Annotated in this window: 47 protein-coding genes and 2 pseudogenes (1 of these 49 running past the window's edge); 23 read left to right on the forward strand and 26 right to left on the reverse strand. The window is 63.4% G+C overall.

Going from position 1 to position 44,446, the window contains the following annotated elements; all coding sequences use genetic code 11:
- The 3 genes from A3A9_RS0117395 to A3A9_RS45220 form a co-directional block, all read right to left on the reverse strand.
- Positions 1-238: the 5' portion of a hypothetical protein gene (locus tag A3A9_RS0117395; protein WP_033838619.1), read on the reverse strand. The gene continues 119 nt to the left of window position 1, outside the view; 238 of the gene's 357 nt are visible here — the first part of the coding sequence; the start codon lies at positions 236-238; its stop codon lies off the left edge, out of view.
- Between the two features lie 26 nt (positions 239-264).
- Positions 265-576, reverse strand: coding sequence for a hypothetical protein (locus A3A9_RS0117400; RefSeq protein WP_027059912.1), 312 nt, complete (start codon positions 574-576; stop codon positions 265-267).
- A gap of 288 nt (positions 577-864) precedes the next feature.
- Positions 865-1,080 (reverse strand): hypothetical protein, encoded by a 216-nt coding sequence (locus A3A9_RS45220; protein WP_027059913.1) that lies wholly within the window; start codon positions 1,078-1,080, stop codon positions 865-867.
- A gap of 503 nt (positions 1,081-1,583) precedes the next feature.
- On the opposite strand from A3A9_RS45220, the gene A3A9_RS0117415 reads away from it, so the two are divergent.
- Complete coding sequence (locus A3A9_RS0117415) at positions 1,584-3,206, forward strand: ABC-F family ATP-binding cassette domain-containing protein (protein WP_027059915.1); 1,623 nt, start codon at positions 1,584-1,586, stop codon at positions 3,204-3,206.
- 130 nt (positions 3,207-3,336) lie between these two features.
- Here the strand turns inward: A3A9_RS0117415 and A3A9_RS0117420 are convergent, their stop codons facing one another.
- Positions 3,337-3,777 carry a hypothetical protein gene (locus tag A3A9_RS0117420; protein WP_027059916.1) on the reverse strand — a complete coding sequence of 147 codons (441 nt, stop codon included), beginning with the start codon at positions 3,775-3,777 and terminating at the stop codon, positions 3,337-3,339.
- 277 nt (positions 3,778-4,054) lie between these two features.
- Between A3A9_RS0117420 and A3A9_RS0117425 the strand changes: the two genes are divergently transcribed.
- Together A3A9_RS0117425 and A3A9_RS44850 are read left to right on the forward strand one after the other, a co-directional pair.
- Positions 4,055-4,417, forward strand: coding sequence for a hypothetical protein (locus A3A9_RS0117425; protein WP_027059917.1), 363 nt, complete (start codon positions 4,055-4,057; stop codon positions 4,415-4,417).
- A gap of 76 nt (positions 4,418-4,493) precedes the next feature.
- Positions 4,494-4,664 carry a hypothetical protein gene (locus A3A9_RS44850; RefSeq protein WP_161634512.1) on the forward strand — a complete coding sequence of 57 codons (171 nt, stop codon included), beginning with the start codon at positions 4,494-4,496 and terminating at the stop codon, positions 4,662-4,664.
- Positions 4,665-4,679: 15 nt separating this feature from the next.
- On the opposite strand, the gene A3A9_RS0117435 is transcribed toward A3A9_RS44850, so the two are convergent.
- The 3 genes from A3A9_RS0117435 to A3A9_RS0117445 form a co-directional block, all read right to left on the reverse strand.
- The gene (locus A3A9_RS0117435) at positions 4,680-5,327 is read right to left on the reverse strand and encodes a glutathione S-transferase family protein (protein WP_027059918.1); all 648 of its coding nucleotides are present in this window, start codon (positions 5,325-5,327) and stop codon (positions 4,680-4,682) included.
- An 85-nt stretch (positions 5,328-5,412) separates the two neighbouring features.
- The gene (locus tag A3A9_RS0117440; protein WP_082222127.1) at positions 5,413-6,117 is read right to left on the reverse strand and encodes a hypothetical protein; all 705 of its coding nucleotides are present in this window, start codon (positions 6,115-6,117) and stop codon (positions 5,413-5,415) included.
- Between the two features lie 111 nt (positions 6,118-6,228).
- Complete coding sequence (locus tag A3A9_RS0117445) at positions 6,229-7,752, reverse strand: FAD-dependent monooxygenase (RefSeq protein WP_027059920.1); 1,524 nt, start codon at positions 7,750-7,752, stop codon at positions 6,229-6,231.
- 538 nt (positions 7,753-8,290) lie between these two features.
- On the opposite strand from A3A9_RS0117445, the gene A3A9_RS39045 reads away from it, so the two are divergent.
- Positions 8,291-9,100 carry a competence protein CoiA gene (locus A3A9_RS39045; protein ID WP_033838645.1) on the forward strand — a complete coding sequence of 270 codons (810 nt, stop codon included), beginning with the start codon at positions 8,291-8,293 and terminating at the stop codon, positions 9,098-9,100.
- A 76-nt stretch (positions 9,101-9,176) separates the two neighbouring features.
- Positions 9,177-9,851 (forward strand): glycerol-3-phosphate 1-O-acyltransferase PlsY, encoded by a 675-nt coding sequence (gene plsY / locus A3A9_RS0117455; RefSeq protein ID WP_027059921.1) that lies wholly within the window; start codon positions 9,177-9,179, stop codon positions 9,849-9,851.
- Between the two features lie 39 nt (positions 9,852-9,890).
- Here the strand turns inward: plsY and A3A9_RS45560 are convergent, their stop codons facing one another.
- Positions 9,891-10,142 carry a hypothetical protein gene (locus A3A9_RS45560; protein WP_027059922.1) on the reverse strand — a complete coding sequence of 84 codons (252 nt, stop codon included), beginning with the start codon at positions 10,140-10,142 and terminating at the stop codon, positions 9,891-9,893.
- Between A3A9_RS45560 and A3A9_RS45565 the strand changes: the two are divergent.
- A pseudogene (locus tag A3A9_RS45565) lies at positions 10,089-10,292 on the forward strand (alpha/beta hydrolase); the annotation flags it as partial. The gene A3A9_RS45560 and the pseudogene A3A9_RS45565 overlap by 54 nt on opposite strands.
- A 187-nt stretch (positions 10,293-10,479) precedes the next feature.
- The gene (locus A3A9_RS0117470) at positions 10,480-11,460 is read left to right on the forward strand and encodes a GlxA family transcriptional regulator (RefSeq protein ID WP_027059923.1); all 981 of its coding nucleotides are present in this window, start codon (positions 10,480-10,482) and stop codon (positions 11,458-11,460) included.
- A 7-nt stretch (positions 11,461-11,467) separates the two neighbouring features.
- Here A3A9_RS0117470 and A3A9_RS41805 read toward each other — a convergent pair whose 3' ends face one another.
- From A3A9_RS41805 to A3A9_RS0117500, 6 genes are all read right to left on the reverse strand, one after another.
- On the reverse strand, positions 11,468-12,610 hold the full coding sequence (locus A3A9_RS41805; RefSeq protein ID WP_027059924.1) for an ABC transporter ATP-binding protein: 1,143 nt from the start codon (positions 12,608-12,610) through the stop codon (positions 11,468-11,470).
- Complete coding sequence (locus A3A9_RS0117480) at positions 12,603-13,745, reverse strand: ABC transporter substrate-binding protein (protein WP_027059925.1); 1,143 nt, start codon at positions 13,743-13,745, stop codon at positions 12,603-12,605. The genes A3A9_RS41805 and A3A9_RS0117480 overlap by 8 nt, the downstream gene beginning before the upstream one ends.
- Positions 13,742-14,581, reverse strand: a complete 840-nt coding sequence (locus A3A9_RS0117485) for an ABC transporter permease (protein WP_027059926.1) — start codon at positions 14,579-14,581, stop codon at positions 13,742-13,744. The genes A3A9_RS0117480 and A3A9_RS0117485 overlap by 4 nt, the downstream gene beginning before the upstream one ends.
- A 13-nt stretch (positions 14,582-14,594) precedes the next feature.
- Entirely contained in the window at positions 14,595-15,473 is an 879-nt protein-coding gene (locus tag A3A9_RS0117490) for an ABC transporter permease (protein ID WP_033838620.1), read from the reverse strand.
- Positions 15,474-15,596: 123 nt separating this feature from the next.
- The gene (gene htpG, locus A3A9_RS0117495; protein ID WP_027059928.1) at positions 15,597-17,483 is read right to left on the reverse strand and encodes a molecular chaperone HtpG; all 1,887 of its coding nucleotides are present in this window, start codon (positions 17,481-17,483) and stop codon (positions 15,597-15,599) included.
- A gap of 343 nt (positions 17,484-17,826) precedes the next feature.
- A complete protein-coding gene (locus A3A9_RS0117500) occupies positions 17,827-18,690 on the reverse strand; it encodes a hypothetical protein (protein ID WP_245279059.1) in 864 nt (287 codons plus the stop codon).
- A gap of 354 nt (positions 18,691-19,044) precedes the next feature.
- On the opposite strand from A3A9_RS0117500, the gene A3A9_RS0117505 reads away from it, so the two are divergent.
- Entirely contained in the window at positions 19,045-19,326 is a 282-nt protein-coding gene (locus tag A3A9_RS0117505) for a hypothetical protein (protein ID WP_245279060.1), read from the forward strand.
- A gap of 76 nt (positions 19,327-19,402) precedes the next feature.
- Here A3A9_RS0117505 and A3A9_RS0117510 read toward each other — a convergent pair whose 3' ends face one another.
- From A3A9_RS0117510 to A3A9_RS0117520, 3 genes are all read right to left on the reverse strand, one after another.
- A complete protein-coding gene (locus A3A9_RS0117510; RefSeq protein WP_027059931.1) occupies positions 19,403-19,597 on the reverse strand; it encodes a hypothetical protein in 195 nt (64 codons plus the stop codon).
- A gap of 81 nt (positions 19,598-19,678) precedes the next feature.
- On the reverse strand, positions 19,679-20,425 hold the full coding sequence (locus A3A9_RS0117515) for an SDR family oxidoreductase (RefSeq protein ID WP_027059932.1): 747 nt from the start codon (positions 20,423-20,425) through the stop codon (positions 19,679-19,681).
- Between the two features lie 99 nt (positions 20,426-20,524).
- Positions 20,525-21,517, reverse strand: a complete 993-nt coding sequence (locus tag A3A9_RS0117520) for an SDR family NAD(P)-dependent oxidoreductase (RefSeq protein WP_027059933.1) — start codon at positions 21,515-21,517, stop codon at positions 20,525-20,527.
- A gap of 118 nt (positions 21,518-21,635) precedes the next feature.
- Here A3A9_RS0117520 and A3A9_RS0117525 point away from each other — a divergent pair, with 118 nt between their 5' ends.
- Positions 21,636-22,247 carry a TetR/AcrR family transcriptional regulator gene (locus A3A9_RS0117525; RefSeq protein ID WP_027059934.1) on the forward strand — a complete coding sequence of 204 codons (612 nt, stop codon included), beginning with the start codon at positions 21,636-21,638 and terminating at the stop codon, positions 22,245-22,247.
- A gap of 60 nt (positions 22,248-22,307) precedes the next feature.
- Here A3A9_RS0117525 and A3A9_RS0117530 read toward each other — a convergent pair whose 3' ends face one another.
- The gene (locus A3A9_RS0117530; protein ID WP_027059935.1) at positions 22,308-23,282 is read right to left on the reverse strand and encodes a nucleoside hydrolase; all 975 of its coding nucleotides are present in this window, start codon (positions 23,280-23,282) and stop codon (positions 22,308-22,310) included.
- Positions 23,283-23,609: 327 nt separating this feature from the next.
- On the opposite strand from A3A9_RS0117530, the gene A3A9_RS0117535 reads away from it, so the two are divergent.
- On the forward strand, positions 23,610-24,542 hold the full coding sequence (locus A3A9_RS0117535) for an acetylserotonin O-methyltransferase (RefSeq protein ID WP_245279061.1): 933 nt from the start codon (positions 23,610-23,612) through the stop codon (positions 24,540-24,542).
- Positions 24,543-24,587: 45 nt separating this feature from the next.
- On the opposite strand, the pseudogene A3A9_RS42700 reads toward A3A9_RS0117535, so the two are convergent.
- A pseudogene (locus A3A9_RS42700) lies at positions 24,588-24,719 on the reverse strand (AMP-binding enzyme); the annotation flags it as partial.
- A 122-nt stretch (positions 24,720-24,841) separates the two neighbouring features.
- Here A3A9_RS42700 and A3A9_RS0117545 point away from each other — a divergent pair.
- A complete protein-coding gene (locus A3A9_RS0117545) occupies positions 24,842-25,291 on the forward strand; it encodes a hypothetical protein (protein WP_027059937.1) in 450 nt (149 codons plus the stop codon).
- Between the two features lie 12 nt (positions 25,292-25,303).
- Here A3A9_RS0117545 and A3A9_RS0117550 read toward each other — a convergent pair whose 3' ends face one another.
- Entirely contained in the window at positions 25,304-26,950 is a 1,647-nt protein-coding gene (locus A3A9_RS0117550; RefSeq protein ID WP_027059938.1) for an acyl-CoA synthetase, read from the reverse strand.
- A 94-nt stretch (positions 26,951-27,044) separates the two neighbouring features.
- On the reverse strand, positions 27,045-27,938 hold the full coding sequence (locus A3A9_RS0117555) for a LysR family transcriptional regulator (RefSeq protein WP_027059939.1): 894 nt from the start codon (positions 27,936-27,938) through the stop codon (positions 27,045-27,047).
- Positions 27,939-28,040: 102 nt separating this feature from the next.
- Here A3A9_RS0117555 and A3A9_RS0117560 point away from each other — a divergent pair, with 102 nt between their 5' ends.
- The 4 genes from A3A9_RS0117560 (at position 28,041) to A3A9_RS0117580 (ending at position 31,711) form a co-directional block, all read left to right on the forward strand.
- Positions 28,041-28,781: an SDR family oxidoreductase gene (locus tag A3A9_RS0117560; protein WP_027059940.1), complete on the forward strand. Its 741-nt coding sequence runs from the start codon at positions 28,041-28,043 to the stop codon at positions 28,779-28,781.
- Positions 28,782-28,792: 11 nt separating this feature from the next.
- Positions 28,793-29,683: an SDR family oxidoreductase gene (locus A3A9_RS0117565; protein ID WP_027059941.1), complete on the forward strand. Its 891-nt coding sequence runs from the start codon at positions 28,793-28,795 to the stop codon at positions 29,681-29,683.
- A gap of 30 nt (positions 29,684-29,713) precedes the next feature.
- On the forward strand, positions 29,714-29,926 hold the full coding sequence (locus A3A9_RS0117570) for a tautomerase family protein (protein ID WP_027059942.1): 213 nt from the start codon (positions 29,714-29,716) through the stop codon (positions 29,924-29,926).
- A gap of 690 nt (positions 29,927-30,616) precedes the next feature.
- Positions 30,617-31,711 (forward strand): KamA family radical SAM protein, encoded by a 1,095-nt coding sequence (locus tag A3A9_RS0117580; RefSeq protein WP_027059943.1) that lies wholly within the window; start codon positions 30,617-30,619, stop codon positions 31,709-31,711.
- Positions 31,712-31,714: 3 nt separating this feature from the next.
- Here A3A9_RS0117580 and A3A9_RS0117585 read toward each other — a convergent pair whose 3' ends face one another.
- The 3 genes from A3A9_RS0117585 to A3A9_RS0117595 form a co-directional block, all read right to left on the reverse strand.
- Positions 31,715-32,251 (reverse strand): 4'-phosphopantetheinyl transferase family protein, encoded by a 537-nt coding sequence (locus tag A3A9_RS0117585; protein ID WP_245279062.1) that lies wholly within the window; start codon positions 32,249-32,251, stop codon positions 31,715-31,717.
- A 128-nt stretch (positions 32,252-32,379) separates the two neighbouring features.
- Positions 32,380-32,814, reverse strand: a complete 435-nt coding sequence (locus A3A9_RS0117590) for a GNAT family N-acetyltransferase (protein ID WP_245279063.1) — start codon at positions 32,812-32,814, stop codon at positions 32,380-32,382.
- Between the two features lie 74 nt (positions 32,815-32,888).
- Positions 32,889-36,998 carry a Pls/PosA family non-ribosomal peptide synthetase gene (locus A3A9_RS0117595; RefSeq protein ID WP_033838622.1) on the reverse strand — a complete coding sequence of 1,370 codons (4,110 nt, stop codon included), beginning with the start codon at positions 36,996-36,998 and terminating at the stop codon, positions 32,889-32,891.
- A gap of 474 nt (positions 36,999-37,472) precedes the next feature.
- Here A3A9_RS0117595 and A3A9_RS0117600 point away from each other — a divergent pair, with 474 nt between their 5' ends.
- From A3A9_RS0117600 to A3A9_RS45230, 7 genes are all read left to right on the forward strand, one after another.
- A complete protein-coding gene (locus A3A9_RS0117600; protein WP_027059947.1) occupies positions 37,473-37,709 on the forward strand; it encodes a DUF680 domain-containing protein in 237 nt (78 codons plus the stop codon).
- Positions 37,710-37,758: 49 nt separating this feature from the next.
- Positions 37,759-37,992, forward strand: coding sequence for a DUF680 domain-containing protein (locus A3A9_RS0117605; RefSeq protein WP_027059948.1), 234 nt, complete (start codon positions 37,759-37,761; stop codon positions 37,990-37,992).
- A 140-nt stretch (positions 37,993-38,132) separates the two neighbouring features.
- Positions 38,133-39,104 carry an MBL fold metallo-hydrolase gene (locus tag A3A9_RS0117610; protein ID WP_027059949.1) on the forward strand — a complete coding sequence of 324 codons (972 nt, stop codon included), beginning with the start codon at positions 38,133-38,135 and terminating at the stop codon, positions 39,102-39,104.
- Positions 39,105-39,279: 175 nt separating this feature from the next.
- Positions 39,280-39,759: a tetratricopeptide repeat protein gene (locus tag A3A9_RS0117615; protein WP_033838623.1), complete on the forward strand. Its 480-nt coding sequence runs from the start codon at positions 39,280-39,282 to the stop codon at positions 39,757-39,759.
- A 342-nt stretch (positions 39,760-40,101) separates the two neighbouring features.
- A complete protein-coding gene (locus A3A9_RS0117620) occupies positions 40,102-40,623 on the forward strand; it encodes a DoxX family protein (protein WP_027059951.1) in 522 nt (173 codons plus the stop codon).
- Between the two features lie 308 nt (positions 40,624-40,931).
- Positions 40,932-41,255, forward strand: a complete 324-nt coding sequence (locus A3A9_RS0117625; protein ID WP_027059952.1) for a DUF2934 domain-containing protein — start codon at positions 40,932-40,934, stop codon at positions 41,253-41,255.
- Positions 41,256-41,279: 24 nt separating this feature from the next.
- Positions 41,280-41,429 (forward strand): hypothetical protein, encoded by a 150-nt coding sequence (locus A3A9_RS45230; RefSeq protein WP_152536126.1) that lies wholly within the window; start codon positions 41,280-41,282, stop codon positions 41,427-41,429.
- 93 nt (positions 41,430-41,522) lie between these two features.
- Here the strand turns inward: A3A9_RS45230 and A3A9_RS0117635 are convergent, their stop codons facing one another.
- Together A3A9_RS0117635 and A3A9_RS39055 are read right to left on the reverse strand one after the other, a co-directional pair.
- Positions 41,523-42,524 (reverse strand): NAD(P)H-dependent flavin oxidoreductase, encoded by a 1,002-nt coding sequence (locus A3A9_RS0117635; RefSeq protein ID WP_027059953.1) that lies wholly within the window; start codon positions 42,522-42,524, stop codon positions 41,523-41,525.
- A gap of 59 nt (positions 42,525-42,583) precedes the next feature.
- A complete protein-coding gene (locus tag A3A9_RS39055) occupies positions 42,584-43,009 on the reverse strand; it encodes a monooxygenase (RefSeq protein ID WP_202596388.1) in 426 nt (141 codons plus the stop codon).
- Positions 43,010-43,104: 95 nt separating this feature from the next.
- Here A3A9_RS39055 and A3A9_RS0117645 point away from each other — a divergent pair.
- A partial coding sequence (locus tag A3A9_RS0117645) for an ATP-binding protein (RefSeq protein ID WP_027059954.1) occupies positions 43,105-44,446 on the forward strand: 1,342 nt, incomplete at its 3' end.

Below are 44,446 nucleotides of genomic sequence, written 5' to 3' on the forward strand. Positions count from 1 at the left end.
GCTTCTTGTGGTGGCGGTGACGCTTGTGCGCGGCCGCCGTGACCGGCGTCTTCGCCGCGTCCACGGCAGCGGCAGCCGCCGGAGCGGGCGTCGCCGGAGCGGTCGCGGGGGCGGTCGTCGTTGCCGGAGCGGTCGTCGTGGTGGTGGTCGTGGCCGCCGCATTGGCGGTGCCGATGACAGGCATTGCCAGACCGAGAGCGATGGCCAGGCTGAGCGCGGAGAGGAGGGGCTTGTTCATGGATTGCTTTCCTTCGAGGGTTGCTGTCACTGGTTGAGGTCGACCGGCGTCACGCCGAGCAGTTTCAGGGCGTTTGCGTAGGTCCGGATGCCTTGCGCCTGCTTGCGCTCGGCACAGAACCGGTTCGCCTTGTCCTGCAGTGCCGTTGCCTCGGCGATCTCACTCGCACTGGCACCGGGTTGGGCTTTGGTCTGGATGGCTCCGTCGAGTTGAAGACCGAGCCGGCTGCAATATTCGCTCCGGGTAACCGCCGCTGCCGCGCCCGACTGTGCGACCGCAAGCATGGCAAGCGAAATGCCGGTCAGGGCAGCCATCCATCTGGTCGAACGTCTTTGCATTGTCGGGGCCATCTCTTTGCGTTCACGTGGCGACCGCTGATCGGTTGCTACGAGGATGGTTTTGACAGGCGATGTTTTCCTCAGTTTTTCCCGCATGTTGAATCTTGTTTCTGAAGTGTGTCTGGCGGTGAAGCTGCCGATTTCGCCCTGGAGCAAGATCGGATGGCGCGTCGGCCTTCGCCAACCTGATGTGTCGGAGAGGCGGCGCTGTGCGACCTCGGTCCTAAGGAAAAAGCCGCCTTTGCGGGGCGGCCCTTTCCTGGGGAGCTAGTCAGGAAGAAGAGGTGATCAAGCAATTCGCCTGTGTTTCTTGGCGGTGTGCTTCTTGGCATACTTATCACTTTTTCTAACCGGCAGCGCCTTCACAGCAGCTGCGGCCATCGGAGCGGCAGTGGTCGCGGCAGCGGTGGTCGCGGCGGCGTTGGCGGCCGTGGTGCCGAGAACCGGCGCCGCGAAGATCAGGGCGAGGGCCAGGCCGAGAGCTGAGAGAAGGGTCTTGTTCATGAGGGGCTTTCCTTGTTTGAAAGGATTGATGGTCATTGGTTGAGATCAACCGGTGTCACGCCAGGAAGCTTCAGGGCGTTGGCGAAGGTCCAGATGCCTTGTGCCTGCTTGGGTTCAGCACAAAACCGACTTGCCCCGTTTTTGAAGCGCCGTTGCCTCGACGACCCGCGTCGCGTTGGCCTGGGCGGTATTGATTTACGTTTCGACGGCCTCATTCAATTACAGACTGGGCCGGTAGCAATATTCGCCGCGGGTGACGGCCGCCTTTGCATCCGACTGTGCGACTGTAGCGGCAGGGGGCGAAATGCCAAGCGGGGCAGCCATCGAATGCCATAGCTTTGTCGTGAACGTCGCCTTGCGTTGTGTGGCGACCTGGAGGTGCCACGATGATACCGCAGCCTTCAGCGCGGTCCTTTGCGTCGTTTCTGCCTCTTCCCCCGGCACCATCCTTCGCGTAAGGGCGCGGGCAAATCCTCCAATCCGCTTGAACCCCCGGACCACCCATGATCAGACTTGAAAGCATCAGCAAGCAGAACGGCCGTCAGCTTGTCTTCATCGAGGCTTCTGCCTCATTGCAGAAGGGCGAGAAGGTCGGCCTTGTCGGACCCAATGGCGCCGGCAAGACGACGCTGTTTCGCATGATCACCAGCCAGGAGCAGCCCGACGAAGGCCAGGTGCAGGTCGATCGCGGCGTTACCATCGGTTATTTCAGCCAGGATGTCGGCGACATGGCGGGGCACAGCGCTGTCGCCGAAGTGATGAACGGCGCCGGACCGGTCAGCGACGTGGCGGCCGAGATGGCGGAGCTGGAAGCGGCGATGGCCGATCCGGACCAGGCCGACAGGATGGACGAGATCATCGAAAAGTACGGCGAGGCGCAGCATCGCTTCGAGGAGCTCGACGGCTATGCGCTCGACGGCCGCGCCCGCGAGGTGCTGGATGGTCTCGGCTTCAGCCAGGAGATGATGGACGGCGATATCGGCAAGCTCTCCGGCGGCTGGAAGATGCGTGTGGCGCTGGCGCGCATTCTTCTCATGCGGCCCGACGTCATGCTGCTCGACGAACCATCGAACCATCTCGACCTGGAAAGCCTGATCTGGCTGGAACAATTCCTCAAAGGCTATGACGGCGCGCTGCTGATGACCTCGCACGACCGCGAGTTCATGAACCGCATCGTCAACAAGATCGTCGAGATCGATGCCGGCTCGCTCACCGCCTATTCGGGAAACTATGAGTTCTACCAGCAGCAGCGGGCGATCGCCGACAAGCAACAGCAGGCGCAGTTCGAGCGCCAGCAGGCGATGCTGGCCAAGGAGATCGCCTTCATCGAGCGCTTCAAGGCGCGCGCTTCGCATGCCGCCCAGGTGCAGAGCCGGGTGAAGAAGCTCGACAAGATCGACCGCGTCGAGCCGCCCAAGCGCCGCCAGATCGTCAATTTCGAATTCCAGCCGGCGCCGCGCTGCGGCGAGGATGTCGTCACCTTGAAGAACGTCAACAAGGCCTATGGCAGCCGTACCATCTATGAGGGGCTGGACTTCCAGGTCCGCCGCCGCGAGCGCTGGTGCATCATGGGTGTCAATGGCGCCGGCAAGTCGACGCTGTTGAAGCTGGTGGCCGGCGCTTCCGACCCCGACACCGGCACGGTGGCGCGGGGCCCGAGCGTTAAAATGGGTTATTTCGCCCAGCACGCCATGGAGGTGCTGGAAGGCGAGCGCACGGTGTTCCAGACGCTGGAAGACGCGTTTCCGCAGGCAGGCCAGGCGCCGCTGCGCGCGCTTGCCGGCTGCTTCGGCTTTCCCGGCGACGAGATCGAGAAGAAGTGCCGTGTGCTGTCAGGCGGCGAGAAGGCGCGGCTGGTGATGGCGCTGATGCTGTTCGATCCGCCTAACCTCTTGGTGCTGGACGAGCCGACCAACCACCTCGACATCGCCACCAAGCAGATGCTGATCGAGGCGCTGTCGCAATATGAAGGCACCATGCTGTTCGTTTCGCACGACCGGCATTTCCTGGCAGCACTGTCGAACCGCGTGCTGGAGCTGACGCCGGAAGGCATCCACACCTATGGCGGCGGCTACACGGAATATGTCGAGCGCACGGGGCAGGAAGCGCCGGGCTTGCGGAGCTGACAAAATAAGGGCGGTCGTCGAGCCGACGCCGCCCTCTTTTGTATCAGCCTGCCCCTGAAAGGGACGAGGCCCTTACCTCAGCAAGATGTCAAAGCCGCTGAGATCGGCGTTGACCTGCAGGCCAACGCCCTTACTTCAGCGAGATGGCAAAGCCGCTGAGATCGGCGTTGACCTGCAGGCCAACCTGCTTGCCGGTGAGTTCGAGCTGGGCACCCTTGTCGTTTGTCATGAGGATCACCTGGGCGCCCTTGCCGATCGTGCCGCCTCCACCCGCCGCGCCGTAGACACCCGTCACATCGCGGGCGCGGCCGATGTGGCGCACCGTGCCGTGGAAATAGGTCTTGGAAACGCCAAAGGCGAGGCCGCCCGACACGGCGCCGATGGAGATCGGGTAGGTTTTGCCGTGGAAGGTGAAGGTGCCTTCGCCGCCGGAGCCGCCGATGAAGAAGGCCGCCTTGTAGACGGCGAAGCGGATCGTGCCGCTGTCGGCATGTGCTGCGCTGGCAAAGCCGATGCCGGCAGTGGCGATGGCGGCAACCGCGATTTTACGAAATCCGGACGAAATGTTCATGATGGGGAGCTCCTCAGGGTGGCCGCTTTGCCGGCTTGGATGTCAGCGTCGTGTCAAAGTTTCAACTGAACAGTTTCACCCGTCATTTGGTTCCAGCCATGCGGCTCGAATCGGGCTGCGGGAAGATCGCCACGAAGCGAGGCCGAAGGCAAGCGCAAGGGCTTGATATCGCGTATACGTGATTGGCACGGCGGGTTCCGCAAGATTCTCGGCATTCCCCATTTCGCTCCGGTCATGCGGAATTTAAGATGATGCGACTGACGGGGAAGGGCTTCGAATGAGAATTGCGCTGGAAATTGCCATGGCCGCATTGGCCGCAACATTGGGGGGATGCGCGACCTCTCCGGTCGACTATGGCGCCTCGCTCTCGCAGCAGGATCCGAAATGGGCGTCTCCGCAATGCCAGCAGGCCCGCACCGCGGCTTCGGACTACGCGGTTCGCGAAAAACAGCACCCGGGCTGGGAATTCGCGGCACTCGGCCCCTACGGGTTGGGCATCATCGCGGCCACCAAGGAGGCCGAGCAGAAGCATCGAAAGCTGTTCGCCCGCAACGTGCACCTGCAGTGCTCTAGCCTTCCCCTGCCGAAAGAGTTGGAGGGCGATCTGAGCCCGGCGGTCGCAAAGGCGAAATATCCGTAGCCATGCTGTCCTGGCGCTGGAACGAAAATGCGTCGGGCAGGTTGTTGGCGTCAGGACAAGCGAAGGGACATCGCACATGCTGACCGCCGTTCGAGCCATGATTGGCCAGGCCCGTTTCATCACCGCCAAGAGCGAACCCGAAGCGCAGACCATCCGGCAGACGCCGATCTCCAGGGAAATCGACACTCTGGCCGCGATCCGCCTGACTGACATGGCCGGCCTGGGGGCTTGGTCGCAGGAACGCTGATCGGGTTCGATAGCGTCAGCTCTTTGACGGGGCGTTGATCGCCAATTGCGCGGCGAAGGCCCTGACGTAAGCTGGCCGGGCTTCGCCGCGCGCCACATAGGCAGCCAGGTTTTGATATTCGTCCAGAATGCCTGACATTCTCAGTCGAAGCAGCACCGATACCATCAACAGATCGCCCGCGCTGAACGCGCCATCGAGCCATTCCGCGGCGCCAAGATAGGCCGAGAGCTTGTCCAGTGTCGCGCGAATACGGTCCTTCACCAGTGGCAGGCGCTGCTGAGCCCAGGGCCTGTCGGCTTCGAATATCCTGGCGTTCGTCAAATCGAGGACCAGCGGCTCGACGGTGTTGAGCGCGGCAAACGTCCAGGTGATGGCACGGGCGCGGGCATCGCGATCCCCGGGCAGCAGGCCGGCATGCCGCTCGGCAAGATGAAAGACGATCGAGCCGGTCTCGAAGAGGCTGAGAGATCCCTCCTCATAGGTGGGGATCTGGCCGAAGGGATGGATGGCCAGGTGCTCAGGCGCCTTCATATCGGCGAAGGAAACAAGCCGAACCTCGTAGGGCTGGCCCACTTCCTCGAGGGCCCAGCGAACGCGCGTATCGCGCGCCAGTCCCTTGCCGCCGTCGGGCGAGCGTTCAAAGGCTGTGATGGTGGGGATCATTGGAAGGCTCCGCGTGGTGTCCGGTTTGGTGCTTGCACACACAGGACGAACGACCGGTGCAATTACCGACAAGCTGCCTCGTTTTTTAGCGCAGCAGGCCTTCCGCCTCGAATGTGTCCCAGCCTTCCAGCTTTGGCTGCGAAGCGTCATCCTTTCCCGATTTCCTGGCGCTGCGGGCCGTGCGCTCCCGCTTTCCCGCCCGCGTCAGCGCGGCCTTGCCGGCGCCGCGCCGTCTGTTCTCGGTGACTTCCTGCGCATCCTCCTCCCGCCAGCCTGTCGCCAGGTCACGATCGAGAATGTCCTCGATGTGGCGTGGGTCGAAGACGTGGAAGGTGACGGCCTTGGATCGGCCGCGCATCTTGACCGTGCGCGTGCCGATGCTTTTCAGGCGACCATCCCTCAGCCATTTGTGGCGCTCGCGGGCGGAGATAGTGAGAATGTCCTCTGCCTCGCGCGGCAGCACGGGCAGGGCTTCGATCCCCTCGAGCGTCCTGGAGATGGTTGCCGAGGCAGCTTCGAACGCATCCGCGTCGGTCTTCAGCATGCGCAAGACAATGCGGCCCGTCTCTGCCTTGGCGAATTTCCGCACCGCCCATTGCAAGCGGGCTCGAACTTCGCGTTCGATGCCTTTGAGGCGCATGGAGGAGCCAAGCGTTGCCGATGGCGGCAGCGGCCATTCGGCGACCAATGACGCTTTGCCGCGCTCGGATTTGCGATCTGGAGTGGCGGCAATTGCCGCGACGATGCCGCTCACGATCTTGCGCAGGGAACTACGTTTCTTGTCTGCCATGTTTCCTTTTCGCCCATCAGATGCCCTCATGGAACGTTAGTTCGCACAGCGGACAACCGAAATCAGGCTCAAACAGTTCCTTTATCGAGTGGAGGCGGAGGACGGTCGATCCTATTCGGGTTTGCCAAACCATCGCGAGACAGCCTGAGCGGCTCCCTCCATGTCAGGCTCACCATCAGTGGCCCAGGCAGCGAAGCCATCGGGGCGCACGAGCAGGGCGCTCAGGCCGAGCCGCTCCCGGGCATTGCTGGCGATATAGGTCATCCGTCCGCTCCAGCGGCTCGCAAGCGCTTGCAGGGCAGGGCTGGCATCGAAGTCCAGAAACAAGCCTCGCCCATTCCTCAAGCGTTCTCCGAGCCTCGTGCCGTCGGCCAGCTCGAAGTCGGGCGCGCTGCGGCCTGTGAGCGGATGGCTGCGCCCAAGGTCGTAACGGACCGATATACCCCATACCCGCTCGGCGAAATAGGTCGCCCCGTCGCGTGTGGCGATGAGGTCGCGGATGATGGCTTCGAGCGCACGTGAGTTCGGGCTCGGCCGCATCAGCGCGACCTGGGCGCGCGACCAGTCGAGCACCTGTGCGCCCACCGGATGGCGTTCCCCGAAATAGCTGTCGAGCAGGCCGGCCGGCGCGTCGCCGCGGATGGTGGCGGCGAGTTTCCAGCCGAGGTTCATCGCGTCGCCGAGCCCGAGGTTCAGGCCCTGGCCCCCCAGGGGAGAATGGATGTGCGCGGCGTCGCCGGCAAGCAGCACGCGGCCTTTGCGGTAAGCGGTCGCCTGATAGGCGCGGTCGGTCCAGGTGGTGGCGAGCTTCAGCGCGGTCACGGTGACGTCGGTGCCGGAGATGCGGCGCAACACCGCCTGCACATGCTCTGGTGTGACTGGCTGGCTGCGGTGGAAGGCGCCGCCGTCGAACTCGACCATGGCGATGGTGCCGGGGCGCGACTGAAAATACATGCCGGTCGGCGTGTAGATGCGGCCCTGGCCGAGCGTGTCGGGATCCGCCATCTCGATTTCGACGGAATAGCCGGTGAACTCGGGATCGGTGCCGGTGAATTCGAAGCCAGCCGCCTTGCGCACGGTGCTGCGGCCGCCGTCGCAGCCGACCAGCCAGCGTGCGTGAAAGGTCTCGTTGCCGGCGCGAACGGTGACGCCGTCGTCCGACTGGTCGAGGCTTTCGACGCCCAGGCCGCGTCTGATCTCGACGCCCATCGCGCCGGCGCGCGCGGCAAGCGCGATTTCGATATGCTCCATCTCGGCCGCCATATTGGTGCCGGCGGGACCCGGCAGGCGATAGGGCCACCTCGCGCTGTCGATATTGTCATGGTCGAAAGCGATACCTGCGAAATGGCCGGCCTGGCGGCGCGGCTCTTTTTTCTCCTGGCTGTCTTTGCCGGTAGAAGGTTTTTGCTGCGGCATTGCGATGTCGTCCAGCAGGCCGCGACGATCAAAGGCCTCGATGGTGGGCACGGAAAGGCCGCGCATGCCGAAGGGCAGCCGCTTCAGCTGCGAATCCGGAGTCCCGGCCTGCTCCAGCACCAGGACGGAAAGGCCCGCCAGGCGCAGCTCACAGGCGAGCAACAGGCCGACGGGGCCAGCGCCGGCAATGATGACATCATAGGGAACGGGGTGGTGCATGAACGACTCCTTGTCGGTGTTCGACCGGAGCGGTTCGTCGGTTCGAGAACCACATGGACGAACAAATGGACGCCAAGCGTCCGATGTTCGTCGTGGGGATCCGATGCACGAGGCAGGAGACCAGAGCTTTCCTGGCGAAGGACTTCGCTAGCGAAAGGAGTTGGGCTTACCAAACCAACTCTGCCTTTTCCGACAGCGCTGATATAAGGGTGTGGCGATTGATCCGCAACAGGTACAGGGGAAACTTCCCGGCATGCGAATCAATGTGCGGAAATCCACTTCTCGCGCGTCGCTGCCGCTAGGGCGCGTATCAACTTGACTGTCCAAGCCGATCAAATATCATTCTACCTGTGCCTTAAGAAGAAGCGGCGCCGGGCATTGAGGACAGTCGCACGATAACCGACGATAGGTGTAGGCCCTTTACGTCGACGAAAATAAGAACCAGCGCCAGCTCAGAGCTGGCAATGCTGCCGAACATTCCTCGAAAAGAAACAGCTACCACCCGCAACGGCGTGGTCGCGACTCTATGGAGAAAGTTATGCGGTTTGCATTGGTGAATGACGAGCGGCGCGAGGCCTCGCCTGGATTGATGGGTTACTGTCCGGGTTGCTCGCAGCAGATGGTATTAAAATGCGGCTCACAACGGGTGTGGCATTGGGCACATCACGGCGCCAGGAACTGCGATACTTGGTGGGAGCCCGAAACTCCTTGGCACCGCAGGTGGAAAAACCAGTTTCCTTTGAAATGGCAGGAAATCATCCGTCACGATGAGAAAGGTGAGAAGCACATCGCGGATGTGATAACCGAAAATGGTCTAGTTGTTGAGTTCCAGCACTCACATTTACCTGCTCCTGAGAAGGCCGCGCGCGAGGCTTTCTATGGAAACCTACTCTGGATCGTGAATGGGACGCGGTTGAAAAGGGATCGGCACCGGTTTCTCAAAAGAGAAAATCTATTCAGGCTACCGTACACAAACCACGTGTTCATCACGCGCAGCCCAGAGCTTTCTTTGCCCTCTGTTTGGGTCAAATGCACAAAGCCGGTCGTATTTGATTTTGAAGGCTTCGCTGTAGCAAACGAGATACCTGGTGCAATGCAGGAGAAGCTCTGGTGTCTCTTGCCCGGGCGCATCGATGGGTACGCCACAGTCGTGGGAATTTCTCGGGCATGGTTCGTGGACGTTGCTCAGACAAGGCAAGCAGTCATTCCTGTTCAAGCCATCACACGGATGGTCACCAGCGAATTGAGGCGTCAGCGGGTCAGTGCTGAACTCAGCGCTCGTCGTTGGGACTATACGATGCGGCCGCGCTCCGGACTCTTTCGCAATCCTCGGCGACGGAGGTACTAGGCTTCATCCCAAAGTCTGCCTTTTCCGACACGGCTGTGTAAGGTCGTGGCGACTAATCCGCATCGAGGTGAATCCCATGGTCTTCTGGATGGCGAGCCTGACTGGGTTGGTGGTCGCCTATCTCTTCGGTTCCACCCCGAGCGGCTATCTGGCGGGGAAACTGCTGGGCGGCATTGATATCCGGCGGCATGGCTCCAGATCGACCGGCGCGACCAACGTGTTGCGAACGCTCGGCAAAGGGCCTGCCTTGGCAGTGCTGCTGGTCGATGTGCTGAAAGGTGTCGCGGCGATCCTTTTTGCCCGCTGGTTCTTTGAATTGCCGTTTCTGACGCCCCCGGCAGGGCATGATCCGCAAACCATTGTGCCCTGGGCCGTGTGTCTTTCCGGACTTGCCGTACTTTTGGGGCATGGTCGTTCGGTCTGGCTGAATTTCACCGGGGGTAAATCCGCCGCGACCGGGCTCGGCGTGCTGCTGGCGCTATCCTGGCCGTTTGGTCTGGGTGCCGCGTTGGTTTTCTGCATCGTGCTGGCGCTGTCCAGGATTGTGTCCCTGAGTTCGATGCTGGCGGCGTTGACCGCGATCGCGCTTGTCCTGGGCATGGAGCAGCCGTTGCCTTACCGGCTGCTGGTGATTGCCGGCGGCCTGTACGTGATCGCGCGCCATCGTGCCAACATCCGACGGTTGCTGGACGGGACGGAGCCGCGCTTGGGGCAGAGCAGCCCGGAATCGAGGACGGAGCCGCAGGCCTAGATTGCTGGCTCACACAAACACGATCGGATTCCGTTCCTGTCATGCCATGCCGATCAGTATGCGCAAATGTCCGGCGAATTCCCTGACATATTCGTCGGGATTGGCATCAATGAGGGCCAGTTCCTCTTCGAGTTCACCAAAGCTCGCGTCCTCGATCACCTCTCCGCCGTGGCTGCCGGAATAAAGAACAAGCCGCTCCAGAGCTGATGACTTGCCGACATATCCAGCGATCGTGCTTCGCCGGCATGGCAGGTGAAGCCGAGCTGGTATCTCGTGGCCACCGACGACCATATGATCCCGCCGCCGGCGCAGCGCCAGATGGCAAATCGCGCCGGCGCGACGACGGTCGAAGTGCCCGGCAGCCGCGCTGTCTACGTTTCCGACCCCAAGGCCGTTGCCGACCTCATCAAGCAGGCGGCCACCACCGTAGGCAAGAACTGAACCCGCATCACTGTTGAAGAAAAGGCCCGGGCGCCTGGCGCCCGGGCTTTTCCTGCCGAGATCGTCGATCTCATCTCCGACATCCGGTGGCCGCTCCTGAGAAGCCCGGGGATGGGGCCTGTGCCAAACCATATCGATAGGCGATAACAGGCTCCAGCACAGGCGAGGGGACGATTCCGGAAAGACCATGGCTAGGCGGTTTGCATTTCTCCTGGTTCGCGACTTTACGCTGTCGCCGCTGTCGCTGTTCATCGACACGCTGCGGCTGGCGGGCGACGAGGGTGACCGCAGCCGCAGGATCGAGTTCGACTGGGAGATCGTCGGCGAACGCGGCCTGCCGATCCGGGCGAGCTGCGGCGTCGAATTGCTGCCGACCAAAGCGATCGGCAATCCGGAGGATTTCGACAATGTCGTGGTGGTCGGCGGCCTGCTCGACACCAACCGCAGCCTGAGCTCCGACAAGGAGGCCTTCCTGTTGCGCGCCGCCGAGAAAGGGGTGCCGCTGACGGCGCTGTGCACGGGAAGCTTCGTTTTGGCGCGCTACGGCCTGCTCGATGGCTACGCGGCGGCCGTCAGCTGGTTCCACATCAAGGCTTTTCGCAGCCAGTTCCCAGACGTGAATGCGCATGCCGACAGCCTGTTTTCCGTCGACCGTGGCCGCTCGACTTGCGCCGGCGGCACAGGGGCGGCCGACCTTGCCGGCCATTTCGTGTCGCAGTTCATCGGCCACAAGGCGGCGGAAAAGGCGGCCAAGATCCTGGTGCTCGACCGCATCCGGAGCAGCCGCGACGTGCAGCCCGTGGGCGATCTGTTTCCAGCCGCGTCGAGCCGCGCGGTCAAACGCGCGCTGCTGTTGATGGAGAGCAACCTTCAGGAGACGCTGTCGGTCACCGAGATCGCAAGCCGGCTGAACTCTTCGCGGCGCCAGCTGGAACGGCTTTTCCAGGCCGAACTCGGCATCGGCCCGATGGCGGCCTACCTGGCGCTCAGGGTGCATCATGCGAAGTCGCTGCTGGAAGGCAGCGACCTGCAGATCGGCGACATCGCCTATCGCTGCGGCTTCACCAATGCCGGCCATTTCAGCCGCGTCTTCCGCCAGCAGACCGGCATCACGCCAACCCGTCTGCGGCATCCCAACCGCATGTCCGCCGGTGCTGCGCAGCATTGAACCTGCATCACGAAATTCGCTGACCGTCCTCGTCGAGCAGGACGCAGCCCTCGGGATCGAACCCAAGGTCGATCGCCTCGCCTTCGCGAAGGACACGGCCACTGATTGGCGCGTTGGCGCGGATGTTGGTCTGGCCGCCAATGTCGATCTCGTAGATGGCGCTGCCGCCCAGATAGGACGCCGAGACGACGCGGCCAGACAGTCGGTTGGCGCCCGCCGCAGCACCAACCGACAGTTTCTGCGGCCGCACGACGACAGTGACCTTGCTGCCATCGGCAAGTGGCCTTGGACAGGCCACGTTGATCGTCTGGCCGGTGGCAAGCACGACCGCCTGCCCGGACCGGCTCACGGTTCCGGCAAGCATGTTGGCCTTGCCGAGGAAGTTGGCGACGAAGGCCGTGGCCGGCGTGTCATAGACTTCCTGCGGGGTTCCGATCTGCTCCACCGCGCCCGCGTTCATCACCACGATGCGATCCGACATGGAGAGCGCTTCTTCCTGGTCGTGCGTGACGAAGATGGCGGTGATGCCGGTTTCCTTCTGGATCTTCTTGATCTCGACGCGCATCTCCTCGCGCATGTTGGCGTCCAGCGCCGACAGCGGCTCGTCGAGCAGCAGCACCTGCGGCTCGAAGACGATGGCGCGGGCAAGCGCGATGCGCTGCTGCTGCCCGCCCGACAGCTGCGACGGCAACTTCTTCTCGCTGCCCGGCAGCCGCACCATCTCGAGCGCCTGGCCAACCCTGCGCACGATCTCGGGCTTCGGCACATTGCGGTACTTCAGGCCGAAGGCGACGTTGTCGAACACGTTCTTGTGGGGAAAGAGCGCGTAGCTCTGGAAAACCAGCCCGATATTGCGCTTGTAGATCGGCACGTCGTCGACCCGGCGCCCGCCGATCATGATCTGGCCGTCCGAAATGTCGACCAGGCCGGCGATGGAGCGCAGGATCGTCGTCTTGCCGCAGCCCGAAGGGCCGAGCAGAGTGACGAAGCTGCCCTTGGCGATCGAGAGCGAGAAATCGCGCACGGCGACGAACTTTCCATAGGCAATGTCGATGTCGCGGAACTCGACCGCCGGCTTTTCCTCGCCTGGTGAAAGTGCCCCGGCCGTGGCCGGCCGGGGCGGTTGTGAAAGTTCCTGGCTGTCAGGCACCCTTCGAGATCCTGTTCCACTGCTTGGTCCAGGCGTCCTCATTGGTCGCCCAGTAGACGGGGTCGGCGAAGGTCAGCGCCTTCATCGTGCCCGTCTTGTCGAAGGCCGGCAGCTTCTCGATCTTCTCGGTGAGCTTCACCTTTGTCGGGTCGAGCGACGGCGGGTAGCTCTGGCCCTCGGCCACCGCGATCGAGGTCGCCGGGTCGAGCATGAAGTTGATCAGCTCCTCGCACTCGGCCATCGGTGATCCCTTCAGGATCAGCATGTCCTCCATCCAGGCGTAGGAGCCGGCCGGATCGAGATAGCCGATCGGCGCGCCCTGGTCCTGCAAGGCGGCGACGCGGCCCGACCATGCGTCGGTCACCACGATCTCGCCCTTGGATAGCAGGTCCATCAGCTCGGCGCCGGAACTCCAGAACTTCTTGGCGAGGTCGCGCGTCTCGCGCACCTTGGCCCAGATGGCGTCCATGTCCTTGAGGTTGTTGGGATCCTGTCCGGTGGCAAGTGCGGCGTACCAGACGCGCGTGGTCATGTCGTCATAGCCGCCGACCTTGCCGGCATATTTCTTGTCGAGCAGGAGTGCGGCACCCTTTTCCTTGGCTTCCTCGGGCGAGATCACCTTGGTGTTGTAGGCGATGCCTGTCGTGCCGTAGTCGTAAGGCACGGCCGAGAGTTTTGGCGTCAGCTTGCGGAACGGCTCGATCATCGGCTGCAGCACGTTGACCATGTTGGGAATGTTGGCCTCGTTGATCTCCGAGGTCAGGCCGGCATTGACGTATTTGATGTAGTAGTTGACGCCGGAGGAATGGATGACCTGGTAGTCGCCGGGCTTCGAGGTCTTGATCTTGGTGATGATCTCATCCTCGTCGCCGAACGTGCCCTGGACCACCTTGAGCTTGGTCTTGGCCGTGTAAGGCTGGAAGGCATATTTGTCGATCGCGTCCTGCACCGTGCCGCCCCAGCCGTCGAAGCGAACCTCTTCGACCGCGGCGAGCGCCTGGCGCATCCAGGGCATGTCGAGGCCCGCCGCGGCGGCTGCGGCCGCGGTCAGCGTCAGGAACGTGCGGCGACTGACATCGCCGTTCTGGTAGCGGTCGTGCAGCCTTTCAAGCCGCTTGCTGTTGGTCAGTTTCATCGTGCTTCCTCCGTTGGTTGGCCGCGTCTTTTCAATCTGGTCAGGCTTTGCAGGATCAGGCCGCCGAGCAGCGGGATGCCGACGGTCACCAGGATCATCACGGTGCCGAGCGCGTTGATTTCCGGGCTGATCGAGATCTTGAGCATCGACAGGATCTGGGTGGGCATAGTTTCGACACCGGCCGGCCGCCAGAACAGGCTGGCCGACGTATTGTCGAAGGAGATGGTGAAGGCAAGCAGCGCACCGCCGACGACGGCGGGGATGAGCAGCGGCAGGGTGATCTCGCGGAAGGATGAGAAGCGCGAAGCGCCGAGCGAGAGTGCGGCTTCCTCATAGACGCGGCGGATGCCGACCATGCGCGCCTGGGTGATCAGCACAACATAAGGCACCGCGAGCAGGATATGGCCGAGCACCAGCAAGAGCATGGTCCTTGGCTGGTCGATCGCCTTGATCAGCACCAGCAGGCCGACGCCGAGAATGGTTTCCGGCACCAGTGCCGGCAGGATCACCAGCGTGCTCAGCGCCTGCTTGCCGGGGAATTCGAAGCGCACCAGCGCGAAGGCGGTGACGACGCCGACCGCCGTGGTGACGGCTGATGTGACCAGCGCGATCCACAGCGAGGTGCGGAAGGCGGTCAGCACCTGCTCGTTGGCCATCAGCTTGGCGTACCATTGCAGGGAAAAGCCGGTCATCGGGAAGCCGCCGAACATCGAGGCGTTGAACGACAGGATCACCGTCGCCACGATCGGCGCGAACATGAAGATGTAGACGCAGAGCGTGACGAAGCCGGTCAGCCGCCAGGCCCATCTGCCTTCCTGCTTGCGCCCCACCTTCATCCAGCCAACCCCATCAGCCACCCAGCCCTTTGACGATCTGCGACATGCCCATGTAGCGGGTGTAGACAGCGGCGAAGAAGCCGAGCACGACGAACAGCACGATCGACAGCGTGGCGCCCATCGGCCAGTTCAGCTCGCCCATGATGGTGTCGTAGATCAGATTGCCGAACAGCGCGTCGCGGCCGGAACCCAGCAATTGCGGCGTCACATAGCTGCCGGCGGCCAGCACGAAGCAGAGCAGCAGGCCTGCCGCGAGGCCGGGCAGGGAAAGCGGCAGCGTCACTTCGCGGAATGCCTGCGCGCCGGTGCAGCCCATCGAGCGGGCGGCCGCGATCAAGGTGCGGTCGATGCTCTCAAGGCTGACATAGACGTTGAGGATCATGTAGGGCAGCAGGAAGTGCAGCATGCCGAGGATCACCGCGCCTTCATTGTAGAGCATCGGCAGCGGCTCGTTGATGATCCCCAGTTTCAGTAGCGCGACGTTGATGACGCCCTGTTCGCCCAGGATGTTGATCCAGGAAAAGGTGCGGATGGTGAAGCTGATCCAGAACGGCACGATGAGCAGGAGCAGCAGCAGCCATTTGTGCTTGAAGGTCGTGGCCCAGATGAAATAGGCCGGGAAGTAGCCCAGCACCCCGCAGAGAACCGCCGTGATGGCACCGACCCTCAGCGTCTTCACAAGGAAGCCGGAATAATAGCTGTCGGTGAAGAATTCGTGCCAGTTCGCGCTCGTCAACGCGCTGGTTTCCACACCGGCGGTGACGAAGGTGAAGAAGGTGTATGCGGCCATCACCGCGATCGGCAGCACCAGGAAGAAGATCAGCAGCAAGAACACCGGCGCGACGAGCATCCAGGCCAGCCGTGGATCATACAATGTCCATCGTCGTTTCATGAGCACCCGGCGCGCTTTCTTTGAAGCGCTTGTTTTGTTCCCGGTGCCAGATTGGGTGATCGCAGGCCCGATGTCTACAGTTGGCGATTGAGCCAGTGCCGGGGACGGTCGGTCGGCGCTGGCTCAGCCCTTCGAAATCCCCCGCGCAATCAGCCGCGCCAGGCGCTCCGAAAACGCCCGGGCGTCGGCCGGCTTGTCGCCGTCAAGCACGCGGGCTTCGTCATAGAGGAGGTGGGCGGCGTCGTCCTTGAAGGCATGGTCCTCTTCGCCGAGGCTTGCCAGCGCCAGTACGCGCTCGTGGCGCGGGTTGATTTCGAGGATGGGCCTGGCTGCCTTGTCGAGGCGGCCGGCGGCGTTCATCAGCCGCTCGAACTGCCGGTCGGGGCCATGCTCGGGGGCGACGAGGCAGACGGCACTTTCGGTCAGGCGGTCGGAGGCCTTCACGTCGGAGACGGCGTCGCCAAGCGCCGATTTGACGAAGGCGAGGAAGCTGTCGACTTCCGGCGTCGCCGCTGTATCCGGCTGCTTTGCCTCGTCGAGCAGCGGGATATCGGACAGCTCAGCCACGCCTTGCGTGACCGACTTGAACGGCTTGCCGTCGAAGTCCGGCGCCATCGTCACCCAGAAGCTGTCGACCGGGTCGGTTAACAGCAGCACCTCGATGCCGCGCGCCTTGAACCCTTCGAGCTGCGGCGAGGCTTCGAGCCGCGCGCGGTCGTCGCCGGCGATGAAGAAGATCGCCTTCTGGCCTTCCTTCATCGCGGCGACATAGTCGGCAAGGGAGCGCCAGCCTTCGCCCGAGGCGGTCGAGTGGAAGCGGGCGAGCTTCAGCAATGGATCGCGCCGTTCATGGTCCTCGTAGAGGCCTTCCTTCAGCACAACGCCGAAATTCTCCCAGATCTTCGCGTAGGCGTCGGCGTCGTTTTCGGCCAGCTTGACGAGGTCGCCGAGCACGCGGTTGGTCAGGCCCTTGCGGATCGAGGCCAGCAGCGGGCTTTCCTGGATCATCTCGCGCGACACGTTGAGCGGCAGGTCGGCGGAATCGACCAGCCCGCGCACGAAGCGCAGATAGCGCGGCAGAAGGTCGGCATCATCGGTGATGAAGACGCGGCGCACATAGAGCTTCATGCGGCCCTTGCGGTCCTGGTCAAACAGATCGAACGGCCGCGATCCCGGCACGAAGGCGAGTACCGAGTATTCCTGCCGGCCCTCGGCGCGGAAATGGATTGTGGCGGCCGGCTCGTCATACTGGCCGGACAGGCCACGGTAGAAGTCGGTATATTCTTCCGCCTTGATCTCGCTCTTCGGCCTGACCCAAAGTGCCGTGCCATCGGCGATGTCCCGCGCCTCGGCGCCTGGTTTTTCGATGAATGTAATCGGCACCGGCACATGGCCCGACTGCGACTTGGCCAGTTGCTCGAGCTGGTAGGATCCGGTGTAGGAGACGGCGTCGTCCATGAGATGCAGCACGACGCGGGTGCCGCGCTTGGGTGCGGCTTCGAGCGGGGCAGGGGCGATCTCGTAGGAACCCTTGCCGTCGGACGACCAGCGCCAGGCCTTCTCGCTTCCCGCAAGGCGGCTGATGACATCGACCCGGTCGGCGACCATGAAGGCGGAATAGAAGCCGACGCCGAACTGACCGATGAGCTGCGTGTCCTCGCTACCGGAACCAAGGCGCTCGACAAAGGCACGCGTGCCCGAGCGGGCGATGGTGCCCAGCGCTTCCGCCATGTCGTCGCGGCTCATGCCGATGCCGTTGTCCTCGACGGTGATCTGCTTGTTGTCGGGATCGGCCGAAATCGAGATGCGCGGCTTGGGGTCATCGCCCAGCAATTCGGGATGGCTGACCGCCTCGAAGCGCAGCTTCTCGCAGGCGTCGGCCGCGTTGGAAATCAGTTCGCGCAGGAAGACGTCCTTATCGGAATAGACCGAGTGCACCATCATGTGCAGCAGCCGCGAAACGTCAGCCTCGAACGCCCTGGTTTCGGTTGCTTTGGTATCCGTCGTCATTCGAATTTTCCCACGCTGTTCATCTGTCTGCCGCGCCGAGGCGCGTGCGAGACTTCCTTTCAACCATTTCTGGCGGCGCTGGCAACTCTGTTCTGCCAATGAACAGGCGCCGGCGGCTAAACCGCCGATCTCCCCCCTTGAGGGGGAGATGCCCGGCAGGGCAGAGGGGGGCGCTGGCCCGCCGACGTCACCTGTTCGCAGGGCTCAGCCTTGAGCTTTCCTTCCAAAGGCTACAGCAATCGCTATGAGAGGTTGGCGGGCCAACGCCCCCCTCTGGCCTGCCGGCCATCTCCCCCCTCGACGGGGGAGATTGGCAGCGTCGGCGCGGTGCGCGTCTTGCGACTTACTTCCCTGCCATCTTATCCGCCAGCGCCTGCGCTTGAGCAAGCAGCGCCGGGTACACTGCATTCGCCGGCAGGTTCTTGCCCATGCAGTCGCGGAAGTCGTTGTCGGCTTTTTCCCAGGCGGCGTTGGCGGCGTCGGATGTGCCTTCGTCGCTGTCGTCGGTGGCCTGCTTGGCCAGTTTCTGGGCGGCGGCATCGGCGGCGGTCCACCCGGCATCGCAGGCCGCGATCTTCGGGACGGGGGGTGTCGCGGGCGCTTCGGCGATCAGGACACTGTTGCCCTTGACCATCGTGACGACGACCTGCTGATCGTAGTTCGGCCCGACATCCTGCGCCCAGCCGCCGAGGCGCGCGATCGCCATGTCGGCGCCCTCGGGCTTCTTCAGCGCAAAGTCCAGCGTGCCGGTGAAGGCGGCGTCGCTGCCGATGGCCTGGGTGTAGAAGGCATCGAGCTTCAGCGCCGCGTCGAAGCTGGCGGGTAGCTTGAGGTCGGCATCCGTCTCCGAGGCGCGCGACTTGAGCCAGCGCTCGACCAGCCCGCGTGTCGAGGCTACGATGCTGGGGCCGTCGTCGGTGCCGTGGCGCAGCCCGTCCAGCATGCCGAAGCCGACATCGGAGGAGCTGAGGCTTTCCAGGTTGATCGTGCCGGCCGCCGGAAAATCCTTGACCGTGAAGGGCCCAAGCAGGGCGTTGAGGCGCGTTTCGAGATCGGCGCGGGCTTTTTCGTTGGCCGCATCGACCGTTTCCACCGGGGTGTTGGCGCTGTCCATCGCAGCGATGGCCGCAATCGCCTTGTCGCGCGCGGCGATATAATCATCCTCGGGCGTGGCGGCGAAAGCCGTGGTGCTCGCGAGTGCAAACATGACCGTCCAGACCAACCGCATGACAGAACCTTTCTTCGTGGCGATCAACAGGCAAGGCAGCCATCAGGCAGCTTTGCGGCTATTGCGCGGCAGAAAACGTCGAGGCGAAACATCCTGATCGGGGAGGCAAGCCAGGCGCCCGCATTAACCATCAGTTAACTATCCATTCGCCTTGAATCAAATCTGACGGATACTGTTTCCGGGCCAGACCAGGTTGGTCAAAGGGCGCAGATGACAGCAACTATCAGTCTTGTGCCGCTCAGCTCGCGCAGAGTCTGAACTCAAAAAGAAGCGACGGACCACCGTCGCATTTACGGGGAGGCGTCAGCATCATTCTTGATGTGGAGCGCCAGAATGAAGATCGAAGACGCAGTGACTGTTGTAACAGCCGAGGCCAACGCGCTGCTGTCGTGCCTCGGCCAGCCCGTCATCGCCTACCACGTGACGGCAATCATGCGCGAGGCCGACCGCGAACACGCCAGGCAGATGCAGCTCGCCCTGATGCGGCGAAGCATCGAGGCGCTGGTTGATGACGGTCTGGAGGATGTGGTGGCGGAGCGTTTTGCGGCGCAGTTCGACGGGCGGGTTGGTTTGACGTGGGGGTTGCTGCACGCAAGCGAGGGTGTGGCGCATTGATTTCGGTCACACCGGCATCGATCGAGTTCTGATTGATCGCGTTGCCCATAGCTTGGAATGCCGCGACAAATTACGTTCAGGGTTTATTTTTGCCGAAAATCTCTGCAGCTTTGCCTTTGACAGCCACGTCATTGTAGGGCGCTAATGCTGCGATGCTCGCTAGCTGCATCAGCACCACGTTGTCGCGCGGCGATGCAAACATCGTCGCACCAGCGCCGGCGACCTGTCCAAAGGTGATAAGCAGGTTGGGGAGTTGGTCATCGGCCTCCACTGGAGCAGCGCTGCTGCATGAGCTGCGCCACGGAGAGACATGAAGTCCGTCCGCGACGCAGATTGCAGTCGATGATGCCTTCTAGAGTTGCGACCAACCCCCATCGACCGGGATCTCAAGGCCGGTCGTGAAAGTCGCGTCGAACGCGAGGAAGAGGACGGCCTTCGCGATCTCCTCTGAGGTGCCGAAGCGCTTCATCGGGATGATGCCGATTGTGTGCCCCTTCACGTGGGCCCGCATCTCCTCCGTAGGAAACACCTTGTCGAGGATGCCAGTGTCGATGGGACCGGGCGACACCGCGTTGACGCGGATGTCCTGGGGAAGAAGCTCTACGGCAAGCACCCTGGTGAACGATCGCAGCGCAGCCTTGGCGGCTCCGTATGTGGCCTGGCCGGGCAGCCCCTTGACGTTGGCGACAGAGGTCGTGAAGACGACTGAGCCGCCCCGATTGATCAGCGGCGCGAGCTTCTGGACCGCGAAAAACGGTCCCTTGGCGTTGAGGTTGAACATCTCGTCGTAGATGGCCTCTGTCACGTTCGCGAGAGGCGTTGGAGTGCTGAACCCGGCGTTGACGAAAAGCAGGTCGATGGTGCCGAACTCGGTCTTCACCTGAGCGGCGAGGGCGTCGATGTCGGTCAACGACCTCGCGTCGCTCGAAACCACCATAGCGTCGTTCCCAAGCTCTTTCCGCGCCGATTCAAGGCCCGCCTGCGAGCGACCCGTCACCAGGACCCTCGCGCCCCCATCGAGGAGCATCTTCGCTGTCGCAAGCCCCATGCCGCTCGTGCCGCCGATAATCACTACTTTTTTATCTTGGTATCGTTCCATGCGTACTCTCCTTGCGACGCCAAGGGCGTCTGGTAATTTTTTAACTACTTTGTATGATAATAAGGTGTAGACACACCGACCAAGGAGATTCTGTACTATTTAGTACAAAACCTTTTTAGGATCCTGTGGGCGCAAGGGTGCTGGGTTGGACAAGTCGACGCCGGAGACCTTGACCACGGCCAGCCACGCGGCTTCCTGGCTGGCGCGATCGTAGAGGTGTGGCTGGCGTTGCACCTCCATTGGGCCTGAGAACTTCCCTTGAGCCGAGGCGAAGAATTGCCCTGAGACGTCGGTTCCGAACTCCGACGCCTGGAGGTACCGACGGGCCGCGATCTCCGGCGCCTGATTCATGCCGGGAATGAGGTTCACGATCGGAATCATCAGATACTTCAACAACGGGCCAGCGTTTCGCGCCACGTTGGTGGCGTTCGACGCACCGGGCGAGACAGCGTACACGGCCATGCCGGAGGGTAGCCTGCGCGCCAGCGCCGCGACCCACCAAGCGATAATGAGCTTCGCGTCGGCATACGCATTGTTGGGCGCGTACTTCACGTTTGGCCCGTTGCGGATCAAGGCTTCAACGGCGGCTGTTCGGTTACCCTGGAAACTCTTGGCCGCAAAGGCTGGCAGGTCGGTGTACTTGAACATGGGTACGCCCCCGCGGGCCGGCTCCGTGCTGGTGATAACAATCCGCCCGTCGGGGCTGAGAAGGTTGGCGCGAAGCAACCCGACAGTCAGTTGATGATGGCCCATCAGCGGAGCCTCGGAAGCCTCAATGCCGGCGGCCGTGATCACGCGCTTCTTACCTGGGACCATCCCGGCATTGAGCAGCAGGAGATCGATCGCCCGATCTTGATTGATCAGCTGGGCGAGCGCGGACTGGACGCTAGCCGGTGTGTCCAACTCCAGCTCCATCGGCGTGAAGATCGGTCGTTTGGTTTCCGCAGCAAGTTTGGCGGCCGCTTCCTTGGCCCCAGCGAAGCTGCGTCCGGTGATGATGATCTCGCTCCAGCCCTCTTCGGTAAGAGAGCGGGCTGCTGCATAACCGAGCCCGGAGGTTGCGCCGGTGACGAAAGCGATTGAATGTTTCATGGGGCTCCTTGGTGAGGTTAAGGTCGAAGGAGTCCCACGGGGTAGGGCCGCCTTGTCATTTTTGAACTGTTCGGTTATATATTGGTGCAAAGATAAGGGTCAAGGAATTTAGAACTAAATGTTTCAAAATGCTGAGAGGCCTCGTGGACGCCCCCGTAGCTTCGACGAGAAGGACGCGCTGGAAAAGGCGACCCGGGTATTCCGGTCGAAAGGCTACGACGGAGTGACCATTGACGATCTCGTCGCAGGCATGGGTGTGGGACGGCCAAGCCTGTATTCCGTCTTCGGAGATAAGCGGGCCATATTCCTGCGTGCCCTTCGGGCCTATGCCGAAGCGAAGGGCGCCCGCGCCGCGAAGGCGCTCTTCTCGCCGGCGACTCTTCGCGATTCGCTCGCCGGCTTCCTGAGGCACGCCGTAGAAAGTGCGACCGAGGAAGGACAAGCGCCGGGGTGTCTTCTGCTGTGCGTTGCTCCGCTCGTGGACGATGCCGAGGTCCGGCAGTTCCTCAAGGACACCGTAGCTGGCGGTATGGCGCTGGTAGAACGGCGATTCTACGACGCGATTAGCACGGGAGAGGTACCGTCCGACTTTCCGGTATCCGCGCGTTCGAGCCAGGTCCTCGACCTGTCGCGCGGTCTGACCATGCGTGCGCAGATGGGCATGCCGCGCAAGACGCTTCTGAAAGACGCCGAGGAAGCGGCCGACTTGGTCCTACTGTCGAGGCGGTGAAATGCGGCGCCAGGGGGTTGATGTCGTGCTTCATGCTGAAGCGCACCGACAAAGCCTGCATCACCCCTTCTGCCTGACCAACCGCTCCAGCGTATCGACAATCAGATCACAGAACTTCGCATGGTCGAGCTTCATCGCCACGGTGTGGCGGAAGTCGGTCTGCTCGCTCGCCGTGCCGCCGAAATGGTGCATACCGCCCATTTTCTCGAAATTGCAGACTGTCATGCCCTTGGTCCAGCGTCCGGCAAGCTCGACGCGGATGTCGGCCTTCTCGGTGGTGAAGACGGTGGGGTCGATCATCGCCGCGACGCAGCAAGCGTCATGGATGGCGGGATATTGGATCTGCAGCAGGCCGCCATGCGTGGTCGCTATGAACTCCCAGATATCGAGGATGAACTTGGCCATCGGGCCGCCGATGGCGCGCACTCTGTCTTGCAGGTCCGGGGTGGCCAGCGCCTGGTGGGTGAGGTCGAGCCCCACCATGGTGACGTCCCAATTGGCGCGGAACACCACGTCGGCTGCCTCCGGGTCGCCATAGACGTTGAACTCCGCCGCCGGCGTGATGTTGCCGCGCGTGTAGCTTCCGCCCATCGCGACGACCCGCTTCACGCGGCTGACGATGCGCGGATCCTTGCGCACGGCAAGCGCGATGTTGGTGTAGGGGCCGACCGGCACCAGCGTCACCGTCTTCGGCTCATGCGCCATGACGGTGTCGATGATGAAGTCGACGGCATGCCGCTTGTCGAGGTCGAACGAAGCAGGCGGCAGCACGGGACCGTCGAGCCCTGTATCGCCGTGGATCTCGACGGCCAGCACCTGGTCGATGAGGAGCGGGCCGGGCGAGCCCTTCGCCACCGGCACCTTGATGCCATAGGCGGTGCATACGGAAAGCGCGTTGCGCGTGGTGTTCTCGACATTGTGGTTGCCCGAAACCGTTGTTATGCCGAGCAGGTCGATGTTCGGATTGCCCGCCGCCAGCAGGATGGCGATGGCGTCATCATGCCCGGGGTCGCAGTCGAGAATGATCTTTTCCATGGTGGGCACCTCCCTTGCCGGCCGAACCTGTCCGCGACAAGAGGCTGGGGCGTCCGAGCAGTCAAGTTCCAGTGCTCGACCGATCTGCAGCCACTCGGCCCTCCGCGTGGACCCGATTCCGCTTCTCCACCTCGGCACTCCGACCACGGCCGCCTCGTTGCGTCTTCGTGTCGGTCGCTCGAAACAATGATTTTGTCTTCACTTTCCGCAGAACGATGGTTCTAATCCCAGGGAGTTGCTTCGAAGTCGTTCCAGGGTCGCGGAAGGGGACGCGGCATGGTGGATTCTGATCGGATCGACAGGCTGATCGCGGCGGTGCCCGCCGCCTTGGCGCTTCGCGCCGGGCTGGAGCTTGGCATCTTCACCCGGCTCGCTGGCGATGCGGCGACAGCCGACAGCCTTGGGGCCGCGCTCAACGTCGAGCCCGATCGTCTGTCGCGGCTCCTCTATGCGCTGGCCAGCATCGGTCTCCTCGACGTCAAGGATGGTCAATTTCGCAACGGTGCCGAAGCGTCGGCCTTCCTCGACGCATCCAGGCCGACCTATCGCGGCGGCGATCATGCGCTGCTGCGCGAGCTCTGGGGAGCCGACCTCTTGACCGCGGAGTCGCTGCGACAGAACCGGCCCGCCGCGCTGCACGACTTTTCCGAAGCGGGGCCCGAGGCGGCGGCGGCCTTCAGCCGCATGCTCGCACCGGGCGGGGTGATTTTCGGCCGAAACCTGGCCCGCGAGCTGGACCTATCGGCTATTCGTTCGGTGATCGATATCGGCGGCGGCGCCGGGACCATTCTCGTCGGCCTTCGCGAGCGGTGGCCACGGATTGCGGCGACGCTGATGGAACTGCCAACGGTTGCAGCGGTCGCGCCGGATATCCTGGCCGAATACGGCGCCAATGACGTGGTCGTCGAAGAAGGCGACATCACCGTCGCGCCATCGATCGGTCGGCACGATCTGGCGATCCTGAAGGCCGTCGTTCAGGTGCTGCCGCCGGACCAGGCACGCCGTGCGATCCTGAACGCCGCGCGTTGCCTCACATCAGGCGGCGAGCTCGCAATCGCGGGGTGGGGTGTCGTCGATGACGACCGCCTCGGCCCGCCCGAGGGGGTCTTTCTCAACCTCACCTTCCTGAACCTCTATCGCCACGGCGAATCCTACACAGAAGGTCAGTATCGCGCGTGGATGACCGAGGCTGGCTTCAAGGATATCTCCAGGTCGCGCCTGACGGACGGCACCACCTTGTTTCGTGGGCGCCTCGGCTGACGATCAGAGTGGGCATGGAGTTGGTCGCCTGAAGGTGCGGCCCTCTCAGCCCTTCCGCTTCTCGACCTCCGCCTTCCTCAGCAGGAACCGCTGGATCTTACCGCTCGGCGTCTTCGGCAGTTCCGCGACGAAATCGATCTCGCGCGGATAGGCGTGGGCCGAGAGCCGCTTGCGGACAAAGTTCTGGTGCTCGATCGATCGAGGCGGCAGCGTCACCCGCACAGAGGCCAGTGAAGGCTGGTGCCTAGCGTGGCTCGTGGCATAGTGTTAGCCGCTCGGAAAAGCAAATGGGCTTATCGATGACGGACGATGTCGACAATTTGGAAACGCCCGAAAGCGCAGAACAGCCTATCTCAGACATTCTTCTGAATCAGCGCTATCGAAACTATCTCATCGGCTACTTCAAGTGGGTGTCGTCCCATGAAGAACAGCGTAGATATCAAGCCACGGTCCCGTATGTTCACATCCCGAACGAGGCCTTCAATCAATGGGATGACTATGCGTCCGACAGAATTCTCGAACATTATGTCGAGCCTGTTTTCTCCATCGAGGAGCAGCAAGCGCTTCGAGACTATCGGGCCGTTTTGAACAGCGCCGCTGAAGACACGCCCCAGATGTTGCCACCTTTAGAGCAAGTGATAGCAACGGAGCCTTGGGAGCGGCTGAGGCTTGCCGCGGCTGAAGCCTTGGAGGTTTTCATGCGCCGCGCAACATTCGACTGGGAAGCCGAGCAATTCCCTACTAACTGAGGCTCGTTCGCCTCAGCCCTTCCGCTTCTCCACCTCGGCCTTCCTCAGCAGAAACCGCTGGATCTTGCCGCTGGGCGTCTTCGGCAGTTCCGCGACGAAATCGATCTCGCGCGGATAGGCGTGGGCCGAGAGCCGCTTGCGGACATGCTGGGCCAGTTCCTCGGCGAGCTCGGGGCTGCCTTGATACGCCGGCGCCAGGATGACGAAGGCCTTGACGATTTCGGTGCGCTGCGGGTCGGGCACGCCGACCACGGCGGCCTCGTTGACCGCGGGATGTTCGATGAGCGCGCTTTCGACGTCGAAGGGGCCGATGCGATAGCCGGACGAGGTGATGACATCGTCGGCACGACCGATGAAGGAGACCGATCCGTCGGGCTCGTATTCCACCGTGTCGCCGGTGCGGTAGTAGCCGCCTGATATCGCCGGCGTCTGCTCCTGGTGGTAGCCGTCGAACCAGCGCAGCGGCGAGTTGGCGATGTCGACGGCGAGGATGCCGGGCTGGTTGGGGCCAAGCTCGCGGCCTTCGTCGTCCAGCACCACCATGCGGTACCCCGGCATGGCGAAGCCGGCCGAGCCTGTGCGAACGGTATGCGAAAGCCCATGGTGGTTGTTGACCATCATGCCGTTCTCGGTCTGGCCGTAATGGTCGTGGATGGGCGCGGCGAGATGGGCGTCGAACCAGCGGATCACTTCCGGGTTGAGCGGCTCGCCGGCGCTGCTCACCACACGCAGGCGGCCCTTGATGCCAGCGGCTGCCTCCGGCCCTTCGGCGAGCAGCAGGCGGAAGGCTGTGGGCGAACCGGCAAGGCTGGTGACGCCGAGCCGCTCGATGACGTCGTAGGTGCTTTTGACCGTGAAGACGCCCTCGTTGAAGGTGGTGGCGATGCCCAGCAGCAGCGGGCCTGTGATGGCGTAGTAGAGGCCATAGGCCCAGCCCGGATCGGCGATGTTCCAGAAGATGTCGTCGGGCCGAAGCCCGATCGCATCACGCATATAGGCGCCGAAGGCGAGCAGGGCGCTGAGCGGCACCGGCACGCCCTTGGGCAGGCCCGTTGTTCCCGAAGTCGACATCATCATGAACAGGTCGTCACCCCGGCGCATGACGGGCTCGCAATCGGGCGAGGCGGCGGCGAGGGCGGCGCGGAAATCGATGTCGCCTGGGGGCAAGGCGTCGCCGACACCAAGAATGATGGCGATCGGCGGTCCGTTCTCGATCTCGTCGAGCTTGCCGCGATTGGCCGGATTGGTCACCACCAGCTTCGCCCGGCTGTAGCCGAGGCGGTGTTCGATCGCCTTGGGGCCGAAGGCGGTGAACAGCGGCTGGTAGACCGCGCCGATGCGCCAGGTGCCAAGGATCAGCGCCACCAGTTCGGGGATGCGCGGCAGCATGCCGGCGACGACATCGCCGGGACCGACGCCGGTTGCCTTGAGCAGGTTGGCGACGCGGCCCGACATATCAGCGAGGTCGTCGAAGCTGAATTCTCGCAATTCGCCACTGGTCGAGATCGCGCGCAGCGCCAGCCGGTTCTGGCCGGTATGGCGGCCGCAGCATTCGACATAGGCGTTGATGCCGGTCGCCGGGTCGCCTTGCAGCCTGGCGATCTCATCCTCGATGCGAAAGGCCGCAATGGCGTCCTCGTAGAGCGGCAAGCCGGTCATGTCAGTCCTCCCTGGCGGCGCCCATCTCCCCATGGCGCGCTGTCGCGCCAACAATGACACCGGATGCGTCCAATGGGCAACGGCGGAGCCGTCGCTAAAGGTTCGCCTCGGCGAAAATGCGCGCCGCCCAGTCGAGGAAGACGCGCAGGCGTGGCGACAACTGCCGGTTCTGCGGGTAGAGCGCCGACAGCGGCGTCGGCGAGGGCGGAAAGTCCGCCAGCACTTCAACCAGCGTGCCGTCGGCAAGGTCCCTCTCGAAGCGATAGCGCGGCGCCTGGATGAGGCCGAGGCCGAGCCGCGCGAGGTCGGCGGCGGTGTCGGAATTGTTGGCGGCGACGCGGCCGGGCAGTCGGATCTCGCGCGTCTTGCCACGGACGGTGAATTCGAAGGGCAGCACCTCGCCGGTGCGCGACGAAACGAAGCCGATTGCCTGGTGGCCGTCAAGCGCATCGGGGGAGGCGGGCGTGCCGTGGCGAGAGAGATAGGCGGGACTGGCGCAGGTCATCTCGCGGATCATGGCGAGCCGCCGCATGATCATGCCGCTGTCGGGCGGCTCGCCGACGCGGATGACGCAATCGACACCCTCGCGCACGAGGTCGACCAGCCGGTCGCTCTGGCCGATCTGCAGATCGATGCGCGGATATCGCGCCAAAAACTCCGGCAGGCGCGGCAGCAGGAAGGTGCGGGTGAGCAGCGTGCTGGCGTCGATGCGCAGCAGGCCGAAGGGTTCTGCCTTGCGGAAGGCGGCTTCCGCATCCTCGATCTCGGCCAGGATCGACAGGCAGCGTTGATAGTAGGCCTCGCCGTCCTGCGTGGCGTTCACCTGCCGCGTCGTGCGCTCCAGCAGCCGCGCGCCGAGATGTTCTTCGAGGCGGTGGATGGCCTCCGTCGCGGTTGACCTGGGCAGGCCGAGACCGGCGGCGGCAGCGGTGAAGCTGCGCCGCTCCAGCACGCGAACGAAGAGCCGCATCGTATCCAGGCGATCCATGCCATTTGTTCGCAGTTTTCGAATAGTGATGTCAAGAGGCGGCTGATTATCCGGAAGATGGCGAAGTGTATATCCACGTCATCAACAAACGGAGAGACTTCCATGACATCCAATCCAACCAGAACCGCGATCGTGACCGGCGCCTCCAAGGGCATCGGTGCGGCGATCGCACAGCGGCTCGCCCGCAACGGCATCGCCATCGTGGTCAACTATGCACGGGGCCGTGCCGAGGCCGAAGCGGTCGTCGGCGCGATCGAGGCCGAAGGCGGCAAGGCGATCGCCGTGCAGGCCGATATCGCCGATCCCGCCGGCATTGCCGCGCTGTTCGATGCCGGCGAGAAGGCGTTCGGCGGCGTCGATATCCTCGTCAACAATGCCGGCATCATGAAGCTGTCGCCGATCGCCGGGACCGACGATGCCGCGTTCGACACGCAGGTCGCGATCAATCTCGGCGGCGTGTTCCGGGGCATGCGCGAAGGCGCAAAACGCCTGCGCGATGGCGGCCGCATCGTCAATTTCTCTTCGAGCGTCGTCGGCCTCTACCAGCCGGGCTACGGCGTCTATGCCGCCACCAAGGCGGCCGTCGAGGCGATGACGCATATCCTTGCCAAGGAGCTTGGCGCGCGCCGTGTCACCGTCAATGCGGTGGCGCCAGGACCGGTCGAGACGGCGCTGTTCACGGACGGCAAGAGCGCGGCGCAGATCGAGGCTACGGCCAAGATGAGCCCGCTCGGCCGGCTCGGCCAGCCCAACGACATTGCCGGCGTCGTCTCGTTCCTGGCCGGACCGGACAGCGGCTGGGTCAACGGACAAATCATCCGCGCCAATGGCGGCGTCATCTGAAGGAAATGACCATGAAACAGACAATTTTGATCACCGGTGCTTCCTCAGGCTTTGGCGCGATGACGGCGCGTGCGCTGGCAAGAGAAGGCCACACGGTCTATGCCTCGATGCGCGACCCCTCGGCGCGTAGTGCTGCGGTAGCCGAGATGGAAAACTTCGCTCGTGACGAGGGCGTGGCGCTGAAGACCATCGCGCTCGACGTCACCTCCGATGCGTCGGCCGAGGCGGCAATCCGGCAGATCGTCAGTGAAGCCGGCCAGCTCGACGTGCTGATCCACAATGCCGGGCATATGGGGTTCGGCCCGGCCGAGTCCTTCTCGCCCGAACAGCTGACGCAGCTCTATGACGTCAACGTCGTCGGCACGCAGCGTGTCAACCGCGCCGCCCTGCCGCATATGCGGTCTCTTGGCCGGGCGCAGATGATCTGGGTCGGCTCGAGCAGCACGCGCGGCGGCACGCCGCCCTTCCTGGCGCCCTATTTCGCCGCCAAGGCCGGCATGGATGCGCTGGCGCAAAGCTATGCGCTTGAACTCGCCCGCTTCGGCATCGAGACGACGATCGTGGTGCCGGGCGCCTTCACCAGGGGCACGGAGCATTTCCACCACGCAGCAGCGCCCGCCGATGCCGAGCGCGCCGGCCTCTATTGGTCCGGCCCATACGCCGGTGTCGACCAGCAGGTGTTGAAGGGGCTGGCGTCCCTCGAGCCGGCGGATGCCGATCCGGCCGAGATCGCGGCGGCAATCGTCGACCTCGTCGCCATGCCGCACGGCAGCCGCCCGTTTCGCGTTCACATCGACCCTTCGGATGACGGCGCCGTGATCGTCAACGGCGTTGCCGACCGCGTGCGCGCGCAATTCATGGAACGGATCGGCCTTGCCGACCTGCTCCATCCCAAAGCCTGAAATCCGACCCTCAACAGAAAGGAAACGATCATGCCATTCGCCAACATCAAGATGCCGCAGGCCGCCCTCTCCAGGGCGCAGAAGGAAGACCTCATCCATCGAACCACAGCCATGTTCGTCGACTTTTTCGGCGAAGGCGTGCGGCCCACCACGATGGTGCTGGTGGAGGAAGTCGCAGACGGCGGTTATGGCCGTGCAGACGAGGTGTTCGTGGTGCCGGAAGCCTATCGCGCCAAGGCGTAGTGCCAAAACAAGCCTCCATCGCGACAGTCGTCATATGACGACTGGTCCCCGCCTGCCGTAACGTTCACTTTGCTTGCCGGTATCCTTTCGATGCATGTCGGTTCCCTGAACTCCGATGCCCCCTTTGGGGCGACATGCATCAGGCGGGGGCCAGGTGGGCAGCCGCGGGTTGTCCACCTGTCTTGCTCGCTTGCTGATCGGTCCGCAGTGGGAGGGAACCAGCTTCTGCAAAGTCTGCGCCAGCACTCCCACCCGGACCTCCGCCGGGGCTAGCCACGGGTCTCGCCCCTCCTTCGGACCCCCACAAGGGGGAGGGTAGGGAGCCCAGCTTTTCGCGTCTTGCCAGCCTGCGTTCAGGTGCTGCTCTCAGGCGCCTGGGAGTCGTTGGAATTGCCGACCTGGGCCGTTACGGCCGACAGTTTCTGGCGCTTTGCCAGCACCGGTTTGACGTAAATTCTCTTCATCGACGTTCCCACCCCCGAGATTTTGGGAATATTGGCACGCGAACCCGTTTCGAAGTCAATAGTTCGTCCACAATTCGCACCGCCACTGCCCCGCTTCGTTGGACGATTGTCCGGCGGGAGAGGGAGCACGCGAAGGAACCAGAGGGCGACAATCCGCATCTGGCAACGCCATTGACCGCGCCGACCATCCGGACGATAGGTTCGCGCGAACAGCCCGAGACCTGCAATGACCGACCTCAAAGACGCAACCCGTTCCCCCGACTGGCAGGACGATGTCCGCCAGGGCGTGCGCCATGTCCGTGACCTCGACCGCTTGCCGCTGTCGCCAGCCGAGCGCGCAGCCGCACAAGCTGCCGCCGCGCACCACAAGGTGCGCGCGCCGAAAGCCTATCTCGACCTGATCGATTGGAACGACCCGGCCGATCCGATCCGCGCGCAGGTCATTCCGTCACTGGGCGAACTGGTGGAAACGGAGGGTGAGCTTGGCGACCCGATCGCCGACCATGCGTTCAGCCCGGAGCCGCGATTGACGCATCGCCATGCCGACCGAGTGCTGTTGTTCCCGACCTATCAATGTGCCGTCTATTGCCGGTTCTGCTTCCGCAAGGAATCGCTGACCTCGATCGGGCGCGGCTATACGCGCGAGGCGCTGGAGCCGGCGCTGGCCTATATCGCGGATCATCCCGAAATCCGCGAGGTGATCCTTACCGGCGGCGATCCACTGTCGCTGCCAGACAACGCGCTGGCCGAAATCGTCGCGCGCATCGAGGCGATTCCTCATGTGCGGCTGTTGCGCATCCACACCCGCGTGCCGGTGGCGCTGCCCTCGCGCATCTCATCCGGGCTGGTCGAGGCGCTGCAGGGCCGGCTGATGGTCACGGTCGTCACCCACTTCAACCACGCACGCGAGATCACCGACGCCACCGAGGTGGCGTGCCGGACGATGCGGCAGGCGGGCTTCGTGCTGCTTAACCAGAGCGTTCTGCTCAAGGGCGTCAACGACAGCATCGAGGTGCTGGAGGAGCTTTGCCGAGAGCTGATGTATCGGCTGGGCGTCAAACCCTATTATTTGCACCATGGCGACCTCGCGCGCGGCATGGCGCATCGGCGCACCACGATCGCGCAGGGCCAGGCGCTGGTGGAGGCGCTGCGCGCACGGCTGTCGGGCATCTGCAATCCCGTCTATGTGCTCGACCTGCCGGAAGGCGGCGGCAAGGTTCCGCTGGGATCGTGTCCTATCGAGGGACGGGACGGGGAGAGCTGGCGCATTCGCGGGCTGGATGGCGCGGTGAGGGATTACACCGAGGTGGTGGGCGAATAGGCGCTAGCGCGCATCTCCATCGACAAACGCCAACACCACCACACGCGGGGCAATGCAGTAGACGAGGCCGGCGCTATGACCCGTCGTTGTCGTCGCGCGGCCTGTGTTCAGGTCGACAGTGATATCCTCATAGCCCAGCACCTTGCGGTCCAGTGGATAGGCTGCCTTGTAGACCGCTTCCTTGGCGGCAAACAGGATGCGGCCGGCAAGATGCCGGTCGACCGTCTCCGTCCGATCCCCTGGACTAGCAACGAGCGCGAAAATGTCGTCGGGCAGGGGCAGGGCAGGCTCGACGTCGATGCCGAGCGAGCGGATCCGACCAATCTCTGCAACCGCCGCAATGGCCATGTCGTCATCATGCGCGAGCGAACCCGTGATCCCGCCGGGCCATGCGGGCGCGCCGGATGGGGTGCGCAGGAGGGCGAAATCGGTGACGCCGATGTCGGCCAGCAGAAGGCGCGCGATCCAGCGCGCCGCGCCGCTGGCGCGCCGCATGGCTGGCTGGCGCGCGGGGATGGAGTGCGCCTCATCGGGCAGCAAGTGAGCCTCATCCCCTTCGCGTATGAGCCGGCATCCAGTGCGGACCCCATTCGGGGCAATGGCGGCCAGCGCCTGCGCAAGCGCGGTTTCGTCGGCCAGTTCTGGGGGCGGCGGATTTGCGGGAGGCGTCATCGGCCGGTCGATGCAGCGAGGGCGAGGTCGGCGATCATTTCGCCGTCCTCGTCCAGCCCTTCCTCGACGAAACCGGCGGTGCGATAGAGCTGCCGTGCCGCTTCATTTTCGGGTTCATAGCAGATGGAAACGTGCCTGATGTGGCCGAGCCTCCGGATTTCGTCCAGCACTTCACGCAAGGCGGCCTTGCCGTAGCCTCTGCCTTGCCAGGCGCGGTCGATCATGAAGCGGTAGATCCGCGCTTCGTCTTCGTCGCGTGGCGCCTCATACATCAGGAACCCGACGACCCGGTCCCCGGCCATGACGACGCGCGGGCGCGCGTCGCGGTCGGATCTGGCCTCGCGCAGCGACGCCTCGTTGCTGGCGACGAAACCCACCTGCTCCGGCGCCAGCTGTAATGAGGCGACCAAAGCGCGATTGGCCTGATTCACCGGGGCGATCCGGATGTCGATTGTGCTTCCGGATCGCTCTGTCAAATTGCCTCCGATAAGATCGGGACCTGATGTCAGGCCCTGGAGCCGTCATCCGTGATCGGCTCAACAAACCGGTGCAGCTTGGCCGGGTTGCCACGCCAGATCGTATTGGGTTCCAGCTCTTCGCCCTTCATGACGAAGGAATCGGCATCGACCATCGATCCCTTGCCCATCACGACGCCGTAATGGATAAACGCCGACGGTCCAAGCGTGCAGCCATCGCCGATTCGGATGTAATCGGACTTGAACGCGCCTTCTTCCAGCGAATGGGCCTGGATGACCGAGCCCTCGTTCAGCGTCACGTCATCGCCGATCTCCACCAGCGAACGCTCGGTCAAATTGGCGCCGCCGTCATAGACTCTGCTGCCGACCTTGACGCCCAGCAGGCGCAGGATCATCGGCCGGAACGGCGTGCCGGCGAACAGGTTCACGATCGGTGAATCCGCCAGCTTCCAGTGGCGTTCGTGGCGCCAGAAGTCGACGTCGTAGATCGTCGTTATCCGCGGCTTCAGCCGGCGAAAACCAAGGCTTGCCCGTTCGACGAAGATGTAGAACGGAATGGTGATGATCGAGGTCAGGATCACCGCCACGAAGAGCGCGACCTCGGCCCATTCGGTATAATAGTTCAGCGCGCGGTCCCAGATCGCCAGCGTGACGAACAGCATGACCCATTGCGTGGCCATGAACAGAAGGATCGTCACCAGATTGTGGCGGTTCTTGTAGGGGATGCGCTTGCGCCGGTCGGCCTCGTCGACGCCGGCGATGAGCTCCTTGTCGCGGTTCACCATGCGCGGGATTTCAAAGGATGGCGAACCGAGAAGCCCGACATTCTCGCGCACCGGTCCGTCGATGGGGATCATCACCTTGGTGCCGAGCAGGACGTTGTCGCCCGTGCGTCCATCCGGGGGATAGTAGATGTTGTTGCCGAGATAGTTGCGCTCGCCGATCCGCGTCGGCTCGAGCCGGAATGCGGAGGCGGATTTGTGCAGGTTGATCATGAACAGGCCGTCCGACACCATGGTCTCGGTGCCGATCTCGCACAGAAGCGGGTTTTCGTGCTGCTGGTTGGAGCCGAAATTGGAGCCGGTCTGCACCACCTTGTTTAGGTTCCAGCCGATGGCGCGCATGTAGTGGACGATGGCCGAGCTGTCGCCGAACAACAGGCCTAGAACACGCGAGTTGCTGGAGAATTCGGAGACGGTCTGCAGCCAGTAGCGGAAACCGTAGAGCGTGTAGGTGCGGCCGGGCTTCAGGATAAGGCTGAACAGGCGCGGTATCACGGTGGCGGCCAAGAAGGCGATCGCGACATAACCGAAAAGCGTGACGGTCGTGCCAATGGCGACCAGACCGATCGTCTCCTGATAGTCGTCACCGACATATTCCCAATAGCTGTGGAACAAGAGGGGCAGCGGGGTGATGATGGCGAACAGCAGCACCAGCTGGACGGCTTCATAGAGGAAGCGTCGCGCCTCGTAGGCGTTCACATTGCGCACCTTGCAATAATCGGCCGTGGTCGGCACCGCCGGCGATCCGTGCCAGTGCTCGCCGTCCGGAATGCTTTGCCCGCGCTGCAGCGAGGATGAATGGCCGAGCTGGCCGCCGTCACCGATCGAGGTGTCGATGTCGAGCGTGGAGCCGACGCCGACAAAGGCATCGCGGCCGATGGTCAGCGGCCCGGTGTGAATGTAGCCGGCCTGGGCGCGATAGCCGAGGATCATCGATTCCTTGCGCAGGATGGTGTTGGCGCCGATCGAAATCAGATCCGTGCAGACGGGCACGGAACGCGATTCGATGACGGCGTTGTGGCCGAGCTTGGTGCCGAGCAGCCGCAGATACATGCTGTAGAGCGGGCTGCCGCGGAACAGCACGACGGGTGCCGAGCGGATCAGCGTCTTGACCACCCAGAAGCGGTAGTAGTGCCATCCCCAGATGGGAAACGCTTCGGCCTTCCAGCGGCCGATGAGTACCCATTTGGCGGCAACGGCAAAGCCCGACATGCCGAAGAACACGCCGGCCGACAGCGCCACGCATCTGACGTAGAGCTGCAGCGGCTCGTCGAGCGCGTCATAAACCCAGTTGAGGCCGGTGTTGATCGCCCACAGCGCGACATAGCTGTAGGCGAGGTAGAACGACAGCTGGGCCATGCCGCAGGTCCAGTAGACAAGGTTCGAAGCGCGGCGGGTCAGCACTGGCTCGAAGGTCGCCGTTGTCATTTCGCCTGGAATGGCCAGATGCTGGGCCAGGCGCGCGACCGTCGGATAGAGATAAATGTCGCGCATGGACGTCGTCGCCCATTCCTTCCGGGTGCGCAGACGGGCGCAGAAATGCGCCATCAGCAGCGAGTTGGCGCCGAGATCGTCGAAGAAATTGTCCTCGACGGACACCTCCTCGAATTTCAGCACTGCGGCCAGCGCGTCGGCCAGGAAACGCTCGTCGTCATTGGCGGGCGCCACCATGGCGCGGTCGGCCGAAAGCCTGGTGCTGGTCGGCTTCGGCAACTGGCGAAGGTCGACCTTGTTGGACACCGTCATCGGGATCGCGGGCAGTTCCTCCAGATAGGAGGGCACCATGTAATCCGGCAGGCGGCGCTTCATCACCTGGGCGATGTCCGCGCGCGAGATCGCCGGCTGGCCTGCCTTCGCCGCATAATAGGCGACGAGCTCGACGCGGCCGGGCTCGATCTCCCAGGTGGTGACGGCGGCCTGCGCTATGGCAGGCTGGTCGAGCAGCACGGCCTCGATCTCGCCCAGTTCGATGCGGTAGCCGCGGATCTTCACCTGCGTGTCGATGCGCCCGGCATATTCGATCTCGCCGTCATCGTTGATCCGGCCAAGGTCACCGGTGCGGTAGATGCGCTTCGACGGGTTGTTGGGCAGGCCGACGAAATCGGCGATGAATTTCTGCTCCGTCAGATCTTGCCGGTTGAGGTAGCCGACGGCCAGGCCGATGCCGGCAATGCCGATCTCGCCCAGTTCGCCAGGCTCGGCAAGCTGAGGCAGCGAAGCATCGAGGATGACGATCGAATAGGTCGGCAGCGGCGCGCCGATGGTCACCGGACGATCCGGCGTCAATTCGCCCATCGTCGCCGTCACCGTCGCTTCGGTCGGGCCATAGGTGTTGAGGATGTTGCGGCCGGGCCTGGACCAGCGCACCACCAGATTGTGCGGGCAGGCTTCGCCGCCGACCAGCAGCGTGCGCAGGCTGGGCACATCCGATGTCATCGACGACAGCAGGGTCGGGCTGCAGGCCATGCAGGTGATGGCGTGGTGGCGCAGGAAATCCGCGAGCTCCTCGCCGACCAGCGGCATCTGGCCGGGCGCGGGCACCACCGTCGCGCCGGCAACGAACGGCACCCAGATCTCCTCGGAGGAGAAGTCGAAGGCGATGGTCATGCCCTGGTAGACGCGATCGCCAGGCTTGTAGCCGTAAGACGCGGCGGCGACGCGGATGAAGTTGACGAAGCTCTGGTGGCGGATGGCCACGCCCTTCGGCCTGCCGGTCGTGCCCGACGTGTAGAGGATGTAGCAGATGTCATCAGCCAGCCCCTTGTGCGGCTTCAGCGGCGCGCTGGACTGGGCTGATATTTCGGCGGCGGCGCTGTCGATCAACAGATGCGGCACCGGCAGCTGGCCGGCTCGTGACGCATAGGTGGCGATGGTGACGATCAGGCTGACATTGGCGTCGTCGATGATGAGCGCCATGCGCTCTTCAGGGAAAGCGGTGGCCAGCGGCACGAAGGCGGCACCGGCCTTGGCCACGGCGAGCAGGGCGACATAGGTTTCCGCGGAGCGGTCGAGGATGAGCCCGACGCGGTCGCCAGGCTTCACGCCGCGCTTGGCCAGCAGGCGCGCGAACTGGTTGGCTCTGCGGTCCAGCTCCTGATAGGTCCAGCTGCGGCCCTCGGAAATCACCGCCGGCAAGGAGGCGTATGTCTGGGCGAGTTGCTCGAAGACCTTGTCCAGCCGCTCACCGGGCTGACCCGCCCGGGCGAAATCGGCGCCGGTCAGGACCTGGCCGTGCGCGGCCAGGGACCGCTGGGCACTCCTGATGAGCGCATCGACGGTTGCCAGCCCGGTTTCGGGCTCTTCGCCTGGCCGTGCCGTGTCCCTGTCGAGTGCTGATATATCGAGACCGTGATCCATTTCCAAAACTTCCCGTCCTATCGATATTGCGACAGGCACATCGTGCCGCCGCTGAAGCATGCATTGCCGGCTGTTCTGCCGCTGTTAACCGTTGTTGATGGAGGCGGAATGACTGACGCTTCCAAAACGGAAGAATCCGCAACCGCGACCGGCAATCCCTGACCGCCTGACCCCTTTTTGGCCGGGCGCTTATCACAATCTCGACCGCGCCGTCTTCACATATTCCGGAACTGTCGCAGGGTGCTTATGCCATGCGATCTTTTCACCAGTTTTTCCGAACTGTTGAATATTGTTTCTGAAGTGTGTCTGGGCGCTCCCGCCCGTTGGCTGTTTCGTGAGTCCGCGACCGCGAATTTCGCGCTTTTCGAAAAAATCTCACGACCGCCGGGAATAAAGCAGGGTCACTCCGGGTCTTGTCATCAGCGGGGCCAAACCGGCCCGCCACCCGAAGAAACGAAACAAGGATTTTTGGAAATGACCAAGCTCGCTCTCAGCGTGGCTGCGATGTTGCTTGCCTCGAGTGCTGCCTTTGCCGGCAGCGACCATTTCGAAGGCGGCAACCAGCCTTCCGTCGACACCAACGTCACGGCCTCGATCCCCTACACGGCACCCCGGAACAGCGCCGACGCACAGGTCCAGACCGGACAGGATCAGACCTCGGTGCAGGACATCATCGCCCAGCACAATCGCGACAGCCTCTGGGGCCGATAAGCGCACTGCCGGCCTTCAACGCGTCTCTCAACAAACAGGATCCATCGCCATGAAAAAACTCACTCTTACGGTTGCGGCCATTCTTCTGGCCACCACCGGCGCCTTTGCCGGCAGCGACCATTTCAACGCTGACACGGCAAACCAGCCTGTCGCCGCTGTCGACAGCAACGCCACCGCTTCGATCCCCTACACGGCGCGTCAGGACAAGGTCGACACCAAGGTGACGACCGCTCCCCAGACTGATGCGGGCGAATTCGTCGGCCCGCCTGTTCCGGGCAACTGAGTTCGGGGGTCGCGACCTCCCTCGAGTCCCGACCCCATCCGCAATCAGGACGGAGGGCCATGTGGCGTGGCCCTCCGTCACCCCGAAATCTCTCGCCTTTCGACTTTTGCCACCACCCGCAACCCACAGGAGACCACCCCATGTTCAGCATGACACGCCGCACACTGCTTGGATCAGCCGCCGCCGCCGCCGCTTTCGGCCTTGCCGGCAAGCTTGAATTCACCCGCCCCGCTCTCGCAGGGCTGCTGGTGGAGCCGACCGTTGGCTTCTACAAATACACGGTCGGCGACATCGAGGTGACCGCCATCTACGACGGCATCTGGAAGAAGCCGCATGACCCGGCCTTCATCAAGGATGTCTCGGTCGACGACACCAAGGCAGCGCTCGCCAAGGCGGGACTGACCACCGACTTCATGCCCATTCCGCTCACCGTCGTGGTGCTGAAGATGGGCGGCAAACTGATCATGATGGATGCGGGCTCGGGCGTCGGCCAGTGGCAGACCAACGCCACGCATCTGCCGGCCAACATGGCCGCCGCCGGCATCGACTACAAGGCGATCGACACCATCATGATCTCGCATTTTCACCCCGACCATGTCTGGGGCCTGATGGAGAAGGGCACCAACGCACCGGTGTTCCCCAATGCCGAACTGGTCGTCAACGCCACCGAGTATAACTGGTGGACCGATCCGAGCCGGCTGGCCAAGCTGCCGGAAGGGCGCAAGCCGGCGGGGAAACGCATCGCCGAGAACTTCCCGAAATGGAAGAACTGGAAGCTGGTTCAGGACGGCGACGAAGTGGCGCCCGGCATCCAGATCATCGCGGCCCCCGGCCACACACCAGGCCATTCGGTGTACCTCGCCAACTCAGGCAAGGAGCAGCTGATGATCTCGGCCGACACCATGTATGTGCCAGCCCTTCTCGCGCCGCATCCGGAGTGGCAGGGCAGCTACGACCAGGATGGGCCGACGGCCATCACCACGCGCCACAAGATCATCGACCGGGTGATCGCGGACAACATCCGCATTTCCGGTTCGCACTTCCCGTTCCCCGGCACCGGCGTCTTCGTGAAAGACGGCAGCGCCTACGGCTTCACCCCAGTTCAAATTTAAGACCGTTTGGAAACTCTACTCTGGCGGCCATCTGAAGGCGTTTTCTGCGCTTCCGGTGCTCACGGACCCGAACGTCCGCTGCGCTCCGGTTCTCGAAACCACCATCATATGACTCGCCAGAGCGAATTTCGAAACGGTCTCTCAACGCTAGCACTCAACCCAAGCGAGAAAGACAATGAAACAATCCTATCTGGGCAAACACGCCCTTTACGGGCTGCTCGGCGCCATTGCCGTGCTGACCGTGGTTCCCGTCGCGACCATCATGCCGGCCTATGCGGTTGACGACATCGAGGGCGCCGACGCGCCCGACCTGACCGCCGTCCAGGCCAAGATCGCGGCCAAGGACTACAAGGGCGCGCTGGCCGATCTGCGTGAGCTGGCGCAGGACAACCAGCAGGCCGACGTCTACAATCTGCTCGGCTTCACGCTGCGCAAGACCGGCGACTTCACCACCGCGCTGACCTACTACAACAAGGCGCTGGAGCTGAAGCCAGACCACAAGGCGGCCCGCGAATATCTGGGCGAACTCTATGTCGAGACCGGCGACATGGACAAGGCCAAGGAACAGCTGGCGTCGCTGCAGAAACTATGCCCCGCCGGCTGCGACGAGCTTGCCGACCTGCAGAAGGCCATCGACACCAAGGTGACGCAGTAAGGCGCGCAATTTCCCCCTCACCCGGATTGCCAAGACCGAATTGCGAAAAGCAATTCGGGGCAATCCGACCTCTCCCCGAGGGGAGAGGAGGTGCCGGCGCCCGCGCCAGTCTCTTCTCCCCGTCGGGGAGAAGGTGGACGCGAAGCGGCCGGATGAGGGGGCCTTGGCGCTGACCCAACCCATTAACACCTCGGGCGCTGATGGCTTGCGCCCATTGCCGGAGCCGGCGCCTCTCCCTCAGACCGGCTCCGGCCTTTTCGAACAACCGACATCGCAGCGCCATTCGCGCGCGCCGGACCGGCGCGTGGCGCCTGCCTGTGCCCAAAAATTGGAGGCTGACCCATGACACTCACCGAAATCGACGCGAAGCTCACCGGCCTCGCCGCGAAATACCACATCAGGGATGTGACCCTGCTTGCCGGCCGCCTGCTGATGTCCTTCATCTTCCTGCATGAGGGCGTGACGCTGACCATCCATTTCGACGGCGCCGCCAAGGCGATGGCCGCGCAAGGCGTCGGCCTGCCGCTGTTTGTCGCCACCATCGCGTTGCAGCTGGGGGCAGGGCTCTCGGTGGCGTCTGGCGTGCTGACGCGGCTGGGCGCCATCGGGCTCGGCTGCTTTTGCCTGGCAACCGCCACGCTGTTCCACACCAACTTCGCCAGCCAGAGCGAGCTGTTGAATTTCGAAAAGGATCTGGCGATCGCCGGCGGCATGTTCGTGCTGGCCGTCGCCGGCGCCGGGCGGATCTCGCTGGACTGGCTGATCGCCTGCTATCTCAGGCAACGCCAGCGCGACAAGGAGATGGTGGCGGCACTGCTGGCGGTGGAGAACGACTTCATGCTGGAAGTGCGGCTGCCGGTTTGAGGTGCGGCGAGGTGGCCAATCCTGCACCGTAGCGCCCTACGGCGCCCCCCTCTGCCCTGCCGGCCATCTCCCCCTCTAGTGGGGAGATTGGCTGTCATCACGGCTTTCGCCAATCTCCGAAGTTGTAAAGCTGGCGGGGCGCCGAAGCTGCCAATCTCCCCCCTCGAGGGGGAGATGTCCGGCAGGACAGAGGGGGGCGTCGTAGGGCGCCAACCCCGCCCAGTCCCACCCACTCCACCAATCACGCAAATTTTTTGGATCAATCCCACCAACTCGGCGTTCATCCCTCACACAAGGGAGAAACCGACATGACCGACGACCGCAACGACAAGATCCGTGACCGTGCCTACGCCATCTGGCAACGCGAAGGCGGGGCGCATGGAGACCACGATCGCCACTGGCACCAGGCCGCGATGGAGATCGACAGGGAAGCCGCCTTGCCGCTGACTGCCGACGACGCGCTGCCTGAAACCCGTGAGATCGCCAGCACCGACGTGCTGGAGGTCGAGCAACTGGCCGTGCGCACCGGCATTTCAGGGGACGAGGCGCAGGAGCTGATCGACCGCCTGGGCAGCGAACGCGCCGCGACGGAGCAAGCCGCCCGCAGCCTCAAGACCAGGCGCAAATCCTGAGCTGGTCTAACTGGGGAGAGCGAGATGATCCGCAAACTGAAAGGTGGAAAATACCGGCTTTATTCGCGCAAGAAGGATGAGAAGACCGGGAAGCGGCGCAACCTCGGCACGTTCGATAACCGCGAAGCGGCGGAGAAGCATGAGCGCGAGGTGCAGTATTTCAAGCGGCATTGATTGAGCGGTTGTCGGTGGCGATCGTTATGCGCCGCATGCTGCCGTGATTGGCTTCATCTCAACCCGCCGGCGATCACGCCTGCTTCAGGCGGCCTACGCCATGCCAGCCAGACGGCGGAGCACCGACTCGGCCTCATCAGTCATGCGCCGGACGATCTCGCTTGCAGGCAGAACCTCGTCGATATTGCCCGCACTTTGCCCCGCCGTCAGGCATGCCTGCTCTATCTCGCCGTCGAAATCGGGCGTCGGCAGGATGGCGCTGTAACGCGGCAGAGGGATTGTCTGGCCGTTGAGGATGGTTGTGCCGATTACCTGCCCTTCCGCATCCTTGATGGCCTGGGCTTCCCGCCCAAGTGCTGCACGTGCGCCGTCATTGACAATGACCCGCATGTTCTGACCGGGCCATTCGGGGCCGTAGATGGACAGGATCGCCGTATCACCGACATCGGCGGCCAGCACATGGCCCTTGTAGGCCTCGTGCGCTTCGGCCTCGTGCGAAGCGAGGAAGCGGCTGCCGCACCAGACGGCATCGGCGCCGAGAGCGAGTGCTGCGGCCATGGTCGTGCCATCGACTATGCCGCCCGCGGCAAGCAGTGGCAGGTCGCGGAAGCGTCGGCGGATGCGGGGAAAGAGCGTCATGGTGGATGCTTCCGCCCGATTGTGGCCGCCGGCCTCGGCACCCTGGACGATGAGAGCTTCGGCGCCGAGGGCGACCGCTTGCTCGGCTTCGGCAACGCGCCCAACCTGCATCCAGACCTTGATGCCGGCCTGCTTCAGCCGTCCGACTTGCTCCAAGCCAGGCATGGTCCAAAAGAAGATTGCCAGCGCGACCTGCTCCTCGACGAGAACCGATATGTGTTCTTCGGTGACGAAGTCACCGATCAGGTCGACGCCGAAGGGCCGCTTGGTCAATGCCCTGGTCTTGCCGATGAGCTCGCGCAGGATCTGGGGCGGGTTGATGTCGCAGGCGATCGTGCCAAGCCCACCGGCTTCACAGACAGCGGCCGCGAGGGCTGGACGGGCGATCATCGCCATGCCTGCATTGACGATTGGCGTCGCAAGTCCAAAGTCGCGGGTGATGGATGTCGAAATCATGGTCTGTATCCTCTGATTTGATCTGGACTGCGCATGTCGCGCCGTCCCGGCTTTGATCGTCATGGCGACATGGCGATCGAAGGGGTTTCCAAAGCGCCGGGTTGGCCGAGCGCGGCCCGCGCCATGGTCAGGACCGAAAGCCCGGTATTGACCGAGAAGACATCCACCTTGACCTCGCCAAGACCCATGGCGCCAAGCCGCTGTTCATGCTTTCTGCGATATCGGTTCGCCGCCGCAGCCGCCTCGAACAGATAGATGCCCCCGGCCTGGCCGGTCTCACGGTTTTCCAGCCAGATCTTCCAGACCAGCCCGTCCTCGTGGGCGATGTCACTGGCCAACTCTTGCGAGGCTTGCGCCAGTTCCTCTCCCCAAGGCCCGGGGAAAGGAAAGCGAAACAGCAGCGCGACCGGCATGTCAGCACGCCTCGCAATGCGATCGCGAGGGACGGGTGTCTGGCCACCGACCCCGGTTTCCGGTTCGTTCATGATCTTTTTCCCTTTCCCGCGGCGGCTGCCCTTCTCGATGCGACCTTGGTATACTGAGCGGTTCGATGAGGTCATGATGAGCCGATGAGTAATCGATGAGAACCTTGCCCCGTGATCTCGGTACGATCGCCGACCTGATGCGGGAAGGACGCCGTTCCGCATTGGCGGGGCGGGATGCGGAATTGCGGCTGCTGCGTCAGGTTACGGCTCCGGAAGGGCCGGTCGTCATCTACCTTCATGGCGCCGCCGGCATAGGCAAGACGGCACTCGTTTCGGCGCTCGAAGCTGTCCTCGAGGAGGACGGTGTCCGTTGGCTCAAGATCGCGGCGGGGTCGGTGGAACCCACCCCGTCGACGATCCTGGCCGCAATGGGCCGGGCGCTTGGCAGTGATGTCGTCAAGACGGTGGCCGATCTGGTGGATATGCTGGCCGGCACCACGGAGATCACGGTGGTGATGATCGACGATGTCGATACCTGGCGCTTGGCGAGTTCATGGCTGCGGGCCGAGCTTCTGCCTGCCCTTCCGGCAAGCACGCGTTTCGTATTGGCAGGCGCAGCCGTTCCGCCGCCGGCCTGGTCGTCGGACTACGGGCGCTATTTCGTCGACATCAAGCTTGGCGCGCTGCCGAAATCCAACAGCGATGCGATGGTGGCTGCAGCGGGCCTCTTGCCGGAGACAGCCGAACGCATCTGGGCCTTGACCGCTGGTCATCCTCTTGGCCTGAACATGGCGATCCACGCCGCGCGGACCGGTTCGCTCGGCACGGCACGCGACGCCGGCGAACTCGCCAACGCCATCCTGCACCACATTGGTGATAACAGGTTGCGACGGGCTGTCGAAGCATGCGCCATGGTTCGTCGCGCAAACCGGGCCCTTGTGTCGGCCATTCTGGAAACCGACGAGCCGGTGGAGCTTTCACTGCTCGAGGCTGTCGAAGCGCTGCCATTCGCGACGCGCGACGCGGAAGGCATCTATATCGCCGAGCCGGTGCGGCGGGCCATCGTCGATTGGCTCTCCGGCGTCGAAGCCGAACGCTATCAATCGTGGCGCAAGATCGCGGCTGACTGGATCGTCAAACACCTTCGCAGTTCGGGACGCTCCGGGCGATGGCGGCATATGGCCGATCTTCTGCACCTGCTGGAACAGCCTGCGCTTCGCAATGCGTTTTTTCCTCCGGAAGTGGAAGCGCCGCCTGTCGAGGCGGCGCGCGCGGATGATTTCAGCCAAATTCTGGACATCGTCGATCTCCGCGACGGCGCGGATGAGCGCACACGTATCGAGGCATGGATCCAGCGCTTGCCGCATCGGTTTTCCGTAGCACGAGGACCCGGCGGTGAAGTGCTGGCTTTCTACCTGTTCACGCGCCAGGACGATCCGCACGACGGGCTCGGCGCACTCGACCCTCTGTTTGCCACGTGGCAGCTTCATCTCGCTG

It is taken from the genome of Mesorhizobium loti CJ3sym, assembly GCF_000472785.1.
GTDB lineage: Bacteria > Pseudomonadota > Alphaproteobacteria > Rhizobiales > Rhizobiaceae > Mesorhizobium > Mesorhizobium loti_E.

What these genes read in the sequence shown, in the direction of transcription:
- A3A9_RS0117625 (WP_027059952.1), top strand. Translation starts at nt 40,932, where the DNA reads ATGACCGACGACCGCAACGACAAGATCCGTGACCGTGCCTACGCCATC.
- A3A9_RS0117605 (WP_027059948.1), top strand. Translation starts at nt 37,759, where the DNA reads ATGAAAAAACTCACTCTTACGGTTGCGGCCATTCTTCTGGCCACCACC.
- A3A9_RS0117560 (WP_027059940.1), top strand. Translation starts at nt 28,041, where the DNA reads ATGACATCCAATCCAACCAGAACCGCGATCGTGACCGGCGCCTCCAAG.
- A3A9_RS0117620 (WP_027059951.1), top strand. Translation starts at nt 40,102, where the DNA reads ATGACACTCACCGAAATCGACGCGAAGCTCACCGGCCTCGCCGCGAAA.
- A3A9_RS0117615 (WP_033838623.1), top strand. Translation starts at nt 39,280, where the DNA reads ATGAAACAATCCTATCTGGGCAAACACGCCCTTTACGGGCTGCTCGGC.
- A3A9_RS39055 (WP_202596388.1), bottom strand. Translation starts at nt 43,009, where the DNA reads ATGAACGAACCGGAAACCGGGGTCGGTGGCCAGACACCCGTCCCTCGC.
- A3A9_RS45220 (WP_027059913.1), bottom strand. Translation starts at nt 1,080, where the DNA reads ATGAACAAGACCCTTCTCTCAGCTCTCGGCCTGGCCCTCGCCCTGATC.
- A3A9_RS0117530 (WP_027059935.1), bottom strand. Translation starts at nt 23,282, where the DNA reads ATGGAAAAGATCATTCTCGACTGCGACCCCGGGCATGATGACGCCATC.
- A3A9_RS45560 (WP_027059922.1), bottom strand. Translation starts at nt 10,142, where the DNA reads ATGGTCGTCGGTGGCCACGAGATACCAGCTCGGCTTCACCTGCCATGC.
- A3A9_RS0117440 (WP_082222127.1), bottom strand. Translation starts at nt 6,117, where the DNA reads ATGGCAGACAAGAAACGTAGTTCCCTGCGCAAGATCGTGAGCGGCATC.
- A3A9_RS0117635 (WP_027059953.1), bottom strand. Translation starts at nt 42,524, where the DNA reads ATGATTTCGACATCCATCACCCGCGACTTTGGACTTGCGACGCCAATC.
- A3A9_RS0117520 (WP_027059933.1), bottom strand. Translation starts at nt 21,517, where the DNA reads ATGAAACATTCAATCGCTTTCGTCACCGGCGCAACCTCCGGGCTCGGT.
- A3A9_RS0117555 (WP_027059939.1), bottom strand. Translation starts at nt 27,938, where the DNA reads ATGGATCGCCTGGATACGATGCGGCTCTTCGTTCGCGTGCTGGAGCGG.
- A3A9_RS39045 (WP_033838645.1), top strand. Translation starts at nt 8,291, where the DNA reads ATGCGGTTTGCATTGGTGAATGACGAGCGGCGCGAGGCCTCGCCTGGA.
- A3A9_RS0117570 (WP_027059942.1), top strand. Translation starts at nt 29,714, where the DNA reads ATGCCATTCGCCAACATCAAGATGCCGCAGGCCGCCCTCTCCAGGGCG.
- A3A9_RS0117525 (WP_027059934.1), top strand. Translation starts at nt 21,636, where the DNA reads ATGTTTCAAAATGCTGAGAGGCCTCGTGGACGCCCCCGTAGCTTCGAC.
- A3A9_RS0117515 (WP_027059932.1), bottom strand. Translation starts at nt 20,425, where the DNA reads ATGGAACGATACCAAGATAAAAAAGTAGTGATTATCGGCGGCACGAGC.
- A3A9_RS0117480 (WP_027059925.1), bottom strand. Translation starts at nt 13,745, where the DNA reads ATGAAACTGACCAACAGCAAGCGGCTTGAAAGGCTGCACGACCGCTAC.
- A3A9_RS0117505 (WP_245279060.1), top strand. Translation starts at nt 19,045, where the DNA reads ATGAAGATCGAAGACGCAGTGACTGTTGTAACAGCCGAGGCCAACGCG.
- A3A9_RS44850 (WP_161634512.1), top strand. Translation starts at nt 4,494, where the DNA reads ATGCTGACCGCCGTTCGAGCCATGATTGGCCAGGCCCGTTTCATCACC.
- htpG (WP_027059928.1), bottom strand. Translation starts at nt 17,483, where the DNA reads ATGACGACGGATACCAAAGCAACCGAAACCAGGGCGTTCGAGGCTGAC.
- A3A9_RS0117425 (WP_027059917.1), top strand. Translation starts at nt 4,055, where the DNA reads ATGAGAATTGCGCTGGAAATTGCCATGGCCGCATTGGCCGCAACATTG.
- A3A9_RS0117610 (WP_027059949.1), top strand. Translation starts at nt 38,133, where the DNA reads ATGTTCAGCATGACACGCCGCACACTGCTTGGATCAGCCGCCGCCGCC.
- A3A9_RS0117445 (WP_027059920.1), bottom strand. Translation starts at nt 7,752, where the DNA reads ATGCACCACCCCGTTCCCTATGATGTCATCATTGCCGGCGCTGGCCCC.
- A3A9_RS0117420 (WP_027059916.1), bottom strand. Translation starts at nt 3,777, where the DNA reads ATGAACATTTCGTCCGGATTTCGTAAAATCGCGGTTGCCGCCATCGCC.
- A3A9_RS0117435 (WP_027059918.1), bottom strand. Translation starts at nt 5,327, where the DNA reads ATGATCCCCACCATCACAGCCTTTGAACGCTCGCCCGACGGCGGCAAG.
- A3A9_RS0117595 (WP_033838622.1), bottom strand. Translation starts at nt 36,998, where the DNA reads ATGGATCACGGTCTCGATATATCAGCACTCGACAGGGACACGGCACGG.
- A3A9_RS0117500 (WP_245279059.1), bottom strand. Translation starts at nt 18,690, where the DNA reads ATGTTTGCACTCGCGAGCACCACGGCTTTCGCCGCCACGCCCGAGGAT.
- A3A9_RS0117565 (WP_027059941.1), top strand. Translation starts at nt 28,793, where the DNA reads ATGAAACAGACAATTTTGATCACCGGTGCTTCCTCAGGCTTTGGCGCG.
- A3A9_RS0117580 (WP_027059943.1), top strand. Translation starts at nt 30,617, where the DNA reads ATGACCGACCTCAAAGACGCAACCCGTTCCCCCGACTGGCAGGACGAT.
- A3A9_RS45230 (WP_152536126.1), top strand. Translation starts at nt 41,280, where the DNA reads ATGATCCGCAAACTGAAAGGTGGAAAATACCGGCTTTATTCGCGCAAG.
- A3A9_RS0117545 (WP_027059937.1), top strand. Translation starts at nt 24,842, where the DNA reads ATGACGGACGATGTCGACAATTTGGAAACGCCCGAAAGCGCAGAACAG.
- A3A9_RS0117485 (WP_027059926.1), bottom strand. Translation starts at nt 14,581, where the DNA reads ATGAAGGTGGGGCGCAAGCAGGAAGGCAGATGGGCCTGGCGGCTGACC.
- A3A9_RS0117550 (WP_027059938.1), bottom strand. Translation starts at nt 26,950, where the DNA reads ATGACCGGCTTGCCGCTCTACGAGGACGCCATTGCGGCCTTTCGCATC.
- A3A9_RS0117470 (WP_027059923.1), top strand. Translation starts at nt 10,480, where the DNA reads ATGGCTAGGCGGTTTGCATTTCTCCTGGTTCGCGACTTTACGCTGTCG.
- plsY (WP_027059921.1), top strand. Translation starts at nt 9,177, where the DNA reads ATGGTCTTCTGGATGGCGAGCCTGACTGGGTTGGTGGTCGCCTATCTC.
- A3A9_RS0117600 (WP_027059947.1), top strand. Translation starts at nt 37,473, where the DNA reads ATGACCAAGCTCGCTCTCAGCGTGGCTGCGATGTTGCTTGCCTCGAGT.
- A3A9_RS0117400 (WP_027059912.1), bottom strand. Translation starts at nt 576, where the DNA reads ATGCAAAGACGTTCGACCAGATGGATGGCTGCCCTGACCGGCATTTCG.
- A3A9_RS0117490 (WP_033838620.1), bottom strand. Translation starts at nt 15,473, where the DNA reads ATGAAACGACGATGGACATTGTATGATCCACGGCTGGCCTGGATGCTC.
- A3A9_RS0117415 (WP_027059915.1), top strand. Translation starts at nt 1,584, where the DNA reads ATGATCAGACTTGAAAGCATCAGCAAGCAGAACGGCCGTCAGCTTGTC.